Source organism: Leptothoe spongobia TAU-MAC 1115, assembly GCF_018739885.1.
GTDB classification, from domain to species: Bacteria; Cyanobacteriota; Cyanobacteriia; order Phormidesmidales; family Phormidesmidaceae; genus Leptothoe; species Leptothoe spongobia.
The window spans coordinates 1-57,671 of record NZ_JADOES010000017.1 but is presented as its reverse complement, the minus strand read 5'-3'; the positions used below and the strand labels follow the sequence as shown (position 1 = coordinate 57,671).

The 57,671-nt window shown below is 47.9% G+C and carries 41 protein-coding genes (1 of these 41 running past the window's edge); 15 read left to right on the top strand and 26 right to left on the bottom strand.

From position 1 onward, the window contains the following. From IXB50_RS10590 to IXB50_RS10570, 5 genes are all read right to left on the bottom strand, one after another. Nucleotides 1–439 carry the 5' portion of a helix-turn-helix domain-containing protein gene (locus IXB50_RS10590; RefSeq protein WP_215608936.1) on the bottom strand. Its footprint begins 167 nt before the window's first position, so the window shows 439 of its 606 coding nt (coding positions 1–439); the start codon lies at nucleotides 437–439; the stop codon falls past the left edge of the window. Between the two features lie 146 nt (nucleotides 440–585). After that, a complete protein-coding gene (locus tag IXB50_RS10585) occupies nucleotides 586–1,335 on the bottom strand; it encodes a DUF928 domain-containing protein (RefSeq protein WP_215608935.1) in 750 nt (249 codons plus the stop codon). Nucleotides 1,336–1,353: 18 nt separating this feature from the next. After that, nucleotides 1,354–3,711, bottom strand: a complete 2,358-nt coding sequence (locus tag IXB50_RS10580) for a CHASE2 domain-containing protein (RefSeq protein ID WP_215608934.1) — start codon at nucleotides 3,709–3,711, stop codon at nucleotides 1,354–1,356. An 11-nt stretch (nucleotides 3,712–3,722) separates the two neighbouring features. Next, nucleotides 3,723–4,706, bottom strand: coding sequence for a DUF1822 family protein (locus IXB50_RS10575; protein ID WP_215608933.1), 984 nt, complete (start codon nucleotides 4,704–4,706; stop codon nucleotides 3,723–3,725). A 46-nt stretch (nucleotides 4,707–4,752) separates the two neighbouring features. Then, nucleotides 4,753–5,388, bottom strand: coding sequence for a sigma-70 family RNA polymerase sigma factor (locus IXB50_RS10570; protein ID WP_215608932.1), 636 nt, complete (start codon nucleotides 5,386–5,388; stop codon nucleotides 4,753–4,755). Between the two features lie 479 nt (nucleotides 5,389–5,867). Here IXB50_RS10570 and IXB50_RS10565 point away from each other — a divergent pair, with 479 nt between their 5' ends. Then, a complete protein-coding gene (locus tag IXB50_RS10565; RefSeq protein ID WP_215608931.1) occupies nucleotides 5,868–6,098 on the top strand; it encodes a hypothetical protein in 231 nt (76 codons plus the stop codon). 95 nt (nucleotides 6,099–6,193) lie between these two features. Further along, nucleotides 6,194–8,719, top strand: coding sequence for a CHAT domain-containing protein (locus IXB50_RS10560; protein WP_326520769.1), 2,526 nt, complete (start codon nucleotides 6,194–6,196; stop codon nucleotides 8,717–8,719). Nucleotides 8,720–8,756: 37 nt separating this feature from the next. Here the strand turns inward: IXB50_RS10560 and IXB50_RS10555 are convergent, their stop codons facing one another. From IXB50_RS10555 to IXB50_RS10535, 5 genes are all read right to left on the bottom strand, one after another. Next, entirely contained in the window at nucleotides 8,757–10,775 is a 2,019-nt protein-coding gene (locus IXB50_RS10555; RefSeq protein ID WP_215608929.1) for a response regulator, read from the bottom strand. A 39-nt stretch (nucleotides 10,776–10,814) separates the two neighbouring features. Next, nucleotides 10,815–13,685: a hybrid sensor histidine kinase/response regulator gene (locus tag IXB50_RS10550; RefSeq protein WP_215608928.1), complete on the bottom strand. Its 2,871-nt coding sequence runs from the start codon at nucleotides 13,683–13,685 to the stop codon at nucleotides 10,815–10,817. Nucleotides 13,686–14,188: 503 nt separating this feature from the next. Further along, nucleotides 14,189–17,005, bottom strand: coding sequence for a response regulator (locus IXB50_RS10545; protein ID WP_215608927.1), 2,817 nt, complete (start codon nucleotides 17,003–17,005; stop codon nucleotides 14,189–14,191). Nucleotides 17,006–17,561: 556 nt separating this feature from the next. Further along, the gene (gene aroF / locus IXB50_RS10540; RefSeq protein ID WP_215608926.1) at nucleotides 17,562–18,440 is read right to left on the bottom strand and encodes a 3-deoxy-7-phosphoheptulonate synthase; all 879 of its coding nucleotides are present in this window, start codon (nucleotides 18,438–18,440) and stop codon (nucleotides 17,562–17,564) included. A 414-nt stretch (nucleotides 18,441–18,854) separates the two neighbouring features. Beyond that, nucleotides 18,855–19,244, bottom strand: a complete 390-nt coding sequence (locus IXB50_RS10535; protein WP_215608925.1) for a RidA family protein — start codon at nucleotides 19,242–19,244, stop codon at nucleotides 18,855–18,857. A gap of 250 nt (nucleotides 19,245–19,494) precedes the next feature. On the opposite strand from IXB50_RS10535, the gene IXB50_RS10530 reads away from it, so the two are divergent. Continuing rightward, a complete protein-coding gene (locus IXB50_RS10530; protein WP_215608924.1) occupies nucleotides 19,495–19,986 on the top strand; it encodes a HugZ family pyridoxamine 5'-phosphate oxidase in 492 nt (163 codons plus the stop codon). Here the strand turns inward: IXB50_RS10530 and IXB50_RS10525 are convergent. Both IXB50_RS10525 and IXB50_RS10520 read right to left on the bottom strand, forming a co-directional pair. Next, a complete protein-coding gene (locus IXB50_RS10525) occupies nucleotides 19,983–20,606 on the bottom strand; it encodes a TetR/AcrR family transcriptional regulator (protein ID WP_215608961.1) in 624 nt (207 codons plus the stop codon). The genes IXB50_RS10530 and IXB50_RS10525 overlap by 4 nt on opposite strands. A 243-nt stretch (nucleotides 20,607–20,849) precedes the next feature. Next, on the bottom strand, nucleotides 20,850–21,989 hold the full coding sequence (locus tag IXB50_RS10520) for an ATP-dependent 6-phosphofructokinase (RefSeq protein ID WP_215608923.1): 1,140 nt from the start codon (nucleotides 21,987–21,989) through the stop codon (nucleotides 20,850–20,852). Nucleotides 21,990–22,534: 545 nt separating this feature from the next. Between IXB50_RS10520 and IXB50_RS10515 the strand changes: the two genes are divergently transcribed. After that, nucleotides 22,535–23,314 (top strand): hypothetical protein, encoded by a 780-nt coding sequence (locus IXB50_RS10515; RefSeq protein WP_215608922.1) that lies wholly within the window; start codon nucleotides 22,535–22,537, stop codon nucleotides 23,312–23,314. 160 nt (nucleotides 23,315–23,474) lie between these two features. Here the strand turns inward: IXB50_RS10515 and IXB50_RS10510 are convergent, their stop codons facing one another. Both IXB50_RS10510 and gyrA read right to left on the bottom strand, forming a co-directional pair. Beyond that, on the bottom strand, nucleotides 23,475–24,719 hold the full coding sequence (locus IXB50_RS10510) for an ABC transporter ATP-binding protein (RefSeq protein WP_215608921.1): 1,245 nt from the start codon (nucleotides 24,717–24,719) through the stop codon (nucleotides 23,475–23,477). A gap of 61 nt (nucleotides 24,720–24,780) precedes the next feature. Continuing rightward, entirely contained in the window at nucleotides 24,781–27,282 is a 2,502-nt protein-coding gene (gyrA, locus tag IXB50_RS10505; RefSeq protein WP_215608920.1) for a DNA gyrase subunit A, read from the bottom strand. Nucleotides 27,283–27,598: 316 nt separating this feature from the next. Between gyrA and IXB50_RS10500 the strand changes: the two genes are divergently transcribed. Beyond that, nucleotides 27,599–27,994: a response regulator gene (locus IXB50_RS10500; protein ID WP_215608919.1), complete on the top strand. Its 396-nt coding sequence runs from the start codon at nucleotides 27,599–27,601 to the stop codon at nucleotides 27,992–27,994. Nucleotides 27,995–28,426: 432 nt separating this feature from the next. Here the strand turns inward: IXB50_RS10500 and IXB50_RS10495 are convergent, their stop codons facing one another. The 4 genes from IXB50_RS10495 to malQ form a co-directional block, all read right to left on the bottom strand. Then, nucleotides 28,427–29,296: a tetratricopeptide repeat protein gene (locus IXB50_RS10495; RefSeq protein ID WP_215608918.1), complete on the bottom strand. Its 870-nt coding sequence runs from the start codon at nucleotides 29,294–29,296 to the stop codon at nucleotides 28,427–28,429. A gap of 289 nt (nucleotides 29,297–29,585) precedes the next feature. Continuing rightward, a complete protein-coding gene (locus IXB50_RS10490) occupies nucleotides 29,586–35,012 on the bottom strand; it encodes a translocation/assembly module TamB domain-containing protein (RefSeq protein WP_215608917.1) in 5,427 nt (1,808 codons plus the stop codon). 122 nt (nucleotides 35,013–35,134) lie between these two features. Then, nucleotides 35,135–35,902: a response regulator transcription factor gene (locus tag IXB50_RS10485; protein WP_215608960.1), complete on the bottom strand. Its 768-nt coding sequence runs from the start codon at nucleotides 35,900–35,902 to the stop codon at nucleotides 35,135–35,137. 253 nt (nucleotides 35,903–36,155) lie between these two features. Beyond that, nucleotides 36,156–37,655 carry a 4-alpha-glucanotransferase gene (gene malQ, locus IXB50_RS10480; protein WP_215608916.1) on the bottom strand — a complete coding sequence of 500 codons (1,500 nt, stop codon included), beginning with the start codon at nucleotides 37,653–37,655 and terminating at the stop codon, nucleotides 36,156–36,158. Nucleotides 37,656–37,838: 183 nt separating this feature from the next. Between malQ and IXB50_RS10475 the strand changes: the two genes are divergently transcribed. From IXB50_RS10475 to IXB50_RS10465, 3 genes are all read left to right on the top strand, one after another. After that, nucleotides 37,839–38,261 carry an NUDIX domain-containing protein gene (locus IXB50_RS10475; RefSeq protein WP_215608915.1) on the top strand — a complete coding sequence of 141 codons (423 nt, stop codon included), beginning with the start codon at nucleotides 37,839–37,841 and terminating at the stop codon, nucleotides 38,259–38,261. A gap of 253 nt (nucleotides 38,262–38,514) precedes the next feature. After that, on the top strand, nucleotides 38,515–39,735 hold the full coding sequence (locus IXB50_RS10470) for a sigma-70 family RNA polymerase sigma factor (protein WP_215608914.1): 1,221 nt from the start codon (nucleotides 38,515–38,517) through the stop codon (nucleotides 39,733–39,735). Next, nucleotides 39,732–40,865 (top strand): DUF1822 family protein, encoded by a 1,134-nt coding sequence (locus tag IXB50_RS10465; RefSeq protein ID WP_215608913.1) that lies wholly within the window; start codon nucleotides 39,732–39,734, stop codon nucleotides 40,863–40,865. Before IXB50_RS10470 ends, IXB50_RS10465 begins: the two co-directional genes overlap by 4 nt. A 32-nt stretch (nucleotides 40,866–40,897) precedes the next feature. On the opposite strand, the gene IXB50_RS10460 is transcribed toward IXB50_RS10465, so the two are convergent. Further along, entirely contained in the window at nucleotides 40,898–41,869 is a 972-nt protein-coding gene (locus IXB50_RS10460) for a GlxA family transcriptional regulator (RefSeq protein WP_215608912.1), read from the bottom strand. 101 nt (nucleotides 41,870–41,970) lie between these two features. On the opposite strand from IXB50_RS10460, the gene IXB50_RS10455 reads away from it, so the two are divergent. Both IXB50_RS10455 and IXB50_RS10450 read left to right on the top strand, forming a co-directional pair. Then, nucleotides 41,971–42,351, top strand: coding sequence for a Cif family virulence factor (locus IXB50_RS10455; RefSeq protein WP_215608911.1), 381 nt, complete (start codon nucleotides 41,971–41,973; stop codon nucleotides 42,349–42,351). A 113-nt stretch (nucleotides 42,352–42,464) separates the two neighbouring features. After that, nucleotides 42,465–43,397: a formylglycine-generating enzyme family protein gene (locus IXB50_RS10450; protein WP_215608910.1), complete on the top strand. Its 933-nt coding sequence runs from the start codon at nucleotides 42,465–42,467 to the stop codon at nucleotides 43,395–43,397. Between the two features lie 9 nt (nucleotides 43,398–43,406). Here IXB50_RS10450 and IXB50_RS10445 read toward each other — a convergent pair whose 3' ends face one another. Next, nucleotides 43,407–44,396, bottom strand: coding sequence for a Fic family protein (locus IXB50_RS10445; RefSeq protein WP_215608909.1), 990 nt, complete (start codon nucleotides 44,394–44,396; stop codon nucleotides 43,407–43,409). A 200-nt stretch (nucleotides 44,397–44,596) separates the two neighbouring features. Between IXB50_RS10445 and IXB50_RS10440 the strand changes: the two genes are divergently transcribed. Beyond that, nucleotides 44,597–44,995 carry a hypothetical protein gene (locus tag IXB50_RS10440; protein WP_215608908.1) on the top strand — a complete coding sequence of 133 codons (399 nt, stop codon included), beginning with the start codon at nucleotides 44,597–44,599 and terminating at the stop codon, nucleotides 44,993–44,995. Nucleotides 44,996–45,033: 38 nt separating this feature from the next. On the opposite strand, the gene recJ is transcribed toward IXB50_RS10440, so the two are convergent. Beyond that, nucleotides 45,034–47,439, bottom strand: a complete 2,406-nt coding sequence (gene recJ / locus IXB50_RS10435) for a single-stranded-DNA-specific exonuclease RecJ (RefSeq protein ID WP_215608907.1) — start codon at nucleotides 47,437–47,439, stop codon at nucleotides 45,034–45,036. Between the two features lie 236 nt (nucleotides 47,440–47,675). On the opposite strand from recJ, the gene IXB50_RS10430 reads away from it, so the two are divergent. The 3 genes from IXB50_RS10430 to IXB50_RS10420 all read left to right on the top strand — a co-directional run bounded on the left by IXB50_RS10430 (nucleotide 47,676) and on the right by IXB50_RS10420 (nucleotide 51,478). Then, a complete protein-coding gene (locus tag IXB50_RS10430; protein ID WP_215608906.1) occupies nucleotides 47,676–48,833 on the top strand; it encodes an AI-2E family transporter in 1,158 nt (385 codons plus the stop codon). A gap of 135 nt (nucleotides 48,834–48,968) precedes the next feature. Then, nucleotides 48,969–50,504, top strand: coding sequence for an AAA family ATPase (locus IXB50_RS10425; RefSeq protein WP_215608905.1), 1,536 nt, complete (start codon nucleotides 48,969–48,971; stop codon nucleotides 50,502–50,504). Between the two features lie 539 nt (nucleotides 50,505–51,043). Next, nucleotides 51,044–51,478: an FxLYD domain-containing protein gene (locus IXB50_RS10420; RefSeq protein ID WP_215608904.1), complete on the top strand. Its 435-nt coding sequence runs from the start codon at nucleotides 51,044–51,046 to the stop codon at nucleotides 51,476–51,478. Nucleotides 51,479–51,560: 82 nt separating this feature from the next. Here IXB50_RS10420 and IXB50_RS10415 read toward each other — a convergent pair whose 3' ends face one another. The 5 genes from IXB50_RS10415 to IXB50_RS10395 all read right to left on the bottom strand — a co-directional run bounded on the left by IXB50_RS10415 (nucleotide 51,561) and on the right by IXB50_RS10395 (nucleotide 54,915). After that, nucleotides 51,561–51,857 (bottom strand): YggT family protein, encoded by a 297-nt coding sequence (locus IXB50_RS10415; RefSeq protein ID WP_215608903.1) that lies wholly within the window; start codon nucleotides 51,855–51,857, stop codon nucleotides 51,561–51,563. A gap of 108 nt (nucleotides 51,858–51,965) precedes the next feature. Then, entirely contained in the window at nucleotides 51,966–52,286 is a 321-nt protein-coding gene (locus tag IXB50_RS10410) for a gas vesicle protein (protein ID WP_215608902.1), read from the bottom strand. 48 nt (nucleotides 52,287–52,334) lie between these two features. Next, a complete protein-coding gene (gene upp, locus IXB50_RS10405; protein ID WP_215608901.1) occupies nucleotides 52,335–52,991 on the bottom strand; it encodes a uracil phosphoribosyltransferase in 657 nt (218 codons plus the stop codon). An 82-nt stretch (nucleotides 52,992–53,073) separates the two neighbouring features. Further along, complete coding sequence (locus IXB50_RS10400) at nucleotides 53,074–53,442, bottom strand: response regulator transcription factor (protein ID WP_215608900.1); 369 nt, start codon at nucleotides 53,440–53,442, stop codon at nucleotides 53,074–53,076. A 219-nt stretch (nucleotides 53,443–53,661) separates the two neighbouring features. After that, nucleotides 53,662–54,915, bottom strand: coding sequence for a DUF790 family protein (locus IXB50_RS10395; RefSeq protein WP_215608899.1), 1,254 nt, complete (start codon nucleotides 54,913–54,915; stop codon nucleotides 53,662–53,664). A gap of 116 nt (nucleotides 54,916–55,031) precedes the next feature. Between IXB50_RS10395 and IXB50_RS10390 the strand changes: the two genes are divergently transcribed. Further along, complete coding sequence (locus IXB50_RS10390; protein WP_215608959.1) at nucleotides 55,032–57,491, top strand: endonuclease MutS2; 2,460 nt, start codon at nucleotides 55,032–55,034, stop codon at nucleotides 57,489–57,491. The last annotated feature ends 180 nt before the right edge of the window (nucleotides 57,492–57,671 follow it).

Sequence of the window (57,671 nt, the reverse complement as noted above, 5' to 3'; positions counted from 1 at the left end):
GTGTGAGGCCATAGCGCTTACCATCAGCCATAGCTCGTCGTCGATGAGCCTGTTGACGATCTTCTAAAATTAGCATCAGACAGTCTTCCTGCTGCACCTTCAGGTTCAACGGCTGAATCCGTACACGAATCGGCTGATGTTGAGCATCAGTAATATCCATTTCCAGGCCCAGGTGAGTTTCAATCCCACTGGCAATATTCTTAAAAACCGGATGGCATAGGGTCCAAAGCACCTTGGGAATCTGGGATAAGCCACATCCAGATTCATCCAATGGGGCTAGGGAATGACAAACCTGAGTAGCCATAGTATTGGCCTGTAGTACACGACCACTGGCAGCAACAATCAAAAGACCATCTACCAAGCTGTCAAGGGCTGTTTGTAAAAGAGAGCTAATAACAGACTCATTCTCAAAGGGCTGTAAATTAAAGGAGCTATTCATGATGGGCATCCTGAACTCAATTAACCAGAACTCAGGGAATAAGAGGGGGATACCTCAGGCCGTTAGTGATCTATATTCAGGAACGGCATCCTAGGTTCTAGGTACTTATCAGGACTCCCATCATGAATTCTGCATTCGTTCTGAAATTACTCAACAAAACTACAACAATTCACCAACGGGGCATCAGTGATATCCTCCAAACCAATGGACTCCAAAAGTTCACGCCAAGCGGGTTGAGTTACATCATTATCAGGACTGGAAAATTGATGGTCAGCTAACACAGACAGCGTATCCACTAAAAATTGTCCACGAGACTGCTCCAGACTATTGTCCGGTTGATAGTTGATCCAACCGTCCACGGAAATAGGTGGTCCAGACTCACAATATACGGTCAGATACCAGTGATAATCTGTTGCGGGAGACAAGGACAGATCTAGCTCAGCTAACGAAACACGTATAATACTAGGCCTTGTCGGCATTTCACCGGTTGTATCTAGCTGCGTCCGCCTGAGAGTATCTCCAGAGGTATCTTTGAGCGTAAACGCTACACGACTACTTGCCACCAGACTGTAGGGCAGATAAAACCAGACATCGGGCATCGCTCTATTTGTAAAACTAAAAACGACTTCTGTAGCCTCGTCGGTAACGTCCTCAACCCAGGTACTTGTATCGGGCATTAGCGCCGTTAAGGATGGCACATTTGCCGGTAAATCACACACACCACCGCGACTCCCTCCACCTCGGCGTGTCCCCTCACGCGGATGCCCCACGTTGCTAGGGCGACCGGCCAGTTGAATTATGTCAGCAGAGGGTATCTGGGCCTGACTTGGCGAACTAATGCCCCAGCCCATGGTGATGGATAGAGAAAGGTATGTGGAAACGTAGATGCACTTCATTATTTTTAATTCCTATACTTAATCCCTGTATCGACTAACAGTAATGGCTGTCCCTGACATTAGAATGGCAGCAGGTACATAGGGCACCCAGAGTGCCGGTAACGCCAGCAGACTCCAACACACCAATAGCAGACCAATTTCTGCCGTCAGCAGCACTAGGCCAAGACGTCCTGTCGATAGCCGCCAACCCATGGCACCGCCAGCTATGCCCCAAAGGGTAATCCAGCAAATTTCGATCCATTCATTCCAGGTGCTAATCAAAGGACGACCGTCCTCAACCGCACTCACCAATTGGCTAACCATATGAGCCTGAATAAAAACCCCTGGAGTCATGTCTTCCAGACGTTCGCTGTTGGTGTAAGGGGTTTTCCAAAAATCACGCTCCTCAATGTCCCCCCCGCCAAAGGATAGGGATGTGGTCCCTAAGAGAACGATGCGATCGCGCAATTCTATGCCCTCAAAGTCATCACTTAACACCTCAGATAAATCATAGGTATCAGCAATCTTTTCCAGATTGGGTAAATGGCGATAGCGTACTAGCTGTTGATACCCGTCAGCACTCGCCAATTTATACCCGCCTGAACGTCGATTGAGGGGAGGAATTCTCACCTGTCGCAGTTGAAACTGATCATGGGTATCTTGCCAAAACACATCGTCTAGATTGTCACTTGCCCCCATTAGACTCAAGTATTGGCCCGCAATGAGGGTGGCAAAACTATAATCAGCTGGACAAGGGGACTCTGGGGGACGATCGATTGTGATTAATAACCGCCGGGTAGTACTATCTGTATCTTCGAGAAAGTCACTAAACCCCAACTTGTTGCCAAATCTCACCTGAGGTGGTGGCGCAACACCTCCCATTTCTGCAGCATCCGAGGGATGCTTACATAAAGAGACTACATTCGGCATGCTTTCTAATCGTTCTTTGAGCTCGGGCAAGGCAGGATCAAGCCCATGTTCATGATAGATGTCAATGCCAATCACTCTAGGTTGAAACAATTCGAGCTTTTTCAAAACAGCCAGTAGCGTGTCATCTGTAATGGAAAACTCTGAGTTCCGATCCAGACCTTGCTGTTTGATGTCGTCTTCAGTATTTTTAATCACGACAAGACGGGCATCAGGAGTTTCAAACCAGGGCCACCAACGCAAAAAACGATCATAGGCCGCCAGCTCAAGAGATTGAAATCCCCCGAGAAATCGTAAGCTTAGGGTCACCGCTGTCATGGCCACCCCCAATCCCACAGCTGCTATCCAGGGACGATGTACCGAGTCTATAGCCTCCCCCATCTGCTGGGTGCCCAGCAACCCTTGCCAGGTGGGAGGCTGCTGGGCCAAGTTTTGACACAGGATAGGCAACCAAGTGGCACAGGGAAACTCACCCTCTACCCCCTGTAATCGCTCACGGGCCTCCCGCACAGATAGATACAAAGGGGTATTGCGTGAAAAACTCTCCAGAAAACCCTTAAGAAACTGATGGGCCACTCGGTCCGGAATAGGCTCTCGCATCACCAAGATTTGTGGAATATGTAAATCGGCTAAATCCTCAGCTAAGCCCAGACCATCGCAGGAATTGAAAAGAGCAATCGCCAGACCTTGCTGCACAGCCTTAGTCAAGGCATACTTCAGCTCAGAAATGGTCAAACTCTCTTGGGAATTTAAGCTAATTTTTCCGACGTTGCCACCACTGTGACCGGCAAAAAACAAAATATCCCAGCCTTGCTGATCCCATAAATAGTGATTAAGCGTCGCTCGATCTGGGCCAATCAAAAGAGATAAATCCACTCCAGGGAGATTTTGCAACAAGGTTCGATCCGTTTCCAGATCCAATCCAGTAGCATCTCCTAAAATTGCTAAAATCCTGACCGTTTGACTCAACGTCTGGGGAGCGTTTACCTGCTGATAAAAAGGGGCACTAAGGGCCAGTTCAGCCTGAGGATAACGCTGAAAAAAGTCCCACTGATGCCAGGGCAGGCGTCGCAATATTGGATCTTCGGTTTGGAGTACCACCCGAATAATGTCTGTGGGACTCAGCTGCTCAAGCAGCTTATTGGAAATAGGTTGAAAGATGGGATGGCTAAGCCAGGTATTGATGCGATCGCAGAGCCTCTCAGCACTGTCATGACAGTCCCCCACCCAAGATACATTGGTCACCATATCCGGTTGAGCTTCTAGGCGACTGGGTAGCCGCAGCTGACGGTAGGCCATCTGCCACTGCTGATACAGGCCTGGCAAATCTGAAACTGGAGGTAACAAACCAGGCAGCTCTAAGGTCGGTCGCTCTCCCTCTAAACCAATCTGCAAAGTCACCGAAAATCCTTGCTGAAAGCTTCCTGGTCCCAGTTTGAGCACCACAAGCTTGCCCAAATTTCTTTGCATAGCACCGTCCATTAGATGATGAAATGCTCCACGATATGCACATCTCCTAAGGTGACCTGGGCTGTGAAGGGTTCGCCAGGATGTCCTCGGAAATAAAGCTGAAGATAGTTGTCTACACTACGCGATTGAGCTGTCAAACACACTGTATCCGCTTCATCCAAAATTGTTACCGTGAGACCTTCAGGTAGATAGGCAAGTCCCCCCAAGGGATATAGTCGCACGCCTATATTTACAAACGATTCACTTTCTTGTTCTACTTCGAGCACCAAGGCAACCTGCTCTGCCCCCAGTTTTAGCCCCAGGTCCAATTGCTTGGCCCGCTTAATTTGCATCGGTGCCTCTCGCTGAGTCTGCGCTCCTCCCTGCCTAAAGGCCGGCGTCCATAGATACTGTGCAAGCAGCTCCTCCGCAGACTGCCAGCCACTTTCAAAATGCCCTTCTAGCCAATGACTCAGTCTAGTTAATTGAGAAGGCTCTTGAGCAGACTCTTGGTCCACCAAAACCTCGCGAATTTGATGGAGATGGGCAGGGAAATCATCCATCGACTGTAGCCGATCCAAGATTAGCTGAGGATGGGTCGGAGATATCTCGGTCACAAAACCTAAGAGAGAGGCTTCCCCAACGACTTCGTCTAACGCTACGGCTATGTAACCAATGCGCTCTGTCAACGCCTCTGACGGCACTAGACAATGATCTATATCAACAGATACTGGACGACACTCCAAGCGCCCTACCCCAGAAACCACCAAATCAGCCACATCTTCGGTCAATTGCATCACCGGATTCCAGCTATCGCTGGTGGAGGGCTCGGTCGGGATCCCAAGAGCATCTAAAAACTCATGAATCACCCAAACTGCCAGCGTATTCCGTCGCACCCGTTCAGCAATAGCCGGATGAACATGATCACGAGAGAACTGCTGAGCAATTATCTTGCCTTGTTGTGTGATGGGCCAGATCAGCCTAGCCACCTCAGTAGCCTGTTGCGAGTGATTCATCGAAAGATTCTCCAGTATGCTGTGACAGCGGTGATAAAAAGAACAATTAAGAACTTAAATGGCCTTCAGCTCGCCCAAACTCTCTTAAACGGGACTTGCATTGACGACGATAAAAGCTTTCGAGAGTTTTGAAGGAAACACCAAACTCATCTTCTAAAGTTTGCCAGGATGTTTCTGGCGGCAGTCGCCTGAGAATCATCTCATAGCAGTTAATTTCCGGATGATTAGCAATGTGAATCTGGCGAAGTTCACTGGCATTTTGTTCTAACCAATCCTGAACCTTCTCCAGAATGGGTGGAATCTCCGGTTTAGCAGGCAGCGTTTCAACGATGTCGGTGGTCCCCCCCTCATCGTTGTAGGTAGAGATACAGCGAGCACGAGCAGCCTGGGCAGCCTGTTCAAAGTCCAAAAGACGAAACTTCAGATAGACATTGAGCCAAGTCACCACACTGGCTACATCGGGATCGTAAGGCTTGGCGGTTTTGCCCTCACACAGGTTTTGACAAAGATAAATCCATGTCTGCTGTAAGGCATCTTGATAACACGGGCTATTGTCATGCCAAAGCCGTGGTTTTACTAACCGAATCAACTGGGTTAGATATCGCTGTCGCTCTACACTGCCAAGACAGTGGCAACATGCTTCACAAGCCAACCGACGTAATTCATCTGGGGAGTTATTCATTGATAGCCCTGGGTTACTCCGTCTGAGAACTGTCCGCATTAGCGTCTTCCCATCTATATAAATTTATACGGCTAGTAACTCATCAGCTCACAAAGCAAAGATTCTGCAACCATCCGGAATGGTTCACAAAAATACAAGATCCTGCATCAGATTAAAGCCAGAAAGCGCCACAGCTGGGCCAGATGGATATTCATTCAAAAAATGTCCTCCTCCTCTGAAATCAAGTCGCCCTAGGTAAAGTAACGACTATACACAGCAAAATTGATACCAACAGTACCCCATGGGGTACTGGCAGTAGTCAACCCATAGGCCAGAATACAGACATCGAGTCAATGTTCTAAATTTAGACATTGGCGAGTCACATTGGCCAATCCAATGATTTCAAAGCTCGAAATTGTCCTCACCGATAGAGTCCAAAGGATCAGATCGAGTCGCGCTTGTGCATGGGATACACAAATTTTGTATAGGGAGCATTTAAAGTGAACCGTACACTTGAGCAAAATCGAACGTTAAGCACGGTTGATATCAGTGAGGGCAATGTGATTGTCCCTTTTGATATCGAACCCAACGATAAAGCAACTCGCATTCGTCAACATCTGGAAAACTGTACATCCTTAAATGTTTTGACCATCGCCCAACGGTTACTCAGACCTGCCGTGATTCCTACAGGTCCTGGTCCTTCTCCTAACCCAATTCCTCCACAGTATTAGCCATCAACCATAGGAAGTGAGGGTCAACCATAGCTTTTACTTCCTACTATTGAGTTTTAAGCGGTTTGACAAGGATCGCTACAGGAATCGCCACAATGCTGTGTGCAATGAAATTTAAAGATTCACATATCGCTGTTTTTGTAGCGTGTCTTTTCGGTCTCTTGAGTGGGCAATCGGTAATTGCCCAGGAGTCCTCGGCTTGTAAACTCGTTTTGCCAGACAATCTTCCTGCATATGTTGAAAGCATTTTCAATAACGGCAGACATTATTTGTCTAACCAGCAGTTTGACCATGCTGTCCAGCAGTATGAATCAGTTCTTGACCGCTTGGAAAATACTGGACAACACTCACAATTCCAAAGCCAAGTAAGATTAGCCTTAGCCTATGCTCTGTACCAGTTGGGTCGTTCCGATGAAGCAACTCCAGTGCTTGAACAAGCAATTGAAGCACTGACAGAATCTGAACAGATTCATTTGGAAATGGGGATCGCACAACAGAATCTAGGCCAAATTCAAGAAGATCTTGGTAGTTTTGTAGATGCTGCCAATAACTACGAACAAGCAGCTAGTATTTTTGACCGATTAGGTTGCTCCCACAATCGACAGATTTCTCTCATGTCAACAGCCATCGTACAAACATGGTTGGGACAGTATTCGGAAGCCAATAGGACCTTATATTCAAATTTAAACATTAGCAATCACCCTGGTGAGGCTGAAACCATTGGCCAAATTTATAACCTGCTTGGATGGATTGCCTTTTTGCAGAAACGATATGAGCCAGCCTTAGACCTTTATCAAACTGCTTTAGACTATGGACAACGGGCGTCTAGTTCTTCGGTTGTACTGAGTCGCACTCTCAACAATATGGGTTATCTCCATATCCAGGTGGGAGATATACCAATGGCTATTTCTCATCTGGAACAAGGGCTAGCACTGGTTTCCAAGACACCCGCAGGAATTGCTGAGCGGATTGATTTACTCGATAGCTTGGGCGAGGCTCACACTATTGATCAGGAGCCTACCAAAGCCTGGATACGATATCATCAGGCCCTGAGGTTGGCAGGACAAAGCGAGTATCGGTATCGTCAGCTAATTAGTTTGCTAAATGTAGCTAAAACGTTGGCATCTGCCAATGAAATCACGCTTGCGATCGCACTCTACAAACAAGCCATCAATGAAATTGAGCTGGTTCGAGCTGGTTTGCGATCGCTGCCCTTGGAAACTCAGCGACGCTATACCGAAACCGTTGCCGACAGCTATCGAAAACTAGCCGCCCTGCTGTTAGAGCAAGACCGGGTTTTTGAGGCTCAGCAGGTTTTGGATTTACTCAAAATTCAAGAGCTAGAAGACTATCTCCACGACGTCCGGGCAGAACAACCTCAGATAATCGATAAAATACCGTATCTGGAGCCTGAACAAAGCCTTCTCGATCAGCATCGCAGGCGACTAATAGAGGGGCAATCAGATACCACCCCCGTTATGGGGCTGGAAGAATTTCTGAAAATCCCTGAGGTTACAACAGCCTTAGATAGGCTTGAGCGTTCAGACAGTTCGCAGCTGCAACCAAAGTCCATGCAGCAACTCCAAAGCAATCTACAAACCTTACCCCATAAATCAGCCGTACTCTACCCCTTGGTCCTAAAGGATCGACTAGAGCTGCTGTTAGTCCCCCAAGTAGGAAAACCGATTCACAAAACAACATCCATCGATAAAACCACCCTGACAAACCAGGTCAATGACCTGCGCAATTATTTAGCAGACCCCAGCAGTGACGTCAAAGACATTGCCGGACCTCTCTATGACGCCATCATCCGCCCATTCCAGCAAGAACTAGTCACATTAGGCATTGAAAATATTATCTATATTCCCGACAGTGTGCTCCACTACATACCGCTCTCGGTACTTTACGACAGCAACCAACAAGAGTGGCTAGCCGAACAATATACGTCCCACAATCTCACCGCCAGTGATGTGGGTGACCTGACCCAATTGCCCAGTCGCCCCTTAGATATCTTGGCAGGGGCATTTGCCGATGCGGGTCAAACTTTTGAAACTATAATTGATCAGAAAGCCACCAACTTTAATGGCCTCACCTATGCTGGCCTAGAAGTGTCTTTCCTAGAAGAAAAACTACCCGCCACCCAAGTTTTGCTAGATGCAGACTTTAGCCGTAACAACCTGAAAACCCAGCTCAATGGTCAGAATATCGTCCATTTAGCCACCCATGCCGCCTTTGTACCAGGCCAGCCAGAGGATTCATTTATCCTGCTAGGGGATGGGGACACCATTACCCTCAAAGAGCTACGCCATTGGTCACTCCCCAATGTTGACTTGGTGGTCCTAAGTGCCTGTCAAACCGGTATCAGTCACATTGAAGACGGCCTGGAAATTCTCGGTATGGGCTTTCAAGTACAGCGTACAGATGCGCGATCGGCATTAGCGTCCCTTTGGTGGGTGGATGATCGGTCTACATCCCAGCTCATGCAACAGTTTTATACTGAGTTAGCAGCAGGCAAAACCAAAGTAGAAGCCCTGCAAAAAGCTCAGCTTCACCTCATAAATAATGGCCAAGACGAACCCTATTACTGGGCTCCATTTGTTCTCATTGGCAATGGCCTATAGGAAATCCAGACGTTATTGATTTAGAGATTAACCCACATTAACCAGGCTCCGCCAAATAGGGCTGCAAATGGGGACGCAGTGCTGTGCGTGCAGCCATTGCATGCTCAAAACGCTTAGTCTGATTTTGTTGAATCAGCTTATCAAACCAGTCTTCTATAGGTTCTGGAATAGAAGCAAACTGACGCCACTGTAAATCACCACTGACGGTAGGTAAAGTCAGCTGGTCTATGGACTGTCCCGTAAGCGCTTGCAGACCAATTAGCCCCAGAGCATATACATCACTACTCATGGCCGGACGACCGATGCGCTGTTCTAGAGGCTGATAATCCCGCTGCATCAGCAACTGCTTACGATATTCAGCCGATTGCTGACTGACGCCAATCATAGCCCGTTTACCGAGGCCACTATCAACTAAAATCATCGATTGGCCATGATTTTCTCGACTACTGGTCTGAATAAAGGCATCATCCCTTAACCCAGCATGAACCTGCTTGTGTCGATGAAATATACCCACCTGCTCCAACAGACGGTCCATCAACAAGAGTACTGACTCCAGTGGCCAAGGGGTTTGTAGTTTTGCCTGGAGTAGCTGGTCTTGATTAAACGTCTCTCCTAACCCATGGACAACATAGAACGTATTATCCACCTGGCCATAGGTATATCCTGGGAATAAGGAGCGTAAGGATTGAAACTTCTCTGTTTCTTTTTCCATAACCCGCTTCAACATCTCAGCGGTATCTTGGGAATATGCCTTTAGGGTCTGCAACAATACCAAAGAATCTGTTTGTTTATCTAGAGCAATCGATATCGGTCCCAACGGTTCTTGACGCAAAAAATATTGCACCTGATACCGCTCCGCCGCAAATCGAGAAAAGGACGTTTTAGGCACAAGTGAAATATTGGCAGCCGCTGACTGTGCTCCCGGTTGAGCAAGAAGTGTTTGCTTAGGCTGGTCCATGGGACGACCAGAATCAGCGGGCTCAGCGGGCTGTTTTGTCGCTTTCACAATAGCTAGCTGAGTTTCCACCCGAGCCAGCGTTACTGCAAAATCGATAGGCTTAGTTATATAGTCATTGGCCCCCAGCTCAAACGCTCTCACCATATCGTCACTTTGAGCCTTCGCCGTCACCATCAATACCGGCAACTGATTACGAGAATAGGTTTGACGAATACGCTTTAGCGTCTCAATACCATCAATACCCGGCATCATAATATCCAACAAGACCAGGGCGACATCTTGATGAGCTTGAATGTAGTCCAGGGCAGCCTCACCACTATCGACAACCACAGATTGGTAACCACGACGGTTTAGACGACGACTGAGCATGTCGCGATTGTCTTCATTGTCATCCACCACAAGAATAGGCAACCCACCAAAGATGTTACGAGTTTTCTCAGCAGCTGCGGAGGCTGGAGTGTCTGTAACATTTGCGGCAATAGGCGTCACCGCATTAATTGGGGTCACTGAAGCCTCCGCAGGAGCCGAAGCAATCGGAGTTACTGCAGATTCTGTGGGCATCGAGAGAGCCGATTCGGCTGGAGTGAGGGGAGTGACGGAAGCCGCAGAAGCAGTAATCGGTGTAACCGAGGCTGCTGGCGACACAAGTGGCGTGTCTGGCGTAATCGGAATAACGGGTGCAGCCGCAGTTTCAGAGGTGGCCGAGGCTTTTGGTCTGTCGGAGACTAATGGCTCAGACGACAAGAACGCCTTCATTTTACCCAGCAACCGTTTTAGATCGATTGGCTTAGTATCATAATCATCACAGCCTGCTGCCAATGCTTGATCTCGATCCCCTCGCATGGCATGGGCAGTCAATGCAATAATCGGCACAGCCTGTGTATGAGGCTGGGCTTTGAGCCGTCGCGTCGCCTCCCAACCATCAATTACGGGCAAACTCATGTCCATGAGAATTAGATCAAATGATTGAGCCGATGCGATCGCAATCGCTTCTGCACCATCCACAGCAATCGACAACTCATATCCACGACGACGAAGGCGTCGACTTAGCATATCCCGATTGAGCTCGTTATCTTCAACTAATAAGATTCTTGCCATAATCCCCTTAATTAACCTCAGCCTACAACTACTACCGGGTTAATCAGATGCACTAGACACCGTATCGGTGCTAGAGACTGAATCTGTTGTACTAGGCATCGAGCCCGCCTTTGCCGATACCATCGTCTGCAGCTCATTAATCAGCTCCTGACGATTAAGATCAGCCTTTTGATACACCCGAGCCACACCTTCTAACTGTTGCTGATCGCTAGCCGTCAACGCCTTTGCCGTCAACACAATAACCGGAATATCCTGCCAGTCGGAATTTTGTCGCAGCACTTGGATAAACTCAAACCCATCCATCTCAGGCATCATTAAATCCAACACAATCAGATCAGGTAGATTTTCATCCAGATACTGCAACGCCTCACGTCCATTAGAGGCCAGTTCAACTGTCCAATCTTGTCGTTGCAAAAATCGCCCCATAATCTCCCGTGCATTGACATCATCTTCCACCACCAAAATAGTGGGAGACATTCGCCCTGAGAGGTGAGTTTCTAAAACACTGAGTAAACGACTGCGATCAATTGGCTTAGTCAGATAGTCAGCAGCCCCTAAACTATGCCCCATTGGACGATCGTCTACAATAGACAGCAAGATAACCGGTATTTCCGCAACAACAGGTGTTTCTTTGAGTTGTCTTAAAACTGACCAGCCATCCATTTGCGGCATCATTACATCCAACGTAATCGCATCTGGTAACAGTTCACTCGCTAAAGCTAGTCCCTGTTCACCACTGGCAGCACAAACCACGTTATAACCAGCCTCATCAAGAGAACGACGCAGGATTTCACGAGCATCTTCATCATCATCTATAACTAAAATCGTTTGATTTGATGACTGACCAGTTAGGGGAGAGGGGATTGTCCTCGATTCACCTTCAGACGACAAAGCAGGGGCAAAAAATGGCTTACCTTTCGGGTTACTAGGCTGTACCATTTGTGGGATCACCAGCGAAAATGTGGTGCCCTGTCCATGGGCGCTTTCCACTTTAATATCCCCCCCCATCATATTGATAAACTGTTTGGTGATTGCCAACCCTAATCCTGTCCCCCCATATTTACGGGTAGTCGATGCATCTGCTTGGGTAAAGGCATCAAAAATCTTTTCTATCTGATCATCCTTCATACCAATCCCCGTATCATTAACAATGAAACGGAACCAGGGTCCATCGTAGATAGCATTATCAACTGTCGAGATCTGCTCAACCGTTAGGGTAATGTCTCCACCTTGAGTAAACTTACAAGCATTGCTCAACAAATTAAACAGACTTTGGCGCAACTTTGTTTGATCGGCTCGAAGGTCACCAACATCATGGGGACAGAAAATTGACAGATGGTTATTATTTTTATGAGCAACAGGAACAATCGTACCAGAGATATCTTCCACCATCTCTCGGATTGAAAAGTCTTCCAAAAACAACTCCATCCGACCAGCTTCAATTTTAGACAGGTCAAGAACCGAGTTAATTAAGCCCAACAAATGTTTGCCTGCACCTTGGATTTTTTGCAAATCAGGCACAAAATCATCTTCACCCAGGTCAGTGGCTTCTTCTTCTAGCATCTCACTGTAGCCAATGATGGCATTCAGAGGGGTTCGCAGCTCATGACTCATGTTGGCTAGAAACTCACTCTTAGAGCGGTTGGCATCTTCGGCCTTGACCCGTGCCTCTTCAGCCTCTTCCATGGCTTTCATCAGCTTAGTTGTACGATCTTGCACACGACTATCCAGGTCGCGATTAAGCTCCATCAGCTGTTCCTCAGCCTGCTTTCGCTCTGTCACATCTTGCAAAAACAGGGATAAACCATCACGACCAGGATACCCCCGCACCTGCAACCATCGTTGGGTCGGAGCATAGTAAGTTTCAAAACTGACCACCGTTTGCTCAGCCATAGCACGACGATATTGTTGTTCGTAACGTGCCCCTAGAGATTCTGGAAAAATCTTCCAGAAATCTTGCTCCAACAACCCTTGAATACTCCGCTTAAGAACTTCAGCAGCCTGAGCATTTACATAGGTCACCTTCCAGGTACGATCAACCGCAACAAATGCATCAGTAATATTTTCCAAGACGCTGGTCGTACGCTGTGTGGACTGCCGTAGACGAGCCACTAGCCCGTAGGCAACCACACCAATCAACGCTAATGCCACTAAGTAGGCTGCATTTCGATAGATGGCCGCTTGCCTAAAGGCAACACGACTTGACTGGTCATAGGTATCTTCCAGTTCGCGAATATTAATAGTCAGGGGCAAATTTACTGCTTGATCCAGCAGAGCATCGGCAAAGGGCTTGTTATCTAGAACTGTTTGAGACAGCTGCACCACCTGGGATACATCCTCTGATCGAGAAAACTCACCTGCATTCAGCTTGGCTTTAACTGCATTCAGCTCTTTCTCAATCGTAGTCACCAATTGCTCATCAGTTGCCATGATGTAGATCAAAACATCATCTATAAGCCGCTCAAGATCCGCATCACTGGTATTCTTTAGTTGATTTACTAAGCTAGGTAATTGAACAAGAGCATTTTGTAACTCAGCATTGTTTTCCTGAAACTGATTCACCAGTTCAGTTTTTTCCTCAAGCAGCTGAGCATCACGACTAATCAACTTCTGTAGCTTTAGTCGGTCCTCATCAACAACAAAGTCAGGTATTTTTTGGGCCAGTTCTTCCTGAATTTTCAGTTCTTCAACTAAGGCGTCTTCCAGTGGTTTATCATTTCGCAGAAGCGTGTAGCGCTCTTTAAGCAGTGCTAGCTCAACCTCTGTATCGCTTTCAACTTGGCTAGCAATTAAATCTGCATAATTTTGATATTGGTTTACATTAACCGACTTCCCTTTAACTCCCAAAAACGCAAGGAGCAGAAAAGCGGTGACTACACCTACCCCTTTAAAAATAGCGTCCCGATTCACTAGAATAACCTCCTAAAATTTGTATCTATATAAGGAGAAAAATCATTGGCTCGACTCACAATCTTTTGACAACACATTAATGAAGATGGAAAATTAAACCGTTTAATCAACCTTGTCAATAAAATTAAGGTTGATTTGAGCATAAAAATGACAATAGAACGCTTGTTACCAACAAATACTGAAGTCCTGATTTTATTATTAAAAAATAAAAAATATTTTACAGAAGAGCTGCTGATTAAAGTACTAAGGTTTTAATAGATTGAATTTGAATAACGATACACTCCAAACATCTAATGAAGTCATTGAGAGTATCGAACTAATTTTTGCCATCACTAATAATTTCGGTAAGAGCAAAACTTCTTTATAAAGATGCTCTAGAATGGTGATTAGTTCCGGAAGGTAAGCGTTCATGATTAAGAACACTTATGTATCTTAGCCTCTTTCATCGTGACATTACATATCCTAGAACTCCTCACAGCACTAATGTGGCTTACCGACAAGTCTTATCTGACCACAGATGCACTATCGACATTAGCAGTCACTAATGCCCGTACCTCATTAAGCAAATCCTGACGATTGAAATCGGCCTTTTGATACACCTGCACTACACCATCTAAACGCTGTTGATCCTTAGCCGTTAGCGTCTTGGCAGTCACCACAATAATCGGAATAGATCTCCAGCCAGGGTTCTGACGCAAAATCTGAACAAATTCAAAGCCATCCATACCAGGCATCATCAAATCCAGAACAATCAGATCAGGGACAGTATCATTGATATAGTTAAGAGCCTGCTGACCGCTAGCAGCTAAAACAATGGTCCAATTGTACTGCTGCAAAAAACGCCCCATAATTTCCCGAGCATTAACATCGTCCTCGACTACTAAGATTTTTGGACATTCATGATCAGGAAGTTGGGTCTCTAAGATGTCAAGTAACCGAATATGGTCAACGGGTTTCGGGATACAGCCAGCTGCCCCTAACTGATGTGCACGATTGGAGTCGTCAGTGATTGCTAAAACAGGTATGGGAGCAAGTGTTGGCATAGCTTTGAGACCTTGCAAAATCGCCCAACCATCCTCTTGAGGCAACATAATATCCAGAAGGATAGCGTCAGGTAAATGCTCATTGGCCAGCACTACACCCTGCTGCCCATCAACAGCACAAACGACGTTGTAACCCGCATCTGTCAACCAACCGTGTAAACTCTCCCGAGCATTCACATCCTCCTCAATCACTAAGATAGTCTTTTCAGAAGATTTACCTGATAATTCATGAATTGCAGCAATTGACTCCCTCTCAATCAAGCGAATAGGAGGAGCAAAGAAGGTTTCCTCAGAGGGTCTATCCACCTGAACCATTCTAGGAATAGCCAGGGTAAAGGTCGTTCCCTCACCATAAGTACTATCAACTGACACATCACCTCCCATCATGGCAATAAACTGTTTAGTAATCGTTAGCCCTAAACCAGTACCTCCATATTTTCGTGTCGTTGATGTATCTGCTTGAGTAAAGGCCTGGAAAACTTTACCCATTTGCTCAGGCGTCATACCAATCCCAGTATCTGTAACCATAAATTTTAAGCCTCTATCCTCAGAACCCTGAGAATTTGCCATCATTATTGGCTCGACCGCTAAAGTAATCTTGCCCTTCTCAGTAAACTTACATGCGTTGCTGAGCAGATTGATCAAACTTTGTCTTAGTTTGACCTGATCGGCATGAAGCATACCAATATCGTTGGGACAAGACACATACAGTTGGTTAAAATTCTTTTGAGCTAAGGGCTGAATGGTTCCTATAATTTCATCCATGATGGTCTTGACACAGATATCCTCCAGGAAAAGTTCCATGCGACCAGCCTCAATTTTAGATAAATCCAACACCGAGTTAATTAGGCCTAGCAGATGTTTGCCTGCTCCCTGGATTTTTTGCAAATCCGGAACAAAATCCTCTTCCCCAATGCTTGTCACATCCTCTTCAAGCATTTCGCTGTAGCCAATAATGGCATTTAGCGGTGTGCGGAGTTCATGACTCATATTCGCCAAAAACTCACTTTTAGAACGATTAGCATCCTCTGCCTTTACCCGTGCTGTTTCCGCTTCTTCCATAGCACTTGCAAGTTGGGCCGTCCGGTCCTTAACACGGTTATCAAGATCACGATTTAGTTCCAGTAGCTGTTCTTCAGCCTGTTTTCGTTCTGTAAAGTCTTGTAAAAAGATGGACAGCCCATCGATTCCCGGATAGCCACGCACCATCAACCAGCGTTCAGTGGGCTCATAATAAGTCTCAAAACTGACTACCTGTAAGTTAGTCGCAACGGCTTCATGGTAGTACTCGGTAAAACGTTTACCGAGGGATTCGGGTAAAATCTTCCAAAAATCCTGACCTAGTAGCCCTGAAATATCGCACTTAAGAATATCAGCAGCTTGGGCATTCACGTAAGTAATTGACCAGGTACGATCTAAAGCAATAAACGCGTCAGTAATACTTTCTAGAACTCTTACGGTCTGCTGACTGGTACGGCGCAAACGGTTAATGACCCAAAAGGCAACGACACCTGAACCTGTAAACAACAGAACATATGCCAGGTTTCGATAAAGGGCAACTCGTTTTTGAGTCGTTTGCTGTATATCATCAAACTGTTTTTCAAGCGCTCGAATATTATTAGTTAGCGGTAAATCAAATACATCAGCAATTAATTGATCTGCAGCAGGCTTGTTATCTAAAACCAGCTGAACCAACTGAGCTACTTGAGGTTCAGTTATGGGACCAGAACCAAGTCTAGGTCCAAGACGACTAAATTTTGTTTCTATATCAGCAATAAGTTTCTTATCACTAGTGACAGCATAGAGAAATAGATCATCCAATAAGGCCTCAATTTCGAGACGCAGACTGCCGTTCAGACCATTGAGCAAATTGGGTTCTTGAGTCAGAGCCGTTCTTAACTCGGCATGGTGCACTTCGAGCTGCTCAATAAGCTGACGCTTTTCAGATAACAATTCAGCATTGAATTCTAGTTGCTTTCGTAGACGGGTTTTCTCGGCCGCTGATAGTGAAGGAGGAATCTGTCCCATTAACTGAGCCTGCACTTTCTCTGCTTCAAGCAAAGCCGTATTTAAGGACTGCCCATTTTGGGAAATAGTATAGCGAATATTTTGCAACGCTAGTTGAACAGCTGCCTCGTTAACGAGCTGATCCGAAATCAGTGCACTGTAACTTCGGTATTGATCAAAATCAACAGCAACGCTTTTAAGACCCAAAATTGCCAAGACTGAGAGTGTAGCGACAGCAGGTATACCCTTTAAAAAGTGCTTTCGTCTCACCTCAGGCATCTCCAAAAAATCAAATAAAATTCCCTGACTATTAATCAGAAGCTTAATAAGCAGCTTAAGTCCTATCCCAAGCGCTCAGTTTTAACCTGAAATCAACGATGAAAAATTAGACGTTGCGGATCTTCGCTATGAATTTAAGCTGTGCAACGCAAACAAATGGCGACTGCACCAGCCAGATTCATCCTTTTAAGCAGCAACGGCAAAAATAAATAGCCCCAAGATACTGGCGGGAAAACACACCCAGTATCTTAATCAACAACTTTATTTGTAGCTAATCCGAACGTTTGGAGATAATACCTTCAAAAATTCAGAAGTCAGAACACTCTATTATCGATAAACGAGGAAGAAGTCAGAGAGTTATTTAATTTCTTTGCTGTACTTGATTTAGGAGTTTAATTCTAAAGTATTTGCTCAGCATCAACCACAAATCGGCATTTTCGCGAGTTTTGCTTAACTATAGACATTTAACACCCAGCGATAAGCCCCTGATGTCCTTTTTAGCTATTACAGACATTAGGATGCCGGGTGTTGTTCCGGAAACGGGATACTAATTTGGCAGCCCTATTACTTTTAAGGCAATGTCTTGAGTGGATACTGGCATTGAGCAAACTGATCGCCCCACAGCCTGAGCGATGGGAGTCAGACTCTCCACAAGTCCAGTCATAGCTTCTAGACTAATGGTCTGACGAGCATCGCTTATGGATTGTTCGGGGTCTGGATGACACTCAATCATTAAACCGTCAGCTCCAGCAGCAATAGCAGCCCTAGCCAACGCAGCTACTAACTCTCGCTTCCCCGTAGCGTGACTAGGATCAACTAGCACTGGCAAATGGGTGATTTGCTTAAGAGCAACGACAGCCCCGAGATCAAGGACATTACGTGTATAGTTATCAAAACTTCGAATACCACGTTCACAAAGGATAATATTGGAGTTGCCATGGCTGGCAATATATTCTGCCGCCATGACAAACTCGTTGATAGTTGCGGATAAGCCTCGTTTTAGCAGTACAGGTTTATCCGTCTCCCCCAAGGCTTTGAGCAAATCAAAATTTTGCATATTCCGACTACCCACCTGTAGTACGTCAGCATGGGGGGCAAGTTTTTCGATTTGATGGATTGCCATTACCTCCGTAATCACTGGCAATCCATAGCGCTTTCGTATAGCTGAAAGAATATCTAAACCGACATCTCCTAAACCCTGAAACGCATAGGGTGATGTGCGGGGCTTATAAATACCCCCGCGCAATCCTTGTACAGGAGCTTGCAGCAGAGTTTGGGCAATTGTATCCATCTGGGACATGCTCTCAATGGAGCAGGGTCCACCTACTATAAATAAGGTTTTACCACCAACGGAGATATGGGGTGTAATGGCAATTTCACTGGTGTGATGGGCGTGGGTTTTGGCAACTAGTTTGGCGTCTTTCATGGGTTGAGAAAAATAAACAGTAAAAAAACAAAAAACCCGCAGCCTGTGGAGGCTCCGGGCAAGTCAATACAGCAAAGTAAACGCTACCTACCCGGTGGTGGCGTAAAAAAGAAAAATGTAAACTGCCAGCTGTAGCAAGGGATCATGACGGTCGTAACGAGGGAGTGAGGACGGGGTAGTAAGGTAAATAAAACAAAACCGCAGAGCTTACACCCTGCGGTTCATCGGCCTTCCATAGTAGCCCTAGGGCTCATGGCCGATGAACCTGGCTAAACCAAAAGTAAAAGAATTGCTGACACATAGAATTGAAAGACTTGAAAGTCTGGAGCAATGTCTGTATCGATACCAGTACATTAACGCGCCAAACTTAAATCGTCAACTGTCAGGTGCGTGGTATGCAACGCACCTACAAATCTATATCACTGCAATACATTCAATTTCGACTAGAACGTCTTTAGGCAAACGAGCTACTTCAACACAGGCTCTAGCCGGGGCTGTAGCTTCATCAAAATAAGAGGCATAGACACCATTCATGGTGACAAAATCATTCATGTCCTTTAAAAAAACAGATGTTTTGACCACATTGGCCATGGTGGCTCCAGCTGCAGCTAAAACAGCACTCAGGTTATCAAGACACTGTTTGGTTTGTACTGCCACATCGCCTTCACCAACTAACGCCCCACTACTGGGATCTAACGCCACTTGCCCTGAGGCAAACACCATCTCACCAGAGGCAACAATGGCTTGATTGTAGGGACCAACGGGAGCAGGAGCTTGATCAGTTTGAATAATGCGACGAACCATAATGTGACATCAAGATAACTAGCTTGAGTATTTTACCGGAAGGGTAACAATCTGGATTAGCCTTCCCATATCAACACAAATCATCGCTGACTTAACCAATCAATATCCTGATGACAAAGGATATCGACAAACTATATTGCTATTCCAACTCAAGGTATTTTGACTGAAATTCCAAGGCCGTGAGCAAACGCTATGAATGTTACTTTTTAAACAGATGAGATCAAAAAATTACCCACTTTTGCTCTAAACCATGGCTGACTTTAATCGTGTTACTGAGCTTTATCAAAAGTTTCCTGAGACATTTCGCAGTGTTATCCTCAGCACTGTCAGCACCGATGGGATCCCTCAAGCCAGCTATGCACCTTTCTTGATCGATGGGGATAAAAAAATTTATATATACGTCAGTGGATTGTCAACTCACACGGCTAATCTCAAACAAACCCACCGTGCCAGTGTTCTCTTTATCGAAGACGAAGCCCAAACTCAAGAAATCTTTGCTCGCCGACGCCTAACCTATGAATGTGCTGCCACCTCATTACCTCGGGAAACAACCCAGTGGCAAGGCTTAATTGATCGCTTTGAGCAGCGATTTGGCAAAGTTATTGGTTTGATGAAGGGCCTACCTGACTTTCAAGTGTTTCAACTACAGCCTCAAGCAGGACAATTTGTCATCGGATTCGGAGCGGCCTATCGAGTAAACACGGATGACCTCAACAGCCTGGAGCCCAGACGCCAGAGTTAAGCCTCATCAGTATTTACCAACACTCCATTCAGAAAAATATCTGCCAGCGTTTCTGCCAGCTCTTTCATATCCTGGGGCGAGTTGGCTTCGTCTGCCAGCGTCATTTGACTAAATCCAGCGACAGTAAACATACCCAGAAAAATCCGAGCCACCACCCGAGGATTCATAGAACGATAGGTGCCTCGATCCATGGCAGTTTGAAAAAATGCTTCGGCTACATCTGTCATTTTGGAAATAACTTCAGCCTGCACACGCTCTCGTAATTCTGGATGAAATTGTGCTTCCATAAAGCACACACGCAGCATATCGGTATTGGCAGAGAGATTTAACATGCGCTTACGCATTACCTTACCGATCGCCTTGTAATTGGCCATTTCACTCAGCTCAGTTAGTAGATCGGTAAGTAATTCTACCCACCCTCGAGTAGCAACTTCGATCAAAATCGCTTTTTTGTTTTCAAAGTGTCTAAAGAGAGTGCCTTCGGCCACACCCGCAGCTTGAGCTAAATCTCGGGTGGTTGTTCCCCCATAGCCACGTTTGGCAAATAGTCGTTGGGCCGCCCCAAGAATCTTTTCTTGGGTATCATCTTGGGACGACGTCAACGGTTTAGCAAATTGCATAGAATAGGCCACAGGCACATACTGACGGTTAGAAAGCTGACGTTGTGGAGCCGTCCTACATCAACAACGACAAAGCTAGATTACAGGAATAGCCCCCAAAGCCTTGGAGCTATTGTCTATCGTGAGCCGCGTAATCACACCATTGGTTAACAGAAGCTTACATTCAGCCAGCTACAGATAGCCATTACCAGCGTTTCTGCAGCTGGCCTATAGACCAGGAGTTTAGAGCATTGAAGCAGGGGATTAAACCGGAGCCATTACAGTAGCGTCACAACGAACATGACTGTCTACGACATGACAGGCCGTATCCCCTAGACAAATGCCCATACCCCGAGCTGTTTTGACTAACGTATCCTGAGGATTAACCGCTTGGTATTCAGCAATGGCTTCGGCAATGGGTACATGGACTACCTGGCGGTTTTGCCAGCTCACCATGTGATCGTATTTACCTGCGGCGATCAGGTCTACGGCTTCTACTCCAAAAGCCGTGGCTAATACTCGATCCAAGGGGGAAGGTGTACCCCCTCGTTGCACATGGCCAAGGACCGTGACTCGAGTTTCGGCACTAATGGTCTCGGTAATTTGTTCCGCCAAATATTCGCCAATACCTCCCAGGCGACACTGACCCAGGCGATTCGTTTGGACAACTTTTTCACCCGCCTCAGTACACACAGCCTCTGCCACAATAATAGTGGCAAAGTTACGCTTTATTCCCTTGATCGTTTGGCAAATATTGTCGATGGAGTAAGGAATCTCAGGAATGAGAACGATATCTGCCCCGCCAGCGATACCGGCATTAAGGGCAATGTGTCCAGCGTCCCGTCCCATCACTTCTAAAATCATCACTCGCGAATGACTAGCCGCTGTAAAATGCAGACGATCAAGGGCCTCGGTAGCGATATTCACGGCGGTATCAAAGCCAATGGAGCGTTCGGTGCTGCCCAGATCGTTATCAATGGTTTTGGGAATTCCGACTAAATTTAGTCCCCCCTGCTGAGCCAGACGGCGAAGAATGGCCATACTGCCATCTCCCCCAATTCCAATCATGGCATCTAATCCCAATAGGTGATAGCCTTCAATGATTTCTTGGGAGCGATCGCAAGTGGAGCCATCGGGCAATGGAAAATCAAATGGATTGCCTTTATTAGTAGTACCTAAGACAGTCCCCCCGGCAAGAAGTAAATCATGGGTACTCGACACATCAAACTCCATATATTCGGGAGGACGTGCCATCAAACCTTGAGTAGCCCGAGAAATCCCTAAGACTTCCCAGCCATAGCTATCAGCTCGATGTACCACAGCCCGTAACGCTGCATTGAGCCCGGCACAGTCGCCACCACTTGTAAGTAGGCCAATTCGTTTAATGTCCCGATGCTGTCCCATAGTATTCGTGCTAGCTGTTAAAATCGCGATCCTAAGACTACAGGGTTTGGGCGACACTCACATAGACTCATCTGCTATTCTGAGAAATTATTGACAGGAAGATATAATCCGCAACTTTTTTTGTATATACCGGTTACAAAATTTGTTGCTATATCAAGCTGATTAATCCCCTTGGATTAATCAACCGTCATTGTTCTTAGAAGTCTCCATGACGTCTCTTAGAACAGTGTGGTTGGACAAAATTCAGTGCAATTGCTGATGACAATATCTGGGTTCATTGATGGTTGATTTATCTTTGCCAGAACTTATCAAAGCGCCATCAATCAACTTTAACAAAGGTAGAGCAACAATATTGTTTTAGTAAATGCCTCGTCTCAGACCCGACATTCCTAGTTGAGTCGACTTATAGTCGGCGTAACGGCAAATCAATCCGGAACGCATTGCTACGCGTGTGTTGATTTGTACGTATATCAGGTCATCTTCCGGTTAGGTTCACTAACCCTTGTTAAGAACAATAAGGTTAAGGTTTTTTACTACGGAATACGATGGCAAAAGCCATTTTAGATAAGGTTTTAGGAGCGTTAGTAACATCTGCAGCAGTTGTGGGTACAACTGCACAGTTAGCGACCGCGCAGGTAGAGACTACTCAAGGTTTTGACGGCAGCTTTGCTCCCGACCAATGGGAGCTATTTAATAGCAGTCCTGCATTTATAGGTATAGATAATTCAGAAATTACAATTGAAGGCATTCCCCTAGCTCCTTTTAATGGCTCGGTGGATTTTACGGATGCCCCCGACTCACTGACTCTGCTGGGTAGTAATCAGTCTGAGATTTTAGATGAGTTTGGTTTAGATTGCCAATCGGTAAATCCTTTCTTTCTATTTTTGTGCGAAGGCAGCTTTACAAGTGTTTTTGTGACCGTGCCCGAAGCAAGTATCCTCTCTTTTAACTGGGACTACTCAACAGCTGATATTTCAACGACTGAAAGATTCGGTCCCGCCTTTGATGTATTTGGTTTTTCCATTGGTGACTTGCCTCCCAATGATCCACTTACCAACGGCAGAATGTTTACTGAGTTGATCGATCGTACTGGTCCTGTTGAACAGTCTGGCACCACATCTGTTGAGATTGCTGGAAACCAGGTATTTGGGTTCGAAATTATTACCTCTGATAACCGAAACGGACGAGCGATGGCTACCATCAGCCAGTTTCAGATAACGGTGATTGACGCTACATCAGTACCTGAGTCGGCCTCAGGTGTTGCGATCGCAGCTGCCGTTGGACTCGGTCTACGATTCACTAAACGCTCTCACGCCAAAAAGTAAATCCAGAGGAATACTATTAACCTTAAGTCATCTTCTATAGCAATCCGATGAACAAATTTATCAAATTGTGCCGTCCATAGCGGTTGTTCTTTAATCTATCTAGGGATCACTCATGATCACTGCTGTTGTGAACTATCTGCACAAAACTATAATTTCCTAATTACTCTAACTCTCTATCGCCAACATTCAGAGGCTTAGGAGCCTTGACAATCGCTTCCCCAGTCTCTGAATCAAATAAATGAACATGCTCCACACGGATACCGAGTGTGAGTCTGTCACCTAAACGAGGCACCTTATCTTCTATTCCATTCAGGCGTACTAGCAACATTGTTTCATCAGAGGCGGAGCTATCTAAATCTACAGTGAGATAAGTCTCGCTGCCTAAAGCTTCACTCCGCTGTACAGTCACCGCTAAATTCTTGGGAGCAGGCACTGTACAGCGGAGGTGTTCGGGTCGAATACCTAAAATCAGCGTCTGATTGCTGTAGGGAGCCAAAATCTTTTCCCAATGACTAGGCAGTGTCAGACGAAAGGCTGGGTGAATCAGCGTCAGCGGTGCTTGGATCTGCACCGTGAGAAAGTTCATGGGTGGTGAACCAATAAACGAAGCAACAAACCGATTAGCCGGATAATGATACAACTCTAGAGGAGCGGCAATTTGCTGAATTACTCCCTGGTGCATCACAGCAATCCGGTCTCCCATGGTCATAGCCTCGACCTGATCGTGAGTGACATAAATCGTCGTTGTCCCCAACCGTCGTTGCAGTGAAACAATCTGAGCTCGGGTTTCCGTACGCAGTTTGGCATCCAAATTTGACAGGGGTTCATCCATCAGGAATACCTGCGGATTGCGCGCCATCGCTCGCCCCAAGGCCACACGCTGTTTTTGCCCCCCTGAAAGTTGGCGAGGTAATCGCTTTAGAAGCGGGGTAATTTGCAAAATCTCAGCGATGGTTTTGACTCGTTTGGAGATCGCTTGTTCTCGTGCTGGAAAATAGTGAAAACCGGGGGGCAGGAGTCGCGTCACTCCAAATAAGGCCTGCTGCCAGCGAGTAATCGGCGGCAAATCCCCCGCAGTCCGCCGTAACCCAAAGGCTAAATTGTCGTACACGCTCAGATGCGGATATAGGGCATAGCTCTGAAATACCATGGCCACATCGCGCTGCTTAGGAGGCAGACTATTGACCTGCTGCTGACCGATGGTAATCGTGCCCCCCGTGATGCTTTCTAAACCAGCAATTAGACGTAATAGGGTACTTTTACCACAGCCAGAAGGACCGACAAGCACCATAAACTCGCCGTCTTTCACATTCAGATGAATCCGCTTAAGCACCGTCGATGATTTGGCATCGGACGATTGACGCGGAAATGTTTTGTAAACGTTGTCTATAACAACCTCGGCCACGTTTGGTTCCTAATTTGGTAGCGAGTTCAGTAGCAGGCTGACTAGCTTAAGGGCAATCAAGCTAGTCGTCAGTGCTATCTACAGATACCAGAATATCGGTAATGGTTTCACCACGGGCAGGGGTTAAGATGCGATCGCAAGGCTGACTCCGCCCTTGAACAGGAATACGGTCTATACGCAAACGTGCAGCTCGATCCTGGCTAGTCATCACCGTAAAGTCAGCATCTTTTGGTGCCTCTAGCAATGTCGCCAGGCTATCGCCATTCTGACTAAACTTAAATGACTGCGAACCAATGCCCCCACGGCTACTTCGCTTAATCGCAGCCGCCTGCATCCGCTTGGCATAGCCCTTGGTCGAAACCAGCAACATCTTGCTTTGATTTTGAATCGGCACACAGCCGACAACGGATTCTCCTTTGATCACCCGAATCGCTTGGGTGCCTTGAGAGTTACGACTGGTATCTGGCAACTGATCACGGTCAATGGCAAACCGCAAAAGACGCCCTCCAGATGATGCCAGCATCAAGTCCTGATCTAACTCAGCGATCACCGCATAAGCCAAGTGATCCTCTGGCTTGAGCTTAATCGCGACTAAACCACGAGCTGTAATTGATTCAAACTCCGTCAACGGCAAACGTTTAATTTTGCCTTGGGCAGTCACCAAAATAATCTGCTGCGTCATCACCTCCTCCGTCATCAAAATGGGGGGAAGCACCGCATCCGGATCATTACCAATGGCATCGGGTAACAGGTTAAACAAAGGCTGCCCCTTAGACTGCCGCTGAGCAATGGGTATATCACCAACCATTAGCTGAAAAGCCTTACCATCGCGAGAAAATATCAGCAAATTGTGAGTAGTCCAGGCAAACTCTGTCTGGGTAGTCACGTCATCAAGCTCCGTTAGCTTAGTGGGTAACTCCTCCTGCTTACCCTGCCGTCGCTGATATGCGCGCGGCGATAATCGTCTCGCATATCCTTTACGCGTTAGCTCAACCACGGTTTCTTCTTCCTGGGCCTCAGCCACAAGATTGGCCAATCGCTCTTCTTCAGCAGCCCGTTCGCTAGCCGTTTGCAAACGAGTTCTACGCTCATCGCCAAAGGATTTCCTAAGCTTTCTAAGATCTTTCTTGAGGGCCTTGAGGCGTTCTTTACGATCCGATAGCAAACGCTCCAAGTTATCTTTAATCGTCGATAGCTCATCAAACTCGTTCAGCAGATTTTCTTGCTCTAAACCCACCAAACGCCTTAGGGGCATGGCCAAAATCGCATCAGCCTGACGCTCGCTCAGCTCAAAACGCTCACTAATCTCTACCTTTGCCGATGAACCATCCGGCGCTGCCCGCAGAATTTCAATCACCTCATCAATACTGTCGAGGGCCGTCAACAGACCTTCCACAATATGCAAGCGCCGATCAGTTCTTTCCAGTTCGTTGGTATATTGCCGGACTAAGGTTTCTTCACGAAAATCCAGAAACGACTGCAGCATATGACGCAGGGGCATCTGAATCGGTTGCCCCCCATCCAGCGCCAGCATAATCGCGCCAAAGTTGCTCTGTAGGGGTGTCATCTTGTAGAGGGCGGCCAAAATACTGTGGGGCTGAACCTCCCGCTTTAATTCGATCACCACCCGCATACCGTCGCGATCGCTCTCATCACGAATGTCCGCAATCCCGTCTAGCTTGCCTTGGTTAACCAGATTGGCTACCTTTTCAATCCACCCCGCCTTATTGACCTGATAGGGTAGCTCGGTCACCACAATGGCATTGCGCCGCTGACGCCCCTTACCCGGCTGAATTTCCTCAAAGCTAGCAATTCCCCGCACCGGGATACTGCCACGACCAGTGCGATAGGCATCGTGAATACCCTTAGTTCCTGTAATCTCACCCCCCGTGGGAAAATCTGGACCGGGAATCAGCTTAAACAACGCCTCATCTGATAAAGTAGGCCGATCAATAATGGCAATCAAACCATCAATCACCTCTCCCAAATTGTGGGGCGGAATATTCGTGGCCATACCCACGGCAATTCCAGAGCTGCCATTAAGCAATAAGTTGGGCAGCTGAGCTGGCAATACTGTCGGTTCCTGCTGGGAGCTATCAAAGTTATCAATAAAATCAACAGTGGCTTCGCTGATTTCCCCTAGCAACGACTCATGACTCACAGAAGCTAAGCGAGTTTCGGTATATCGCATAGCCGCCGGGGGATCATTATCCACCGACCCAAAATTGCCATGGCCATCCAACAGCGGATAGCGGCTGGAAAAATCCTGCACCATTCGCACCAGGGCGTCATAAACCGCCTGGTCCCCATGGGGGTGATATTTACCCAGAACATCCCCTACCACACGGGCGCATTTTCGAAAGGGTCGATCGGGGGTCAAACCCAGCTCATGCATGGCATAGAGAATCCGCCGATGCACCGGTTTAAGACCATCGCGCACGTCTGGCAAAGCCCGCCCGACGATAACGCTCATGGCATATTCCAGATATGATCGTTGCACCTCTGTATGAAGAGAAGTGACAACAATTTGCTCATCCGAAAACGCATTTAGCTGATTTGCCATGATTTCGTATCCTTGAAAGCCGCCTTGAAAGCATTAAATAAACTTTGTCCACGCCCAGAACTGCAAGGTTGCCGTCGATAAAACTCTAGGTTTTAACTTGGACGTGGTTTAGCCTTACCAATGCTGTACCTTATACACAAGCGTCATTGATTCGCAATAGTTAGGTTCTAAATCGATCAAGAATTCAATAGACGTGTAAACGCTTGCATGCCCGAGCATTGTTATTGAAACAAGCTCTATCATCTCTGGTCATCACGTCTCCAGACCAATGACCACCACTGGTTATAGTAACTCTGCTGTTTTATCGAAACTGCCTATGAAAACGGTTTTAATCGTTGAAGATGACATGATCAACGCACGCGTTTTCTCAAAGATATTGACCAAGCGCGGTGGCTTAGCGGTCAAGCATACCGAAAATGTAGACGAAGTCATGGAAATTGCCGAAAGCGGCGAAGTTGACGTGATTTTAATGGACGTTTCTCTCTCTCACAGTCTTTATCAAGGGAAACCCGTAGATGGCATTCGCATTACTCAAATGTTGAAAGCTAAGAGCAGCACCGCTGAACTACCCATTATCTTGGTTACTGCCCATGCCATGGACGGCGATCGGGAGAACTTTTTGCAACAAAGTGGCGCTGATGGCTACATTTCAAAACCCATTGTGGATCACCAAAAGTTTGTAGATGACGTCAAAGCCATGATTGGTGAGTAGGTCTGGGAGCAAGTCTGCTCCTGGAGTGTACTCCAACAATCATGGAAAAAGACCTATCTTGAACATTTTTATAATAATTCAAATGTACTACTATTTTTTCAGGTAGTACATTTCTTAATTGCTGGATGATCCAAAGGTTTAGCTTCTGAATAACTATCTATTTTGAGCCAAGTATTCAGAAGTGAAATTAAAATTATCTAGCAAACTTTGTAAAGACAATTCAAGCCTCTAAACGCCTGATCCCGAAATCTAGTCCCCCATCTAAGTCAGCCAGTTTAGATCTTGAGTCGTTAGAAAACCAGTCTTTATTTTCATTTACGGTTCCAAATCCCCCCAAAGACCTGCTGCTGAGGTTTTGGGGCTCTTGGTATCTAATAGCTAGTTGAGACCATCTGCGATATCTGCTGCTGGTCAGTTTTGCGCAGACCTAGCCTAAAGTCCCGCCAGGACTTCCTGTAGCCCTGGCGTCCTAAACATTGCTTCGGTAGCGCTGAGCAAACGAGTCCCCCACAGATTATCCTCCAAGAATTCTAGATCGGCATAGCGGCTATCCCGCTCTAGCGCTTCTGTCGCTGACTCGATGGCAGCAGGGCGATTAATATTGGCAGCATAGCGAGCCGCTGCAATAGCTAGGGTTGGTTCAGGCTCTTCATCGGCCACATCTAGTGACCGTTCCCAATACTCAATGGCTGGCTCAAGCTCACCCATTTCATAAAGCACAAGGCCAATATTATTAATCGCAGGCCAGAAAAGCTCGTCAAAGCTAACAGCTGTTTCATACTGATTAATGGCTTTTTGATAGCGATTGAGCTTGTAATAGGCATTCCCAAGGTCAAAATGAGCTCCAGAATTCCCCGGTTCTAGACCTAATCCCTTCTCTAAGGCATTCGCAGCCTGTAGGTATTTAGCTTCGCTAAAGTAGGCCGAGCCCAAGGTAAACCAAATCGTTGAATCATCACTATCGATGGCTTTTGCACTTTCCAAAGCCATGACAGCAGCGGCACTGTCACCCACTTGTAAATGCAAGCTTCCCATTAGGGCCAGAATTTGTGGATCCTGAGGCGCAAGTTGAGCCGCCAACTGAATCCGAGCTAGGGCCTCGTCATACTGCTGAAACTGCGCTAGCTGAGCCGCCTCCTGAGCCAGGGTGAGTCCCGTTGCTGTCAGCCGCTCTTCGTCCAACGGCAGCGTGTAGGGTAGCAAGGCCTGAGCATCCACAGCGCGGGCCGTCCAACCACACCCCAACAAGGCAAGTAGTGTAGCGAATACAGGACGAGTAAGCCGAGATATAAGCTGATTCATAGGAAATGGGCGGATGGGTAAGATTTGAGGAACAATCAGGTCTTTGGACAGGATTAAAACCCTTTATAAAGATATTCAGGTCAGTAAGCTAGATTATTTTGAGAGCTTCCCTTTAATTTATTTCGTTTACTTAGACTAGTTATCAGTATAGATACACCATTCCCAGGGATAACGAGCAATTTGATAAATTTATGAGAAGCCGTCTCATGACACTTCCCAAGGATTAACGAGCAATTTGATAAATTTGAAAGTCGTCTCATGACGCTTCCCAGAATGGTGAACACATGTCTTAAAATCTCGTTTCAAACTCTAGCAAAACTCGATTGCGATCGTCGAAGTTAGTAGTACCCCGAATTGTAAATTCATCAGTCAGTCGATAGCGCAGGTTAAATTCGGTTGGGGTACTGTCGGTCAAGATTTTGACAAGGGATAGGGTGATGTTATCGGTCACATCAAATCCAATTTCGGTGGCAACATCCAGGGTAGAGCCGCTGTTATCTTCATTGGAAAACCGTGAGGCACCAGTCACTGGAAATAGACGAAACTCACTGAGGTTAAGGGTGGTGCTAATAAAGTCTTGAAGACTATTGAGCAAGGCTCCTCCAAAGAAGTTAAGCACTCCCTGCCCTGACTGTAGGGCCGCCACATAGCTACCACTGAGCAAGTTAATAATTTCTCGTCTGGAGCGGGGTGGAGAACTGGAAAGCTCAATGACAGTATCACTACTATCTGAGATGAATAAACTCTCCAGCAAGTTACTGGCAGAGCCCTGGTAAGTAGCTCGGATCCGAATGGTTTCTATGCCTGCGGTACCCTGGAAAGGATCGAGAGAGGTATCGTCAACCTCAGAGTTAGCAAAGGCTGTTGCCTCGACCACATTACTTTGCTGGGTCTCTGCCACGGATGTACGCAGTCGCAAATCGAGAAACGGATCAGCAATCCCCCGTTCTGGAAAAAATTGCGCAATATTATTGCGTCCGGCTAGACGAAATGTCGTGGTCAGGAGGTTAATTCGCCCAGAACGCAGGCGAATAGTGCCTTCTGGTTGAATAGCCCGAAATGGTCTTAGTGGTCCGGAGATCCGTAAATCACCCTGGGCTACGACATTCAACAAATTGCTCTGCTGAATTTGGATATTTTTCGCCAGGGTGATTTTGAGATTTTCAAATCGGGGGACAAATAGGGGGATCTCCTCGGGTTCTGCCGATGTCGAGGTATTGCCACCTTCAGGCAAAAACAGACGACCGTTGGCAAGTTCGACCACCCCGCCTAGCTGAGGCCCCCCCAGCAGTGGGTTCAGGCTGCCACCGACAACAACCTGGCCGTTAACACCACCGCGATAGATCCCTCGGAGATCCAGGTCAATATCGTCTAAGGTCACCGTTAGTGCCCCAGTGGGATGAACAGGCGCTATCGGGGCAACGCCGTTAATCGCATCTGGATTACTTGGGATCGGTCCAGTGTCATCAGAGACATTTTCATCATTAACCGTTTCCCCCTCGCCCAATGGCTCGGGATCAGCGCCCAAAGCCGCTAGCTCAAAATTTGTGATAATGGGAGGAAAGCCCAGGGGGACAGCTCCAGCAGCTTGCAGTCGACCATTGCCATATTGACCTTGCAACTCTTTGACAATAATTTGATTGCCTTCAAAAACAACCCGTCCAGCAAAATCAGTGAGGGGATCTGGCAGCAAGGGCGATCGCAAAACCGTATCGCGCACATCCATCACTCCGCTGATGGTAGGTTGCCTTAAAGTACCGCCAATATCGAGGGATACCTGCCCGGTACCAGACTCCCAGCTCACCTGGTTGTTTAACACATTGAGTAGGGCTAAGCCATCATCAGCCACATCAAGACTCAAAGCAATGCGATCATCGGCGGGCTTCACCGTCATAAAGTCAAAGGCATAGGGAATGTCACCCACCAGCGTCAGAGGCTGAGTATTATCGACTTGAAGCAACTCACCCAGCAGCAATAAACGAGCATCTTCGTATAAAAATAAGCCTTCTGCTTGGGCAATGGGTTGGTCGTTAATGCGACCATCCGCCAGGATAATATCTCCCCTAACGGTGGGGTTATCTAGACCACCGCTAAAGTTTGCGATCGCATTTAACCGACCATCCAACCCCAAAGGTAGATTAAAAATATCTCGCACTGCCCCCATCGGCAGTTGCTCAGCTACCAGCTGCAAACCAGAGCTATCCTGCTCAACCAGCGACAGATTACCCGCCAAGTTAACAAAGGCCAGTTGCTGATTTCCCTCAGCATCAGGGGGTAAAGCCGTCTCCATGCGCACTGGTTGAAGGGTGAGATTGCCATTAGCCAACTGTCCAATAGCAATCACCCGGTCTGCCACAAACTCCTGCCCCCACATCCAGTTGTCACCATCTAGATCAAACCTGATCTCAGGCAGCTGTTGAGGAGCACCACTAACGCTAACGGTGGCATTAAACCGCCCTTCGAGTAAATCCAAAGGGGGAATGGGATTCTTGGCCTCAGCCAAAGCGACCTGTGCCTGAATCTCCTGAATTTCTGCTAGACGTCGCACCTGCTCAAGTAAGGCAGCCTCAGAATTCCCAGCAGACTGAGTTGCTAAGATCCCAGGAATCGCGTCAGATGGTGGTGGATTCTCCAACCAGGTTGGAGCCTGGAATGTCTGAATTAAATCCTCAAAATCCGTAATGGCAAGTGCCGTCAGTACATCTTTGATATCACCATTTTCTACAACAACATTGGCATTGTAGGCCAGGGTATCCAGCCGCATATTTCCGTTAAAGCGATAGATACTATCCGCAACATCACCTGCTGCACAGTACGTGGGTAAAGGACTCTCGGTCACCAAGCGCTGGGAGCATGTATTAAAAATTAGCTCTCCCTGCTCTACAAAGACTCGTCGATCACGATAGGCAATTTGTCCCGTCAGCTGCTGGGCATTGATATAACCTAACCCTGGCTGCGCAATAAAGACATTCCCCACTAAGGTTTGGCGATTTAGATCCACCACCCATTCTCCCTGGGAGGACAGCGTCCCCTTTAAGCCTCCTCCAAGTCGGTTCACCCCAGGCAATCCCAAAGCCTGCAATGGTAAATTTTGCAAAGTAGCCCGCAGCACATCACCCTCGGTCCGGCCAGATGCCTGCGCCCCTTGCCAGCTAACATCAAAATCTAAATTGCGCGGTGTTTGAAAATTGATGGCAATGCCATCAGTTAATCCACCAGCAACAGGACCACTTTGACCATCCAAATCAACCGTTAGACCTGCCTGAGACTGATAGCTGACGGGGCCCAACAATACCGGATCAAAAGCCACCTGATTCACACCAAACTGCTCCAGGAGCAAGGTGCCATCTAGCCGGGGATCATTGGGTGTGCCCACCAACCGACCATTAAACGAGGCAAAACCATCCACCGGGACAGGACTAGGTAGCAATGCCAATGGATAACGTTTGGCATCCAGATCGAGGGCAAAGCCACGAATTCCCTGAAACTGGTTACCCACCAACTGGGGCGAAACCACCCCTCGTGCGAACAATTGGTCACTACTAGCTTCTTCAATTAGCAATTCTTGCCCCGTCCAGGCAAAACGGCTGTTGAGGGGAGCATCAAAACCAGCCAGCTGGGGCGAAAACCCAGCCAGCCCCGATGAGAATGTCAAATCACCCTGTCCCCGTAGAGCTGCCAATGTCAACGCATCAATGCGTCCGGTCAAACTCACCCGACCACTGGTATCGCCTCGGAGTTGAGAAGCAAACTGACTCAGACCCAGAGCATTGATGTTGGCATCGGTACGCCAGTTGCCGTTAATCAACTCAGCGTCACCCTGGATAGAACCATTCGCTAACTGTAGGCTATAGTTACCCACTGCCAGTAGGTTTGTGAGAGAAGCTGCCTGGATCGGTCCCGCCAACGCCACATCAGCATTGAAATTACCTGGGGGCAACTGGGCCAGCCCCAAGGCCTGAAGATCGATGTTGCTAGCAGCGATGTTGGCCTGCCAGCTATCCCTTTCAACTTTGCCATTACCAGTCAAGGTACCTGCCCCCACCTGTACCAGCGCCTGAGGAATAGACAAACCACCGTTCGCAAAAACGGCTGTGGCCGTTGTCGGATAAACCTGCCCACCATAGGCTAGAGTGGTAGATTGCACATTGATGCGAGTTTGTAGGGTATCAGGTGGTCCGATAATCGTTGCTGTCGCGTCCACGATGCCTAACGTGACCGGCAGCTGCTCAACATCGTAGAGAGCCGCGATCGCATCCCCCGATACATTTGTCGCCTCCGCCTGAAAATTCAGATCCGGTGGTCCCCCCTCCGCCAACTGCGCCAAGTTCAACACCCCCCGACCAGTCACCTGTCCCCCTAGCTCTGGGGCGGCACTCACCTGGGTAACGGTTATCGTATCCAACAGGTTCTCAAGGCGCTCACTGGCCAACACCACCTCGGCATTCACCTCATTCAGCACCACCCGATCCACAATCACCGGACGAGTTGCCACCACATTGGCAGCAAGCTCAGGCTGTAGAATCGGTCCCGTAATCGCGACGTTGCCATCAAAGACACCGCTAAGGGTAAGCGGGGAATCAACCTCGGATTTCGCCAATATCTGTTCGAGATCTACCTCTGTAACTTGGGCAGTCAGGTCATAGTCACCATTCCAGTCAACGGTACCAGTGGCCGTTGCAGCCACCAGCTCGGAGTAGCTGCCCTTAGCGCTATCTACCGTAATGGTGGTGCCCTTAAACCGAGCTGTAATGTCTATATCGTCAATCGTATTGCCCCACTGTCCGGTACTGGGTAACGACGCTATCTGCAGTTGGCCATTGTCAACACTGCCTGCCCCATCCACCGTAATTGGTTGCTCGGGCAAAAAGGAAATGGTCCAATGGCCGCTGACACGACCCGCCGTCGCCGCTATAGGTAAGTTTTGCTGCCCCAGGGTAGGTAGCAAAAAGGCCATGACGGCTTCAGCAGCCACCCCTTCTCCACCAATACCTAATCTGGTTTCCTGCTGGATTGGTCGTTCACGATTACCAGAGGCCACCGGTACCACAGCACCTGTAAATTCTAGGTTGCCGCCCTTTGGGGGTGTGGCGATCGCATCAAATTCTATCCGTTGGCTATCCTGACCGTTCACCTCAACCGGGTCAATTCCCACCGCACCATTCAAATCTGTCAACAACAATGGTGCAAGTGCTGCGCCGTCTGCAGGTAAAGGGACTAAGGTGATCTGGCTATCGACCACCTCAATATCATCCATCCGCACCTTAATCAACGGCTCTTCAGGCGGCGGCTCAAAAGTTGGCACATCAATACCAATCCAGCCTTCTTCTGGATGTTGCTCAATATATCCCGCCGCCCCAACCAGCCTTAAATCGATATCTAGTTCACGATCAAACAGTACCTGCAGTGGGTTAAACCCAACCTCTACCGACTCCGCTGTTGCATAGCTAGGATCAGTATCCGTTGCATTCAATCTTGAAGAACCTACGCGCAAGCTATTCCAAGAAAGTCCTTCTAGCTCTCCCAGCTCCAACTCACGCTCCAATAGAATGGATAACCGCCTTTCCAGCAGCGGGGTCAATCCTTTATTAATAAACAACCAAGCACCGATAAAGGCTGCTGTACCGACGATCAGGGTACCTGCCCCTAGAGTAATGGCTGCAATTTTCCAAAATCGCCGACCTTCAGGAGGTCTATCTGCATTGGGCGAAGGCATGGGGGCATGAAACAACGTTCGCGACTACTCTAACAAACTTCCTTGAAGGATTTTTGAATATTTAAAGTAGCTACGATGGAGGGTGAGCATGGCCAACCCATGGTTGTATTTCAATGCTCGAGTTAACCCAGCCGATAGCCAAAGCCACGAACTGTCTTAAGATACTTAGGCTTGCTGGGATCCTCTTCCAGCTTTTCACGCAGCCAACGGATGTGTACATCTACGGTCTTGTTGTCCCCCATAAAGTCGTACCCCCACACCCGATCAATAATCTGATCGCGGGACCATACACGCCGGGGACGTCCCATAAATAGCTCTAGAATCTTGAATTCTTTAGGAGACAGACTAAGTTCCTGATCATTCAGAAACGCACGACATTCGTTGGGGTGTAGCGTAATCCCTTCAAACCGAAGCGCAGACGTATCTTCTGCTGACTTATCTTTGGACCGGTAGCGACGCAGTAAAGCTCGACAGCGAGCAATCAGCTCACGCATACCAAAGGGCTTGGATAAATAGTCATCAGCCCCCACCTCTAGACCAACCACTCGATCCATTTCTGTGCCCTTGGCACTGAGAATCAAAATGGGGACATCCAATCCACGATGACGTACCAGTCGACAGAGATCTAGACCATTCATGCCTGGCAGCATCAGATCTAAAATCACTAGACTAATATCTGGAATGGCATCTTTACTACCATCAGCTGACCCGAGCAGTTTCTCTAATGCAGTGGGGCCATCATCAGCCACCACCATTTCAAATCCTTCTTCAGCCAAAGCCAGTGCTACCGTCTCTCGGATTAGCGCTTCGTCTTCAACGATTAAGACCCGGCCTAAACCTACTCGTAGTGAGGATTGAATAGGAGCTAGCCCGCCAGAAACCATGGCCATATTAATGTTGCCTTCATTACCTCTATGGTTGGATTCTATCAGGGATACTGCAACCACAAACCTTAGATTAGACGGATCATTTTCAGTATTTTTAACAATAAAAGCTCCCCATAGAACAAACTCTATCTCTGAAGAGTCAGTATTTACCCCCTATCGACACGATCAAAACTTGGTTTAGGTGTTAACCATTTTTTTATCTTCATAAAGTTTTTATAGTAGCGTCGGCAACTTGGACCAACATGACAGATCTCTTTTACGGCCACTGATTGGTAGCCCGACCATACAATTCTGTGAGGGTGGTGAACTGATGGCGTACAGTGGGCGTTAACGCAGAAGCATCAAACCGCCATTCCCAATTTCCTTCTGCTAGACCTGGGGTATTCATGCGGGCTTCAGACCCTAACCCAAGCAGATCCTGCAACGGCACAATGGCTAAGTTAGCGATAGATGACAACGCCAGTCGAATCATCGCCCAGTGAACTGATTCTGGCCCGAGGCCACCGCAATAGCTGACTAAGCGCTGTTTCTCATAATCATTAGCCCTGGCATACCAACCGACGGTGGTGTCATTGTCGTGGGTACCGGTGTAGATCACAAAGTTGCGATCGCAATTAAACGGCAAATAGGGATTGCGATGATCAGACCCAAACGCAAATTGCAGAATTTTCATGCCTGGAAAATCAAACTTATCCCGCAGCGCCTCCACCTCGGGTGTGATAATCCCTAGATCTTCTGCCAAGAATGGGAGCTTGCCTAGCACAGCCTCAACCCGTTCAAATAGGGGTACCCCTGGTGCCTCGATCCATTCACCATTCATCGCCGTTTCTTCACCTTCGGGCACAGCCCAAAAAGATTCAAACCCTCGAAAGTGATCGATGCGAATCTGGTCCACATAAGCCAGAGACGTTTTGATCCGATTGAGCCACCAGTCAAACTGAGTTTCTTCTAGCACTTCCCAGTTGTAGGTGGGATTCCCCCATAACTGTCCAGTCTCACTAAAATAATCCGGCGGTACCCCCGCCATCTGAGACGGCAGCAGCGTCTCCGGATCAATCATAAAGTTCTCGGGAAAAGCCCATACATCCGCACTATCGTGCGCAACATAGATCGGCATATCCCCAATAATTTGAATATGACGTTCATTGGCATAGGCCTTGAGGGCAAACCACTGGCGACAGAATTCAAACTGCAAATACTTCTGTAAAAAGATGTCATCAGCTAGCTTAGTTCGCCAAATTTCCAGTGCTTCTGGATCTCGTTTTGCGATCGCCGGGTCCCAATCACTCCAGCTCGCCCCCCCATTGGCATGCTTGAGCGCCATAAACAGGCTATAGTCATCTAGCCAAAATGCCTGGGCCTGGCAAAATTCTTGAAATTCCTTGGACTCTTGAGGCTGAAACTTATGGGCCGCCTGCTTGAGTAGCTCCAATTTGTAGGGAATAACCTGGTCGTATTCCACCCGCTCAGCAGAAAACGCTGGCACCTGTGCCAGGGCTGACATCTCCAATAACCCCTGCTCAACCAAAGCATCCAAGTTGATCAACATTGGATTTCCTGCCATTGCCGAATAGCACATGTAGGGAGAGTTACCATGGCCGGTGGGCCCTAGGGGCAAAATTTGCCAAATCTGCTGTTTAGTATCAGTTAGAAAATCAACAAATTGATAAGCCGCTTGACCCAAATCCCCAATGCCATAGCGACCGGGTAGCGACGTCGGATGAAGCAAAATACCGCTAGCTCTGGTAAATGGCATGGCAAGAGATACGTAGTAGGGTGGGCAATGCCCACCGTCCGAACGGGTATGGGCAATAAATCAAAGCGTTTGTACCTGGTTTGGCCTTCATCCAAACTGATAAAGCCTAATCCAAGCCAGTAGACTTTAGCATGGTTATTCGATGCAATACCGTCCCGTTAAGAACAGCCATTCACCTCATTTATGACCTATCGAAATCCTGCCCCCACCGTCGATATCATTATCGAGTTAGTGGATCGTCCCAACCGTCCAATCATCTTAATAGAGCGGCTGAATGAACCATTGGGCTGGGCGCTTCCCGGTGGCTTTGTGGACTATGGAGAATCGGTAGAAACTGCAGCCGTACGGGAGGCCAAAGAGGAAATTGGCCTTGACATCAAGTTATTGGAACAATTCCACGTCTATTCAGACCCTAGCCGAGATCTACGCAAACACACGATCAGTATCGTATTCCTAGCCACTGCTACCGGTGAACCCACAGCGGGTGATGATGCCAAAAACTTTAAAGTATTTGATCTATGGGCACTGCCTCAGAATCTGTGCTTTGACCATGACAGGATTTTGCAGGACTATTGGCGTTATCGTCACTATGGCAAACGGCCTTAGGAATCTGTGGATCCCTAGAGGCATTCACAATAGCAAAACCCCAAACTGTAACAAGAACAAGTCAAATTTCGCAGGAAAACTTAAGTTAACTGTTCACTAGCTAACCGCAAAGTTAATGCAATCTTAAAAATAGACGTAGCTTTAAGTAAAACTACGGGGACTAAATAGTATCTTGTCCCTTAAGTCATGGTGGGGTCGGAGTCTAATGCTCTGCACATTTCAATGTACTGACGCGTCATTTCATGGTTAGGCAATGCACTCTCGGACCGATATTCTGGCGATCTTCTCCACATTTATCCAGTTTGCAGGGGATCGATTTGACACCTGGATATCTGACCCGCGACTGGCAAGAAATATGCAGCAAGAGCTGCTGCAAAATGATGATGCGGACCGCTCAGAAAAGTTCTGGGCCCTGCATTGGTATCGTCGCCAGCAGCATGATCCCCATGCCACTAAACATCTCTGGGCCTATTTACAAGAACCTTGCTATTGGGCAGCCGACCGAGTCACCCGCCGCTTTGCTATGGTGCAATGTTCTCTGGCAGATGGATTTCAGATTGCGATCGCAAATGTAGACCGCATTCTTAACGGCTACAACCCCGATTATGGCAGCACCCTCAAAGCCTATGCTCATACCGCCTTTGGCAACTGCATTCGGGACCAACTACGACAGCAGCATGAAATCAATATCAGTAGTGACTGGGGTTTATTGCGTCGTCTGAGTCAAACCCAGCTAACCCAAGCCTTGCTGGCGACTGGATTTATTGAAACAGCACCGTATATCTTGATTTGGCAATGCTTTAAGGCAATCTGCACCCCTGAGCCAGGCAGACTGGTACGGGGATTGCCTGCCCCCAACGACGAGCAATTTGAAGCGATCGCAAAACGCTATAACCAAATGCGCCATCAGCTTATATCAGAGCTCACTAATATAGATATAGGCAACCAAGATATCAATACTCAACAGCTGACAATGGAGCTGATTAAGCTAGCAACCATTGCCAGAGCCTATCTCACCCCCATCGTTACCTCTCTCAATCAACCCCAATACGATGATTCTGGAGAGGAACAACTATATACCCTGCCTACGCACGATAATCCCATGGCACAACTACTTGCCGATGAGGACTACGCTCAACAACAGCAATACATGAAACAGATTGGGGAAGTCTTGGAAAATGCCTTATCCAAATTAGACGAACCTAGTCAAATCTTGTTATCCCTGTACTACCAGCAGACATATACCCAAACAGATATTGCTCGTCAGCTAGATATCCAGCAATATCAAGTGTCTCGGAAACTCAGTCGAATCCGGAGACAGTTATTGCTAAACACTGTCAACTGGAGTCAAGAAACTCTGCATATCCCCAAAGAGTCCGCCATATTAGCTAATGTTAGCGAGGTCATCCATGAGTGGTTGCAAAGCCACTATTCGCAAGTATCACCGCAAGCACCATCAGAGGTATCGGAATGAGCGTATTTTTTGAAAATCCCGTCCAGCCTGTTCTGAAAATACCAGTCGTTCCAGCTCAATGGCAGCGCAGTGCATCCATCTCAGACGTAGCTGTGCGCTGGCGAATCTATCTACATCAGCTAGGACTGGCAGCTTTGATGCCCTGGTTCCAAGAAGAATTTGATTGGCACGTCTTACCCTTTCCCCACGCAGCGCCCTTTGACATTTGGCACGTTGTCGATGGATTGGCCTTGCAATTGGGAAAGAATCGCATTGTCATCATGCTCTCCGAAACCATCGATGCGGCAGAACTGGAAGTCCCCCAGGAATGGGTTGATCTGCCAGATTGGCAGGCCGATTACTACATTGCCGCTTACATCGATATGGACGAGCAGCGGCTGGCACTATGGGGCTACACAACCCACTCCCAGATCAAAACCAAAGGGATTTACAGTACTACCCAACGTACTTATAGTCTTAATGATATCGATCTGATACAGGATTTTTCGGCCTTTTGGGTGGCACAACAAGTAGAACATCCCTCATCCCTCTCGTCTGAACCACTTCCCCATTTACCAGCTGCCCAGGTTGAAAGTCTGATGCAGCAGCTAATCGATACCCCAGACCCCAGGCTCGCTCTACCTTTTGCCCATTGGGGAGTCTTAATCAGCAATGACCACTGGAGACAACGGCTATATCAGCAGCGCCAAAATCCAAAGCTAGTGAGTATTGAAGACTGGCTTGAACAAATCTTTGAACACGGTTGGCAATCTTTAGATACGCTAACGCCCCAAACACCTGCATTAAAGTTTCGTTCTATTGCTGGCGGTGCAGCTGTTCTCACCTGTGGCAAGAAAATCTTTTTGAATACGGCCCCCGATGATCTGTTATTGATGTTCAGCGTAGATATCGAAACAGACAAACGTCGCAACATTCGGATTCAGCTTTATCCATCTGGCGAATCTCTCTTGCCTAGCGATGTGGTTCTAGCCCTGGAACTTTCAGAAACTGGCGAGTTACTCAAAAAAGTCCAAGCAGGAACCCAAGATAACTATATCCAAATTCCTCCATTTCGTTGTTCAGCCGGACAGCGTCTCCGAGTTCATATCCAGCTGGATGACAGCATTTGCCAAGAGGACTTTATTAGCTAAGAGTCATATGATTCTACGATGGGATATTGCCATTAGCCAGCCATTGCCCTAACAGAAAAGCGTCGTCTGTATTCACCCGGCTGCAGTCCCACCAATCGAACAAAGACTTTCCGAAAGGCTCCCTGATCCTCATAGCCAACTTTCCAGGCAATCTCACTAAACGACGTTTGCGAAAACTCTAGCATTTCCCTTGCTTTCCCTACTCGCAAAGCCTGCAAATACTCAATTGGTTTCATCCCTGTCGCCTTTTTGAATCGCCGTAGAAATGTGCGTTCTCCCAGGGAGGCCACCGCCGTCATATCTGCGATCGCAATCGCCTCACTATAATGGGTTTGCAACCAGTGTTGCACCCGCAGTATGGCCTCATCACCGTGGTAGAACTGCGGCGCAAACTTGCTATAAAACCGTTGTTCTCGCCCATTGGGATCGATCAAAAAGAACTGGGCCACAGCTAACATGACAGACGGTCCTAAAAACCGATCAATTAGCTTTAATCCCAGATCGATCCAAGCCGTCACCCCTCCTGCGGTGATAATATCGCCATCCTCAATCACCATTTGATCGGTTTGCACATATACCTCAGGAAATTGAGTGGCCAGCACGTCTTTCAGAGCCCAATGGGTGGTAGCGGGCCGTCCATTCAACAACCCCGTACGCGCCAGGACAAAGGCAGCTGTACAGATAGAACAAACCACTGCTCCACCTTCATGCTGCGCCTTTAACCAGTCGAGAAGAACAGCATCTGGTTCATCTGTGCCTCGGCTTTCAAGATTGGGTGGAATAATCACAACTGTTAGCTGACGTGGACCATTGCCATCTATCACCTCTACACGTTTTGAGTTCGGATTTATCTGCCAACGGCTTACCAACAGAGGTTCCACCGTTCGTGGGGTATGCTCCATCGCTATCCGATTAGTCGAAAGAAACAAATCTATCAGCCCATAAACCGCCGATAGCTGAGCACCAGGGTACATCAAGAGTCCGATCGTTATCTGCTGAGTCATAGATTGTCAGAAATGACATCACATAAGTCGATTTTGACACTAGTTTTCGAGTTTGAGAATCCATAGTCTAGATAGTGTGAACCAGCCAAGGAATCGAAACAATGAGCTACGACTCTCAAAATTCAGCCTTGTTAACAGCTGTCAATGCAGCGAGTACACGGTGGAAAATGGCTTTTAACGCAGGTGATGCTGCAGGCTGTACAGCCCAATATGAAGCAACAGCTACGATGGAGGCGACGCCTTTTGGTAAGTTTATCGGACATGAAAAGATCCAAGGCTTCTGGCAAAAACTGATTGATGATGGATTTTCTGATGTGGAGTACCTGGAGCCAAAGATCGAAATTATTGATGAAACATCAGCGGTTTTGTCTGCAAAATGGAAAATGAATAAAGCCTATGGAGTCATTCATAGGGAGCTATGGGTCTTGCAGACGGATGGGACTGCAAAGTTGAGAGAAGATAGGTTTGAGGCTCAGGGTTAAAGATTTTATCTCTTGCCAATTCGACATTCTGTCCCTATTCACAGCACATCCTCAGACTCACGTTCTAAGCTATAAAGTCATCCTGCACGCAATTAATTGGGGAGTTACTTGCTATGGCAACGCCAATGCGTAGACGCTGGAGTCTGCTGTCACTATTACTACTCCTGAGCTGTCAGGATATTACGTCTGGCTCTACACCGACGACTTCTGAGATCACACAGGCAATCTGCGAGGCTCATGCCGGATTTACTTTTGTGGGTGGTGGGGAGTTTATTGCGGGTAGCGATCGCACCGAACGCGACTACGCCTATCGCATTAGTGCAGAAGGATTTGCTGATAATCCTGAGGATGTGGCGGCTGCCGAGGCCGGCTACCTGAGACGAGGGTGGTTTGAACGTGAATCGGTCAGGCAAACGGTGAACCTATCATCGTTTTGTATGGGTAAAAACCTGATTACCAATGCAGACTACCAGGCATTTGTGCAGGCAACGGGGCATCGGTCACCAGGGATTTCGGCAGAGGAGTATCAGGAGCAGGGATTTTTAGTGCATGACTACGGTGAGGTCGTTCCTTATCTGTGGCAGGAGGAGCAGTATCCGGTAGGTGAGGACAATTATCCAGTGGTGCTGGTTTCTTACGAGGATGTAGTAACCTATGCAGAATGGCGGTCTGGTCAGGATGGTGTCAGATATCGACTACCGACAAGGTGGGAATGGGAAAAGGCAGCGCGGGGGACGGATGGGCACTATTTTCCTTGGGGTAGTGAGTGGCGCGATGATGGGACAAATTGGGCGAAGCATGGCCCCTATGGGACAAGTGAGGTGGGGGCTTATCCGCTGAGTCAAAGTTCTTATGGCATTGAGGATATGGCTGGCAATGTATTTGAGTACACCAGCACTTTAACTAGAGGTGAGTCTAAGGTTGTGCTCAAGGGGTGCAGCTGGGACGATTATCCTGGTTTTTGTCGGGCTGCCTATCAGCATGATCGGCCTGTCGACTCGCGACATATCCTATTTGGGTTTCGTTTGGTGCTGGAGAGCAGTTAGACAGACTCTCTATTGTTTCCTATATTGCTGCTTCGGACTACGCGGTTTATCAGGATATTTCATCTCTAATAGTCCCGCATCCAATGCTGGAATCAAATAATTCTTTCGAAATGTTGGCCGATGAGATAACCCTAAACGCTCCATCAGTATTTGAGTTGTGACATAGCTATCATCCATCACCGCCAATAATCTCTTAACTTGGTCGGCAGCTTGGTCGGTAGCTTGGTCGGTAGCTTGATCAATCCCCTGGTTTATCTGGGCTAGAGCATTACCAATAATCTCCAACATAAACTCGATAAAGACAGTGCTATTGGCTGCCTGGTCGGCTTTTTCTAGAGTTTGGTAATAGCGCTCTTGTTCATCTTTAATCACACTCTCAATGGGCAATAGAAAGAATATCGGATTCCACTGCCCCAAGATCAGCGTCTGCCACAGTCGTCCCATACGGCCATTGCCATCCATACATGGATGGATAAACTCTAATTCATAGTGAAATACACAGCTTTTAATCAACGCATGGTCTTCTGACTGGTCTAGCCAATCGAGTAGATCTGACATTAATAGAGGAACCCGTTTGGCAGGTGGAGCTACATGGACTACTTTGCTTTCTTTATGAATGCCGACACCCGCTCGTCGAAATTTACCTGCATCTGTCAGAATGTCACCCATTAAATATTGGTGAGCTGTTAAAAAATCCTCTATTGAGGCAGTTTTCCACTCCGCTAATGCTTCGTATGTTCGAATCGCCCCTTTTACTTCGCTAATTTCCCTTGGCTGACCCAATACGCGCTTACCTTCTAGAATGGCAGTTACCTGTTCTAGAGATAGGGTATTGCCTTCGATGGCCAGGGTGCCCTGGATAGTCCGAATCCGGTTTCGCTTACGTAATTGAGGTGATGCACTCAGCCCATGGCTATTTAATCGACCTACCTGCTCAGCAATAGCGCTAATCTGGTTGATAATTTTTGCAGTGATATCAAAGGGCGGCTGATAGGACATCCATGGGTAGAGTGGCGAAAGATTAGGCTGGGTTTGACTTGCGGCAGCAGTATAACCAAAGTATAACTAGAGGCGGTAATACTGTATAAAAGCTGATTATGCAAACGGCAGTATCCCTACCAGATAAAGTCTTTAAGGCGGCAGAAGCCCTTGCAGGGCATTTGGATATCTCGCATAGTGAACTCTGTAGGTAGGTAGTTATGGGTCATTTACGTTGGTTATGGTTGCTGAGCCTAGTTTTGCTTTTACAAGCCTGTAGCACCTTTAGTGTCTTACCGCCTCAGGCAGTGGTAGAGCGGGGTTTAGCCGTAAAAATGGCCCAAACCCAGCAAGCTCTGATCACCCACCTGGCCCCAAAAGTCCCCCAATTACCAAACCTGAAGCTGCGCCAGGTAGAAGTCACCCTGAGAGAAGACCAGGAAGACGACTTATTCCATGTCCAAGGTACCTATCAAGCCATCATCCAACTAACCAGCCGAGAAAAGAAAGAATCTGGTCCTTTTGACCTGTATATAGCTAGAGAAAAAACCGAAGACACTGTCAGCTGGTTTTTAGTATCAGACAACAAAAGAGAGTTGTTGGTAACAAATCCATCCTAAGAAAATCCCCTCATCGGGTGCCCACAAATTCTAATCACCTATTCTTCCATCACTGTCTGTGCAACGCTCACAGGTACATCGGAAAAATACCTGCGTTGAAATTGTTCCTCTCGCAGACTCGCCAGCAGTAAACGTAAACTTGCTTGTTGTTGTTCTGGTGTCTCAGCAAAAGCCTCGTCATACAGAAAAATGATGGTCGTAGATGGCAATAGTGACTGCAGATCCCCTCGGTTAATGCCGCCCTCCTTAATAGGGAGGGACAGGGGGGAGCCCTCCATATCTAAAGTTTCATCCAGCCCCCTCTCCCTAACCCGAAAACCCAAGCTGCCCAACGCGACTAACCCAGCCCGCAACGACACCTCCCCCAACTCCAGCCTTGTCATCAGCTCCACCATCGTCACACTCGTTTCTGTCCGCGTCAGATACTTCGCAATCCCTACCAATCGTTTCCACACCTCAACCGGAGCCATCGGTTCAGGATTCTCATAGGCCAATACCAGCGGTGTTTGCTGCTGAGTTGCCTGATGAAACCAGGGTCGCAACTCCTGCCAAGTCGTTGGACATTGGGTAACCACCAGCGCATCCAATAAATCTGACTTAGCAGACTGGGCCCGACAGTCGATTACCTGCTGTTTTGGCATAGCCACCGTCGCAGCAACCTCAGACTCTACCGATCGCACATCAAGCAACCGCACCTCATAACCACCATATTGGGGCTTCTTTTGCCGAGAATAGGTATTAAAGTCCAACTCTAATACCACATCACAGCGGCCTATCGGCAGATCGTCCTTGTAATGGCCCCACCATAGCCCTGGAAAACCAGCTATGGCCGTATCATCCTTGAGCAAAAAGTGGGTTTTGATAAACCTGAGCTTCTGCTTTGACACCGGATCTTTAATTTTCTGATGCCACGTATTGTCAAACCAGGCATTACGAACTAACAATCGAGGCACTGGATTACCCATACCATAAGGCTCCAGCAAATTCAGTTGCTGAAATAGGTTCCTACCTAGTTCACAAACACTCACCTCTAGATCGATCGTAATCGTTGGCCCAGAGGTTACCCCCACCTGCCGCAGCTGCCGATTCAGAGCATCGGCAAATAAGCTGACATTCTCCAGCGGCAATGTCATCCCAGCGGCAAAAGGATGTCCCCCAAAACTAGTTAGCAAATGGGACTGATCGGTCACTAACTGATAGAGGTCTATCCGATTCACCGACCGGGCTGACCCACGGGCAACATCACCATCAATGGTCAACAAAATTGTGGGCTTGCCATATTCCTGAGCCACTTGACCTGCAACAATGCCCAATACCCCCGTCGGCCACTGGGCATCTGCCAGTACAATCACCTGAACCGTAGCCATATCTAACTCAGTCAGTCGCTGAGTCACCTGAGTATGGACGTCTTTTTGTAATGCCTTACGACGAGTATTGGCCCACTCAGTTTGCTGAGCCAACTTATGGCAATGGTCCGCATCTTCACTCGTCAGTAGGTCAACGCAAAACTGTGCATCTCCATGAATACGGCTGACAGCATTAATCCGGGGACCAATGCCAAAGGAAATATCGGTGGGACGATCCCCTGTACGGCGACACAGCTTTAGTAGCTCAGCAACACCAGGGCGAATGGGAGCGTCCGTTTTCAGATGGGTCTGGAGCTGGCGAATACCGATTTGGGCCAGATAACGACAGTCACCGCTCAGCTGAACCAGATCGGCAATCAGACCAATGGCCACTAAATCAGTCAATTCTGAAAGAGGCCGAGTGGGTGTAAGCCTTGCATACAAGGCTTCGACTAGCTTAAAAGCAACGGCAACACCAGATAGATGGGCTAGAGGATGCCCGGACTCAAAGTAACGTGGGTTGATGATGGCGACGACAGTTGGCCGTTCATCGGGCAGGGTATGGTGATCGGTAATGATCACATCCATCCCCAACGTTTGAGCATGGTCGATTTCTGTGAGATTAGTACTACCGTTATCGCAAGTAATGACCAGCGTTGTCCCATCAGCCGAGATCGCATCCAAACCATGGACAGAAAGACCATGGGATTCGGTCAGCCGGTTAGGAATAAAGTAGTTAAGCGTCCCAGCTGGAAAAAACTGGCGTAGACCATCCCACAATACTGCCGTGGAAGTAATGCCATCGGCATCAAAGTCCCCCCAAATGGTGACCGTTTCCTCATTTTCTAAGGCTTGAAGAATGCGCTCGACCGCCTGGGTCATCTCGCCACCAAAGGAGGCAGGTGGCATGGGTTCGTAGACATCGGGGTTAATAAATGCCGTTAGCTGCTCAGCCGTGCGGATACCCCGCTGCCAAAGTAGCTCAGCAGCACGCTTTGGCGGGTTCGGAAAATTGGCAATCGTTTGGACAGTGTTGACCCAGTCGGTGGAAATCGTTTCACCCTTGGGTAGCTGCCACTGGGGGGTTGGTGTAGTCAAGATAACGATTTTATCGTCCCTGGGTTTGGTTAAAATAGGCGGGATTCTAAACTAGTCACAACTATGCCGTTCTCGACACAGTATTAAACTAGTTGGACATAATATTGCCGCTGCTGATTTAGAGCATAGACCAGTCTGTCATAGTCGCTACTTGTCAGCACATCACAGATTAAGTCATAGTTCAGCTCAGCAGCATAACTAATTAACAATACTGTGGTTATAGTCAGGAGTGTTTTGTGAAACTTGGTGAATGGATTGGCTTAATTAGCATTTTAGCGACGTTCTATATTCTTTGGAGTATTCGGGCGATTTTACTGCTGGTGTTTATGGCAGTGGTATTTGCGATCGCACTCAACAGTCTTGCCCGGCGTCTACAGCAAAGCGGTATCCCCCGCCGATTTGCCATCCCCACCGTACTCTCCATCACCTTTTTGCTCATCACCCTCTTTTTTCTCGGGGTGGTCCCACCGTTTGTGGAGCAATTTAGTCTATTAATCGACCTAATTATCGATGCCAGTCGCAAATTACCCGAAACCCTGGCCCAGCTCGAAACGTACCTACCCGACCAGCTACGCTTTCCTGAACTCAACGAATTTTTAGACTGGGTCACCTCTCCAGATTCGGCAGTACTAGATGTTTTTAATAATTTCTTTTCATTCTTTAACTCCTCACTGCGAGTATTACTCCAGGTTCTCCTAGTGATGATTTTATCCCTAATGTTTTTAGGGAATCCCAGCACCTACCGCAACTCCCTATTGCGACTAATACCATCGTTTTATCGACGCAGGGCGGATGGCATTTTACAAGACTGTGAAATTGCTCTATGCAACTGGATGGGGGGCATTGTTCTCAACTCAGTGTTCATTTTCTCCCTTAGTTTTGTTGGACTAGCACTGCTGGGTATCAAACTCGTATTGGCCCATGCCCTGATTGCAGGAGTTCTCAACTTTATTCCCAACGTTGGACCGAGTCTAAGCGTCATCTTTCCAGCAACCGTAGCCCTGATCTCACCAGAACCGTGGAAAATTGTGCCCGTGATTATCTGGTACGTCATCATTCAACAGATTGAAAGCTACTGGCTCACCCCCACAGTCATGGCTCGTCAAATCTCTCTTCCCCCCGCATTTACCTTGATCGCCCAAATCTGTTTTGCCACTATCTTTGGATTCCTTGGATTGGTACTAGCCCTACCCCTAGCCGTTGTTGCCAAAATCTGGCTCCAAGAACTCCTCGTCAAAGACGTCCTCGACCATTGGGAAATACCTGATTTTCGCCCATGGAAACCTGCCCTAGCTGGCATCCCTGAGGACACCGATCCTCTCCTCGAAGAAACTAAACTATCACAAACGATTACCCCCAGCCCCAATGAAACCAACAGTCCAACAAAAGAGTAAAAATCTCCCATCAAACAACAGCTCTCTTCTCTCTAAACTGAGCGAAGCCAAACTCTACCGCCCCGACTTCCCCTGCGCCCCTTTCCCCTCTACCTGGGCATCCTGAACCCAGAAGATCCTCCCAAATCGTCAACCATGCCCTTTGCTGCCAGCGTTCGACATCTACAAACCCTAGTCATGTCGTTTCATCCCATCATCGTGGTAGAAACTGTTGAGGAAGAACGCATTCAAAACCTGATCAACAAGGCCACCCTTGACCTACAGCTACCGGTCTATGAATGGAGCATTGCCCAAGGGTTGGTCCGCATGGAGGGAAATCAATATAACCGTTGGAAAAATGAATATGCACCGCCAGGCGCTAGCAGAGCCGCCGTCGATACCGATACAGCTGAACCGATCGATGCACTGCGCCATGTACAGGCCATCAGCCATCGCGCCGTTTACTGGTTCAAGGACTTTGCCACCCATTTTGATGACGTCATCGTTACCCGGCTCTTTCGTGAAGTGGCCCAGCAGTTTGCCCACAATCAGTCCACCCTCTTGATCTCTGGCGAGCAGGTCTCCCTATCACGGGAGATTGCTCACGAGGCGGTTTTTTTTGACATGCCCCTGCCGGACCAGGACGAGCTGCATAAGGCCATTGTAGAAGCGGTACAGGCTCTACGCGGACGCATCAAGACCAAACTCAGCCCTGAGGAAATGCGCACTCTGGTCAATACGACTCAGGGTATGACCCTCAACCAAACCAAAAAAGTAATTGCCTACGCCGCCCTTGAAGATGGCCAGCTTACGGCCAAAGACATTGGCCGCGTGCTAGAGCGGAAAATGCAAATCATTCGGGAAACCGGGCTGTTGGATTATATTCCTATTGAGAAAAACACGGCTGAACTGGGAGGATTTGACAGGTTAAAGCATTGGTTGGCAAGAGCTCGTATGGGATTTAGCCCTCAAGCCCAGGCCCTCAACCTAACGCCGCCCAAAGGGATTTTAATCGTGGGTATTCAAGGTTGTGGAAAATCCTTGGCGGCGAAAACCATTGCCCGTGAGTGGCAGATGCCTCTGCTCAAGTTGGATGCCGGACGTCTGTATGACAAGTATGTTGGTGGCTCAGAAAAGAACTTTCGTCAGGCTGTTTCCCTCGCAGAAAAAATGGCTCCAGCGGTCTTGTGGATCGACGAAATTGAAAAAACCATGGGTGGTGCCCAAAGTGCAGATACGGATGGTGGGCTTAGTCGTCGACTGTTTGGTTCATTTTTGACCTGGCTTCAGGAAAAATCCCAGGAAGTATTTGTGGTGGCCACAGCCAATGACATTTCTCAGCTTCCTCCAGAACTCCTGCGGAAAGGACGCTTTGATGAGATTTTCTTCGTCGATCTACCCGACGAGCAAGACCGAACCACCATTCTCACCATTCACCTCAAGCGTCATCAGCAAAACCCTGCCAACTTTGATATGACTGAGTTGGTCAAAGCGACAGAAGGCTTTAGCGGAGCAGAGATTCAGCAAATTATTGTCTCTAGCCTGTATCAAGCTATTCACGAGCAGCACTCCCTAGATACAGCAATACTGGTCCGGGCCATTAAAGCCACTGTACCGTTATCTATTTCTCGACGAGAAGATATTCAACGGCTTCGATGTATGGCAACAGATCGGTTTGTACGGGCAAAGTAAACTACACCTAGCTTTAATGTTGCTGCATGTTAACAAACTACTAGATAGATAAGGGCTGAAACCCTATTTTTCTGGTGCTTTCATACTGAAGTCAAAAAGTACATTTTACGGTTTCTAACATATACTTCCGCTTGCCGGGAATTCTCTGAGAAATCGCTGTAAGGTTTAGTGCTTATTATTGCGAATTTAACCCGCTACCTCTTTTGGAGAAACCGTTATGACTCCCGCTCAAATCGAAGGTCTTTGGATCTGCCTCAGCTTCTCTTGTGCCATGATTCTGCTCACCCCCGTCCTGGTGTGGGTATTGCCCAACCGTCAGCAAGAGGCCATTTAACAGCATTAGCTCATCATTTGCCATAATTATCTTATGCTCAAGCGAGGCACGCACATTTCCTGATACATCGGGTGCATGCCTCGCTAATTTTCATGTTTTTTTGACACCATAGACCCGTTACCATAGCCATAGGTTAGTTGCACTCACGCCCATGGGGCAGTCTGTTGCAAACTAATGCGATCGCAAACCTATCCTGATTCTTCCCATGGCTTTTCGTGCAACCCTCGTCGCATTTCTAATTATGTGTTTCGGGCTAATAGCCGCTCCAGCCCATGCGATGACACCATTAGATGTATCCAATCTTGCCTATGACAACTGCCCTGCAGAATACGCAGAAGGCATTGTTGATGCAGGCAGTTTAGGCAAAGCCACCTGCTACTTGGTCACCGGTACCCTGACCAATAACTCTGGCAAACCCATCCTCAATGCCGATATCTTTGGTCGCATCTATGACAAGAACAACAATCCAGTCATGCAAAACCGAGGGCGGCTAGGGGGAGTAGACTACGTTCCTCCCGGCAAAAGCGACTTCGAAATTCGTGTGTCGATAGCGGCAAATCAGCCACCACCGTTAAAGTTAAAGAACTTCAAGGCCTCTGGATTTGTCGGCAAAGTGCGACGTCAGGGACGAATAGAGTAAGACTAACAATCCAAACCAAAAACGAGTCGGCAATGCACGTTGCCGACTCGTTTTTATATCAATTTAACGACTTTCTTTATCTCTAGAAAGCTGAAGCAGACATATAGCTTGTAGCAAGTACTCTAGCGACCGACTCCAACTGATCTTGAACAAAGAAAAGCAAAAAGATAGCCAGCATCGCCGAAAAATCCAGACCGCCTAAGGGAGGGATAACCGAGCGAAACAGATTTAGATAGGGATCTGTAATCTGACTTAAAGTAGAAAACGCAGGATTACTCCAGTCCACACTAGGGAACCACGTTAGCAGCACTCGTATAATCAACAAGGCACCGTAAATACCAAGAAACGTGGCTAACGACCGAAGAACTAATTCAAGCATGGGTATTTCACCGTATGAAAGTTTAGGTTACAACGCTAAGATCTATATTTTTAGTGTAACTGATGGTTTTCTAACCGTAAAAAATCACCTAAGTCTTTTATGAATCGATTATGAATCGATGGTTGACGTTTCATAGTCTGTTACATGGCCATTGGTACTACCAAGCTGCAGACGGACTTCTTCAATAGCGGCATTGAGTTCAGAAATTTTATCCTCAAGCCCCCGACGAGCAACTTCCATACGCTCATCACTGCTCATATCAGCCAAATTTTGACTAATGTCTTCCGATAGCTGACTAAGGTTTACATTATCATCGGCATCTGTATGACTAATACGATTAGCGGCTAATACGCCTGCTACACCGCCAACTAAACCGCCCAACAGGGCTCCTAAAAAAAATCCATTGGAGAAGTTGCTTGACTGACTCATGGTGTGTGAGGTGATTAATATCAATAACTCTAGTTATTAGTACTCAATTTAATTAGTACCGAATGTACGATCCCCAGCATCTCCCAGACCTGGCACGATAAAGCCGTTTCCATCTAGACCTTCGTCAATGATGCCCGCATAAATCACGAGCTGCGGGTAAGCCTCAGCAAGTTTCTGCAACGCTGGGGGAGCTGTGACCACTGAGACAATCCTAACCAGAGACGGATCCACACCACGCTTCACTAATTCTGCCATAGTGGCCATCATTGTACCGCCCGTTGCCAGCATTGGCTCACTAATCAATATACGGGTCTCAGGATCAATCTGCTCAGGCAGCTTATTTAAATAGCAGGTAGCTTCAAGCGTTTCCTCATTGCGAGCAAATCCAAGGTGATAAACCGAAGCTGTAGGCAATGCCGCCTGCACCCCTTCCATCAAAGCCAACCCTGCACGCAAGATAGGAATTACCATCAGCGGCTTTTCAGGATTAATAAATGTGGCCGGACAGGGGGCTAAGGGCGTTTCTACAGTGACATCGACGGTAGGTAACCAGTCATTACGAATTGCTTCGTAGGTTAACCAACGACCAATTTCAGTCATGGCACTACGAAATACAGCAGAGGGGGTGTTAACGTCCCGTAAAACACCGAGCCAATGCTTGATTAATGGGTGAGGGGGAACGTGGATCCGCAGCTGAATTGCCATGGGAAAAACTGATAAAAATTGTAGGATGGGCAGAAATCTGCACAATCATACGTCTTTGTCAGCTAGGCGGTCTAGGGTAGGGCTATCTTCCTCGTAGCAGATGTTTGACGGTTTCTACCATTTCTGCCGGACGAAATGGCTTGGCAATGTAAGCATCGGCTCCCTGTTTCATGCCCCAGTAACGATCAAACTCTTCATTTTTGGATGAGCAAATTACAACGGGTACATCCTTTGTGGGGCCATTGTTCTTGACCCAGCGGCAAAGTTCATAGCCATTCATATTGGGCATAACAATATCGAGAACCACCAGATCAGGTGGCCGTGAGGTAATCATATTTTTGGCTTTTTCACCATCTTCAGCTTCTAAAACAGTCATACCTGCCTTGATCAGGAGACCAGAGATCATCTCCCTTAGGGTAGAACTGTCATCCACAATCAAAACCGTGGTCATAATGCAGGGAATAGGTAAGGTTCCTCAAGTGTTAGTTAGCCCAGATATCAGGGCTAGATTAAAAGCAACCAGCTAATAATACGAATTTGGTTGATTTCAAGCAATGATTTTGGCTACGTTTAGGTTGAAATAGGAGGGCTGTAGTAGCCCTAAACAATATGCGGCCTTGCGTTCTATCACTATCGTATTAAGTATACGAAGAAAGATAAGAATCGGCTGTTACGTCGGTTGAGTATTCTCTCCCAGCGTCTCTAGAAGGGTCAGCACAGGTTTGGGCTGCAGCTTGTCCTTAAACCACACAATTTTGGCCGGTACGCTTTTTATATCGACACCTGCTTTTGCTAAGTTTAGCCGCTCTGAAATAGCCAAAATCAGATTTTGACAGTCTGACTTCTGTACCTGAGCAAATTTTTTGCGCAGATAGTCTGGCCGCCAATATCCAACTATTTCCAATAAATACACTGGACCATCGGGATGAACCAGACGGAAGTCAGGAATCATAACACTGCCAGGTATGGGGATTAGATCCACCTCCCGCTCTAGTTGCCACTGGGTTTTACCTTTGTCTACTAGGGCAGTCCAACGCTCAGCAAACGCGGCTTCGACCATGCTGTCATAGGGTTTCCCTGGTGGGTAGTGGCTAACCAAATCACACTCTGAGTCAAGGATATAGGCCTTTTCAGACAGGGCTTTGGTGTAGCTGTCTTTCCATTGCAAGGTAGCACTGAGGTGCCATCGGGTTACATGCAAAATGGCGGGGACAAGTTTGGCAATGTCTAGACCATAGCGAGTACTCGCTTTAAACAGACTGGCCGGGCCATCGATAGTGATGGTAAACCCTTGATCGGCTTCTCCCTCGATATAGGTCATCAGTCTAAACAGTTTCAGATAGCGAAACATCAGCTTGTACTCACCAGGATCATTGCGATGCAGGTTGAGAACCACATGACTGGCTCGGTAAAAGATGCCCTGGACCTGGGACAGGTTATAACGATGGATCAAGGCCTCGGGTGTCGGCGCATCAAATTGGGTCAGGATTCGATTTTCTTTGAGATCGGCATATAGCCCCTGCTGGATATGGATCGGCTCAACATCCTTATCGAGTTCTTGAGTAAGTTGACTTGCCAGAGTTTCTAGGTGCTGATTGGCAGCGACGGGAGAGGGTGCCCTCACCGCTGCTAGGGCAAAAATACGCTGACGTAAGTCCTGAGGTTCTAAGGGACTGACAATCTCAAACGTACTGAAACTGCTACGCAGAATATGAGCTAACCCCCGTTTAATCCGATAGTCGGTGTCCTCACCTTCGAGCTGTTGAAGTTTTTGGTTAAGACTACCCTGGGTATCACCTACGGTGGATTGGAATAGGGCGATGAGATTGGTTGCGATCGCAACCCAAGGCTCCTCCAAAGGCAGCTGTTTCGCATCAATAGAGTTACCCCGAGGCCGATGGATTAATAAATCAGAAGGAAGCATTTTCTTCCCAAGAAGGCAGCATCTTCCCAAGATAGACGCTATATAGTTAGTTAAGACTCAACTTAATTTTGAGTTTCAAAACTCCTACACCCAAAGCTTTCAATTCTCCACCGATCTTGATCCAGTCCGAAACCCTAGATTTATTAGAATGGCCACGCCTATGTCAGCAGTGGTCTACCTTTGCCGCTACTAAGCTGGGTGCCCTTGCCGCTCGCCATGGCCGTATTCCAGAGCATCAGCATGAAAGCGAGCGACTGTTGGCCCAGACCCGCGAAACCTATCAGCTAGAGGACATTGCTCCCCTCAACTTCCGTGGCATCCAGGACATAGGCGATGCCCTAGAACGGGCCAAACGTCAGGGAATTTTGGCTGGGGAAGAACTGTTAGATATTGCCACCACCTTGGCTGGTGCTCGCCAGCTACGGCGGGCCATTGATGCCCAAGAGGAAGAAGACCTTCCCGTCCTCCAGGCCCTAGTCGCCCAGCTCCGCACCTACCCAGAGTTCGAAAAGGAGATCCACCACTGCATCGACGATCGAGGTAAGGTCACCGACCGGGCTAATCCTAAGCTGGCTGGCATTCGCAAAAGCCTAAAAAGCACCCATGATGCGCTCCATGCTAAGCTGCAGCGCATCATGCAGCGCAGTGCCGGAGCCCTGCAAGAAACCCTAATTACCCAGCGGGCGGGCCGGTTTGTCATTCCGGTCAAAGCCCCCCAAAAGGACTCCATCCCCGGCATTGTCCACGATGTCTCCACCAGCGGTGCCACCCTCTATATCGAACCCCAAAGTGTGGTTGAGTTTGGTAACCGGCTACGCCAGCTAGAACGCCAGGAAGCCCGCGAGGAAGAACTCGTTCGTCAGCGCTTGAGCGCACAGGTTGCCGACGTTAGCGAAGACCTGGAGCAGCTCATGGCCATTGTCACGACGCTGGATCTAGCCACAGCCCGTGCTCGCTATTCCCTGTGGCTAGAGGCAAACCCGCCTCGATTTAGCGCCCCCAGTGAACGCACTGTGCTGCGACAGCTACGCCATCCCATCCTGGTCTGGCAACAGCGCCACGAGGAAGGATCGACGGTGGTTCCCATTGATGTAACGATGCGTCCTGACATTCGCGTGGTGGCGATTACTGGGCCGAATACGGGCGGTAAGACCGTGACGCTAAAAACCTTGGGTCTGGCCTCGCTAATGGCTAAGGTCGGTCTGTTTGTCCCGGCCCGTGAACCAGTGGAATTGCCCTGGTTTGATCAGGTATTGGCTGATATTGGTGACGAACAATCTATCGAGCAAAGTTTATCTACATTTTCGGGTCATATTCGGCGAATAAGTCGGATTTTGGATGCGATTGGAGCGAGTGAAACGTCGGATAATTTCAACGATGAATCGGTGGGCAGTGACCACTCTACAGCAAATAATTCATTGGTCCTTTTGGATGAGGTGGGGGCAGGCACCGATCCGACGGAGGGCAGTGCCCTTGCGATCGCACTGCTCCAGCACCTGGCCAACCACACCCGCCTCACCATCGCCACCACCCACTTCGGCGAACTCAAAGCCCTCAAGTACCAAGACGAACGCTTTGAAAATGCCTCGGTGGAGTTTGACGACGTTAGTTTATCCCCTACCTACCGACTCCTGTGGGGGATTCCCGGACGCTCCAACGCCCTCTCCATTGCCAGACGGCTGGGGTTAAATGCTGCTGTAGTCGATACTGCTCAAACCTATGTGGGTGTGAGCAAGCAGGACGACGTTAACCAGGTCATTGCCGGTCTAGAAGCCCAGCGCAGACGCCAGGAAGATCAAGCAGAACAGGCCGCTGGCATCGTCGCCCAGGCAGAAGCACTCAAGTCCGACATTGAACGCAAAGCCGCCGCCATCAAAGACTGGGAACTCAATCAAAAACTGGAACAGGAAAAAGCCATTCAAGCTGCCGTAGCCGAAGCCAAGGCCGAAATTGCCACGGTCATTCGTCAATTACAAAAGGGTAATCCCACAGCCCGAGCTGCCCAAAAGGCCACTGAATTAGTGGAAACTATCGTCCAGCAACAGCAGGCTCCCAGTAACCATCCCGCCAAGAAAGCCATTGCCAATTACAAACCTAAACTGGGGGAAAAAGTTCGCCTCATTGGCCTTGGGGGCCAAACCGCCGAAGTTGTGGAGGAACCGGATACCGACGGCAAGGTGGCGGTGCGCTTTGGACTAATGAAAACCGTCGTAGATCTCAAGGATATTGAATCCCTCACCGGACAAAAGGCCGTCACCCCCAAAACACCGACTGAAAAAGCCCCCGAAAAACGCCGCACCACCGTCAAAGTGGTCAAAAAAGAACCCACCGCTCCCGCCGTCCGCACCTCCAAAAACACCATCGACCTCAGGGGCATGCGGGTAGCCGAGGCCGAAGCTGACCTGGAAAACTTTATTGCCCATGCCACTGGCCCCATCTGGATTATCCACGGCCACGGCACCGGTAAACTCAAACGCGGCGTCCGAGAATTTCTCAAACGCCATCCCCAAATACTGAGCTTTGACAATGCCGAACAAACAGATGGCGGCACAGGGGTGACCGTAGCCCAGATTTAAAGAGAATTATTCTCGCCAATCAACGTTAAACTCTTTCACCACAAGGCTTGTTAGGCCAACGGCAATCATTTCTGCCATGATGCCGTATCGGTACCAATTTAAAGATATAGGAGTTACGCATTGACAAAAGTCCATCAATAGTATCAGGCAAAGGTAGCTTCTGTTGCATGGTCCAGAATA

What these genes read in the sequence shown, in the direction of transcription:
- IXB50_RS10585 (WP_215608935.1), bottom strand. Translation starts at nt 1,335, where the DNA reads ATGAAGTGCATCTACGTTTCCACATACCTTTCTCTATCCATCACCATG.
- IXB50_RS10580 (WP_215608934.1), bottom strand. Translation starts at nt 3,711, where the DNA reads ATGCAAAGAAATTTGGGCAAGCTTGTGGTGCTCAAACTGGGACCAGGA.
- IXB50_RS10575 (WP_215608933.1), bottom strand. Translation starts at nt 4,706, where the DNA reads ATGAATCACTCGCAACAGGCTACTGAGGTGGCTAGGCTGATCTGGCCC.
- IXB50_RS10570 (WP_215608932.1), bottom strand. Translation starts at nt 5,388, where the DNA reads ATGAATAACTCCCCAGATGAATTACGTCGGTTGGCTTGTGAAGCATGT.
- IXB50_RS10560 (WP_326520769.1), top strand. Translation starts at nt 6,194, where the DNA reads ATGCTGTGTGCAATGAAATTTAAAGATTCACATATCGCTGTTTTTGTA.
- IXB50_RS10555 (WP_215608929.1), bottom strand. Translation starts at nt 10,775, where the DNA reads ATGGCAAGAATCTTATTAGTTGAAGATAACGAGCTCAATCGGGATATG.
- aroF (WP_215608926.1), bottom strand. Translation starts at nt 18,440, where the DNA reads ATGAAAGACGCCAAACTAGTTGCCAAAACCCACGCCCATCACACCAGT.
- IXB50_RS10535 (WP_215608925.1), bottom strand. Translation starts at nt 19,244, where the DNA reads ATGGTTCGTCGCATTATTCAAACTGATCAAGCTCCTGCTCCCGTTGGT.
- IXB50_RS10530 (WP_215608924.1), top strand. Translation starts at nt 19,495, where the DNA reads ATGGCTGACTTTAATCGTGTTACTGAGCTTTATCAAAAGTTTCCTGAG.
- IXB50_RS10525 (WP_215608961.1), bottom strand. Translation starts at nt 20,606, where the DNA reads ATGCAATTTGCTAAACCGTTGACGTCGTCCCAAGATGATACCCAAGAA.
- IXB50_RS10520 (WP_215608923.1), bottom strand. Translation starts at nt 21,989, where the DNA reads ATGGGACAGCATCGGGACATTAAACGAATTGGCCTACTTACAAGTGGT.
- IXB50_RS10515 (WP_215608922.1), top strand. Translation starts at nt 22,535, where the DNA reads ATGGCAAAAGCCATTTTAGATAAGGTTTTAGGAGCGTTAGTAACATCT.
- gyrA (WP_215608920.1), bottom strand. Translation starts at nt 27,282, where the DNA reads ATGGCAAATCAGCTAAATGCGTTTTCGGATGAGCAAATTGTTGTCACT.
- IXB50_RS10500 (WP_215608919.1), top strand. Translation starts at nt 27,599, where the DNA reads ATGAAAACGGTTTTAATCGTTGAAGATGACATGATCAACGCACGCGTT.
- IXB50_RS10495 (WP_215608918.1), bottom strand. Translation starts at nt 29,296, where the DNA reads ATGAATCAGCTTATATCTCGGCTTACTCGTCCTGTATTCGCTACACTA.
- IXB50_RS10490 (WP_215608917.1), bottom strand. Translation starts at nt 35,012, where the DNA reads ATGCCTTCGCCCAATGCAGATAGACCTCCTGAAGGTCGGCGATTTTGG.
- IXB50_RS10485 (WP_215608960.1), bottom strand. Translation starts at nt 35,902, where the DNA reads ATGGCCATGGTTTCTGGCGGGCTAGCTCCTATTCAATCCTCACTACGA.
- malQ (WP_215608916.1), bottom strand. Translation starts at nt 37,655, where the DNA reads ATGCCATTTACCAGAGCTAGCGGTATTTTGCTTCATCCGACGTCGCTA.
- IXB50_RS10475 (WP_215608915.1), top strand. Translation starts at nt 37,839, where the DNA reads ATGACCTATCGAAATCCTGCCCCCACCGTCGATATCATTATCGAGTTA.
- IXB50_RS10470 (WP_215608914.1), top strand. Translation starts at nt 38,515, where the DNA reads ATGCACTCTCGGACCGATATTCTGGCGATCTTCTCCACATTTATCCAG.
- IXB50_RS10465 (WP_215608913.1), top strand. Translation starts at nt 39,732, where the DNA reads ATGAGCGTATTTTTTGAAAATCCCGTCCAGCCTGTTCTGAAAATACCA.
- IXB50_RS10460 (WP_215608912.1), bottom strand. Translation starts at nt 41,869, where the DNA reads ATGACTCAGCAGATAACGATCGGACTCTTGATGTACCCTGGTGCTCAG.
- IXB50_RS10455 (WP_215608911.1), top strand. Translation starts at nt 41,971, where the DNA reads ATGAGCTACGACTCTCAAAATTCAGCCTTGTTAACAGCTGTCAATGCA.
- IXB50_RS10450 (WP_215608910.1), top strand. Translation starts at nt 42,465, where the DNA reads ATGGCAACGCCAATGCGTAGACGCTGGAGTCTGCTGTCACTATTACTA.
- IXB50_RS10445 (WP_215608909.1), bottom strand. Translation starts at nt 44,396, where the DNA reads ATGTCCTATCAGCCGCCCTTTGATATCACTGCAAAAATTATCAACCAG.
- IXB50_RS10440 (WP_215608908.1), top strand. Translation starts at nt 44,597, where the DNA reads ATGGGTCATTTACGTTGGTTATGGTTGCTGAGCCTAGTTTTGCTTTTA.
- IXB50_RS10425 (WP_215608905.1), top strand. Translation starts at nt 48,969, where the DNA reads ATGCCCTTTGCTGCCAGCGTTCGACATCTACAAACCCTAGTCATGTCG.
- IXB50_RS10420 (WP_215608904.1), top strand. Translation starts at nt 51,044, where the DNA reads ATGGCTTTTCGTGCAACCCTCGTCGCATTTCTAATTATGTGTTTCGGG.
- IXB50_RS10415 (WP_215608903.1), bottom strand. Translation starts at nt 51,857, where the DNA reads ATGCTTGAATTAGTTCTTCGGTCGTTAGCCACGTTTCTTGGTATTTAC.
- IXB50_RS10410 (WP_215608902.1), bottom strand. Translation starts at nt 52,286, where the DNA reads ATGAGTCAGTCAAGCAACTTCTCCAATGGATTTTTTTTAGGAGCCCTG.
- upp (WP_215608901.1), bottom strand. Translation starts at nt 52,991, where the DNA reads ATGGCAATTCAGCTGCGGATCCACGTTCCCCCTCACCCATTAATCAAG.
- IXB50_RS10400 (WP_215608900.1), bottom strand. Translation starts at nt 53,442, where the DNA reads ATGACCACGGTTTTGATTGTGGATGACAGTTCTACCCTAAGGGAGATG.
- IXB50_RS10395 (WP_215608899.1), bottom strand. Translation starts at nt 54,915, where the DNA reads ATGCTTCCTTCTGATTTATTAATCCATCGGCCTCGGGGTAACTCTATT.